The organism is Thalassolituus maritimus (assembly GCF_900156675.1).
GTDB classification, from domain to species: Bacteria; Pseudomonadota; Gammaproteobacteria; order Pseudomonadales; family Oceanobacteraceae; genus Thalassolituus; species Thalassolituus maritimus.
The window spans coordinates 115344-173014 of sequence record NZ_FTOH01000003.1; the positions used below are offsets into that span (position 1 = coordinate 115344).

Sequence of the window (57671 nt, forward strand, 5' to 3'; positions counted from 1 at the left end):
GTTGTCTGTACCAGCGTTATTTGACACTGCAGTTTTGAGTGAAGCATCACTATTGAGAGAAGCCTCATAGGCCGACTTTGCTTCTGCGACGCGAGCCTCTTGTTTTTCAACGCCCGCACGCAATGCGTCAACCGTGTCAGCGCCGTCCACTTCAGCATCTGCTAAGCGTTTTCTGGCGGTTTCCAGTCGGGCTGCTGCGGTTTCCCACTTTTTCTGCAGGCGCTCGGGGCTATTCGGGTCGCCCTTGTCTGGCCCCGCAGCTGCTGGCGCTGACTTAGCGGCTTTCTTCGCGGCTGCAATATCTTTTGCCAGTGTTTTGATCTTGTCCTGGGTCTTAGCAAGCGCAGACTCAAAGGCCGGTATCTTATCGGCTTTCTCCGGGTCTTCCCGTGCAGCTTCCAGCTTTTCTTTGGTTTTCGCGACGGCGGCCTGAGCAGCAGCTAATTGCTTCTGGAGTTTCTCGAGGTCAGCATTCGCCGCTGGCTCCGCCGCAGGAACAGCTTTAGCGGCAGGTGCTTCTTTCTTAACCGACTGTGCTTTAGCCGCTGCTTCGGCGCGGGCTTTACGCTTAGCTTCTTTCTCGGCTTTCTCGCGTTCCTGGCGGTCAATCCGGGCCTCGTAACGGATGCGAGCCTGTTCGGCTTTTTCGGCAGCCGCACGCTCTTCCCGGATAGCGCCTTTTGAGAACCGGTAGTACTGAACCAACGGAATTTCACTCGGGCACACGTAGGAGCATGCACCGCACTCAATGCAGTCAAACAGGTTGTGCTGCTCTGCTTTATCAAACTCCTGGGCTTTACTGAACCAGTACAGCTGCTGGGGCAGAAGGTCTGCCGGGCAGGCTTCGGCACACAAACCGCAACGGATACAAGCCATCGCTGGGTTGTTAGTCGGTAACTCTTTTTCTGTTGGCGCAAGCAGGCAGTTAGTTGTTTTCACAACTGGCAACTCAGTGGTCGGGAGGGCAAAGCCCATCATCGGGCCACCCATGACAACACGTTCACGCTTTGCCGGACGATAGCCGCTGAGTGATAACAGATGACTGACGGGCGTACCCAGAAGAACTTCCCAGTTGCCCTTATCCCGAACCGCATCTCCGGTGACTGTGGTAATCCGGCTGATCAGTGGCCGACCGAAATCGACGGCATCGGCAATGGCGGCCGCTGTTCCAACGTTCTGGCAGACGATACCAAGGCTCGCAGGAATGCCACCGGAAGGAACCTCTTTGCCCGTAAGAATCTGAATAAGCTGCTTTTCACCACCCGATGGATATTTCGTCGGAATGGTTACAACGTCGATGTGGTGTTCTTCATTGTGCTGAACGAGGGCATCGTCAAGCGCTGCAATGGCTTCGGGCTTATTGTCTTCAACGCCAATAAGGCAGCGCTCTGCGCCGAGTATCTGTAGCAGTATCTGGGCGCCGCGAATGACTTCGCTGGCGTGTTCGCGCATCAGCATGTCGTCGGCGGTGATATAGGGTTCGCACTCAGCACCATTGAGAATCAGAGTGTCGATCTTGTGCTTGCCAGTATGCAGTTTAACAGCAGTTGGGAAGCCCGCACCGCCCATGCCCGCAATGCCGCAGTCACGAATGCGCTCCAGTAACTTGTCGACTGGGATGTCGTCGCAGTGATCAAGTCCCAGAGCGTCACACAACCCCTGATGCTCGATCCAGGTGTCTTCTCCGTCGGGCTCAATCACGATACACGTCTCGCTGAGACCCGAAGCGTGAGGTACCTGACGTGCTTCAATGGCGCTTATTTTTCCTGACGTCGGTGCATGCAGAGGAGCCGAGACAAAGCCTTCTGGTTCGGCGATAACCTGACCTTTTAAAACGGTATCACCGACAGCAACGACCGGGTTTGCAGGCGCACCTATGTGTTGATGCAGGGGCAGAACCAGCTCTGAAGGCAAGCTCGCTTTGCGGATCGGCCGGCTATTCGACTGTCGCTTGTTCTCTGGAGGATGAATGCCGCCATCAAATTCATGGAGTTGAATCAGGTGGGTCATGCGTGTGCCTCCGTCTTCAGCGAACGACGGTCTGTCGCAATCAGCTCTACTCCCGTGGTGGGTGCTTGCCAGTACCAGCTGCTGGTGTCGGTTGACTGAGGCACCATATCAATACAATCCACTGGGCAAGGCTCCACGCAAAGGTCGCAACCTGTGCATTCATCGACGATAACTGTATGCATTTGTTTCGCCGCCCCCAGAATGGCATCGACAGGACATGCCTGAATGCACTTAGTACAGCCGATACATTCGTCTTCGCGGATGTAGGCGACCATGGGAACGTCTTTTTCAGCGCCGTGCTCGGCATCCAGTGGTTCAGGCTCTACGCCCAGTAAGTCAGCCAGTGCCTGAATCGTGCTTTCACCACCAGGCGGGCATTTGTTGATCTTTTCCCCATCTGCAATTGCCTCGGCGTAGGGTTTACAGCCGGGGAAACCACATTGCCCGCACTGAGTCTGCGGTAGCAGGTCATTCACCTGATCGACGACAGGGTTTCCTTCAACCCGGAATCGCACTGAAGCGAAGCCGAGCAGAGCGCCGAAGAGTGCAGCGAGGCTGGCCAGAACAACAATTGCGATAATGATAGTACTCATGCCAATACCTCAGATGCTGACCAGGCCGGTGAAGCCCAGAAATGCCAGAGACATAAGACCCGCAGTAATCATAGCGATAGCTGAGCCCTGAAAGGCGACGGGCACATCAGCAACAGCAATGCGTTCACGCATAGCAGCGAACAGAACCATGACCAGTGAAAACCCAACGGCGGCACCGAATCCATACAGGATGGATTCAACGAAGGTGTTGTCTCGCTTGATGTTTAGGAGGGCAACACCCAGGACCGCGCAGTTGGTCGTAATGAGCGGAAGAAAAATACCCAGAACACGATAGAGCAGCGGGCTGGTTTTGCGGATGGCGAGCTCTGTAAAGCCAACCACCACGGCGATAACCATAATAAAGCTGATGGTTTTCAGGTATGTCAGGTCGAGCGGTACCAGAAGGTAGTTGTACACCAGATAGCTACAGACGGAGGCGAGTGTCAGTACGAAGGTGGTGGCCGCGCCCATGCCAATGGCGGTTTCCAGTTTGTTGGAAACCCCCATAAAAGGGCACAGTCCCAGAAACTGAACAAGCACGAAGTTGTTCACCAGGATAGTACTGACCAGTATCAGGAGGTACTCTGTCATCTTTCCTCTGCTATCGTTACAACCCCACGGAAAGTGTGTGTTTTCGTGGGGTCTGGAGAATTCGGGCGCGCATTATCCCAAAAGAGCGTTATGTCGTACAAGAACATAAGTCACTAGTGGTAATAGCCATTTGGAATAAGAAGCGTTCCTGTTACCACTCTTAGCTGTAACGCCAGTGGGTTGGTGAACGACCACGAAGCAACTCAATGGCAGCCAGAGAGTAATGACAGGAGTTTGCCTGATCGCTAAAAGCTGGCAGACTCGTTGGAATTACGATAAAAATCATTGAACCGGTTAAGCTCAGTTTGCAGTCTGGTCTGCATCCGACCAGTACGGGAGATAAATGAATACACAGGGATCGCTCGTCGTCGCTGCATTGGCAGTGGCGTTTACGTTTCTCACCAGCGGTTGCAGTGAGGGAGCGTGGAACAACCCCCACCCAGCGGATGAAGCAGGAAAAAATATCCTGTACTCGAATTTCTCCGGGCCACCCAAACATCTGGATCCTGTGATCTCCTACAGTTCTGATGAAGGTCGGTTTATCGATCAGATTTACGACCCACCGCTTCAGTATCACTATCTGAAACGACCTTTTGAGCTGGAGCCCAACACGCTGTCGAGTATGCCAAAGATCGTTTATCTCGACACCGAAGGCAATGAAGTGGCCTCGGATTCCCCGGATCTTGCCTACAGTGATTACCTCTTCGAGTTAACGCCGGGCATCTATTATCAACCACACCCAGCGCTTGCCCTGGATACCTCAGGGGCACCTGTCTATGCGTTTGAGTCGTCGGATGATGCGGAGCCCTATAGCTCCTTGAATGATTTCAGCGAAACCGGTACCCGTGAACTTGTGGCCGGTGATTACGCTTACCAATTAAAACGGCTGGCTGATCCGACACTGCTGTCGCCAATTCGTGGCTTGATGTCAGAGTACATACTGGGCATGAACGAGTTTGCTGAAGTTGTTAAGGCAGAACGTGAGGCGCAGCAGGAAGGTGAGTGGCTTGATCTCCGTACGCTCGACTTCAGCGGGGTTGAGGTCATCGACCGCTATCGCTTCCGGATACGACTCAAGGGCAAGTACCCACAATTCAGCTATTGGCTGGCGTTCCACTTTTTTGCACCGATACCGTTCGAAGCAGACCGCTTCTACAGCATGCCGGGAATGGCCGATAAAAATATAACGCTTGATTGGTATCCGATCGGTACGGGTCCCTACATGATGACTCAGAATGATCCGAATGAGGCCATCATTCTGGAAAAAAATCCGAATTATCGTGATGATTTTTACCCAGCAGAGGGCGAGATTTCAGATCGTACCGCAGGGTTACTTGATGATGCAGGGCAGAAAATCCCATTCATCGACAAAGTGGTGTATCGCCTTGAAAAAGAGTCGATCCCGCTATGGAGTAAGTTTCTGCAGGGCTATTACGATCGCTCGGGTATCGCAAGCGACAGCTTTGATCAGGCGATCAGCGTCGGCTCAGAGGGGATAGGTCTGTCGGATGAAATGCGCGAGCGCGGAATTAGCCTCGATGTGGCGGTCACTCCGGGAACCTATTATTTCGGTTTTAACATGCTCGACGATGTGATTGGTGATACAGGGACGGCGGAAGAGCGTGAGAAGAAGCGTCTTTTGCGACAGGCCATCGCGATTATTTACGATCAGGAAGAGTACATATCCATTTTCTATAATGGACGCGGAGAAACGGCGATGAGTCCGATTCCTCCCGGTATTTTTGGATATCAGGAAGGACAGGAGGGCATGAACGAGTCTGTATTTGACTGGAGTGATGGCGCAGTCGTCAGAAAAAATACAGACGTCGCCCGCGAACTGATGGTGAAAGCAGGGTACCCGGATGGTCGCAATGCCGAAACGGGGGAGCCTCTGGTACTGAATCTCGACACCGTTGGCTCAGGCGGGAGCGCGGCTCAAAGCTGGTTGATTAAGCAGTTCAAGAAAATCGGAATTCAGCTCAATATCCGCGGTACTGACTACAACCGCTTTAAGGACAAAATGAAAGCGGGTAATGCTCAGATGTTCCAGTGGGGCTGGCTGGCGGACTACCCTGATGCTGAGAACTTCCTCTTTCTCTTATACGGCCCGAACGGGCAGGTCGTTACTCAAGGTGCTGGTGTCAACTCGAGCAACTTCGATCACGACCGATACAATGCGCTGTTTGAAGAAATGAAACTGATGGAAAACAGCCCCGAGCGTATGGAAATTATCCGCGAGATGATCGATATTCTGCACCATGAAATGCCCTGGGCCTCGTCGTTTCATCCACACAGCTACGTACTCAATAATGCCTGGGTGTATAACAGCAAACCCCATGGCATCAGTAAGTCTGTCCTCAAGTATCTGCGTATTGATCCGGAGCAGCGTGCCCGCATGCAGGCAGAGTGGAACAGCCCGGTTTTATGGCCATTATTCATGGTCGTGATAATTATTCTAGTCACTGCACTGCCAGGTTATCTGGCCTATCGACGCAGGCTGAATCATCGTATTCGTCCAGCAGGGGGAGATAAGTAATGCTGGCCTACATTATCCGTCGACTGATTTATGCCATTCCTATTCTTATCGGTGTAAATCTTCTTACTTTTGCTCTGTTTTTTGTTGTGAATACACCGGAGCAGATGGCGCGCGTACAGCTGGGTGATAAGCATGTCACCGAAGAAGCTGTGCAGGAGTGGAAAGCGCAGCGCGGCTATGACAAACCTCTGCTGATTAACGGCGACGCAGAAGGAGCAGGGGCATTCACTGAAACCATCTTCTTCGAAAAGTCCCTCAGTCTCTTTGCTCTGGATTTCGGTAAATCGGATGCCGGACGAAATATCGCAGCGGATATTGAGCAACGAATGTGGCCGAGCCTCGCCGTTGCTCTGCCAACATTTATCATCGGTATTTCCGTCAACATTGCATTTGCGTTGTTTGTTGTGATGTTCCGGGCCAGTATCTTCGACACGTCAGCCATGATCCTCTGCGTTGGGCTGATGTCTGTCTCCGGTGTGTTCTATGTGATTGCGGGTCAGTTTTTCTTCGCTAAAGAGTGGAGTCTGGTGCCTATTTCCGGTTATCTCGGCGGTGCAGATGCCTGGCGCTTTCTGTTATTGCCGGTGATTATCGGTGTGATATCGGGTATTGGCGGTGGCACGCGGCTGTATCGTACTTTGTTTCTGGAAGAGGCGAATAAAGATTATGTGCGTACTGCGCGCGCTAAGGGTGTGGCCGAGTTGACTGTGCTTTTCCGGCATATTCTGCCAAACGGTATGATCCCGATCCTGACCAGTGTGGTCGTGGTCATTCCTTCACTCTTCATGGGCAGCCTGCTGGTGGAGTCTTTCTTCGGCATTCCGGGGTTGGGCAGTTATACCCTGGATGCTATCCAGGCTCAGGATTTTGCCATCGTGCGCAGCATGGTATTTCTTGGCTCGGTTCTTTACATCATCGGACTTCTGCTGACTGATATTTCGTACACACTGGTTGATCCACGGGTGAGGTTGTCCTGATGGAAGTATTTGATGTGCGCCTCCACCTCCTATGGAGTGATATTTTAATTTTCCTTTTAGTGGCCTCACTGTGTGCGTTTATTGTCACTGTGGTTCGTAACCCTCTGGCCCGTAAACGCTGGTCTCAGGTCTTTGAATCACGTATCGGTTCTGCGTCATTTCTGGTGATTCTGTTTTACGTCCTGGTCGCATTAACGGACTCGGTTCATTTTCAGAAGAAACTGGATCAGGCCGGAGATTCTGGCGAAGTCCACTATGCACCTGAAGTCACGAGTTTGCTGGACCTTGCGCTGGCACCTATGTTGGGGCGAGACGAAAAAACATATTCCGCCCCATTTGCGATTCACTCTTTCGCTAAAGAAAGCATGGAATTACCGGAAGGCGGTGTTACTCGTGACTACCCACGTCTTGAGCATGGAGGAAGTCACCTGGACGATGATTCACAGCATGGGGCTGACATCGTCGTAAAAAGTATGACGGTGATTGGCTGGACACTGGTCCCTGTGTTGATCCTTATATTCCTGCACCATTCCCTCATGAAAAAGCGTAGTTCGCGACTTCCGTGGCCGGTGATTTATTTTACTTTCTCTGCCATTGTTGTGGTATCGAGTTGGGCTCTGTATATGAGTCAGTTTTACCATGTCCTCGGTACCGATAAGGTAGGTCAGGACGTTCTCTACGGCGCTGTAAAAGCTGTCAGAACTGGCGTTCTGATTGGCACGCTGGCAACCCTGGTTACTTTGCCGCTGGCAGTATTGTTGGGGATTTCAGCAGGGTATTTCCGGGGCTGGATCGATGACGTTGTTCAGTATATCTATACGACGCTTAACTCGATTCCGGGCATTCTGCTGATTGCTGCTTCTGTGCTTCTGATCGACGTGTATATAGAAACACACCCTGAGCAATTCAAACTTTTGAGCGACCGTGCCGATTTTAAATTTGTCGCTTTGTGTTTCATTCTCGGTATGACCAGTTGGACTGGTTTGTGCCGGCTACTGAGGGCAGAGACACTTAAGCTCAGTCAGCTGGAATATGTACAGGCCGCGCACGCATTTGGCGTCAGTCGTTGGCGCGTAATTATGCGCCATATCCTACCCAATACGACGCACCTGATTCTGATTGCACTGGTACTGGATTTCAGCGGTTTCGTGCTTGCTGAAGCGGTTCTGAGTTATATCGGCGTGGGTGTTGATCCTTCGATGAAGAGCTGGGGCAATATGATCAATGAAGCCAGGGCTGAGCTGGCTCGGGAGCCGGTTGTCTGGTGGTCTGTTATAGCCGCCTTTATCCTGATGTTTGTACTGGTGCTGGCAGCAAACCTGTTCTCCGATCGTGTTCGTGATGCCTTTGACCCCCGTATGTCCGGTAGTGGAGATAACAAATGAAGCCATTACTACAGGTAAATAATCTGGTGATTGGAGCGGGCGGCAGTTGTCTCGTCGATGACGTCAGTTTTGAAATCAATGCCGGTGAAGTTTTCGCTCTTGTTGGTGAAAGTGGTTCAGGAAAGTCGCTCACCAGCCTGGCTATCATGCGTCTGCTCGGTGAAGGTTTGAGCATCAGGGGAGGTGATGTTCAGCTTGGTAGTGATTCATTGTTTGCTTTGAGCGAAACTCAGATGAACGCGGTGCGTGGACGCAGGGTTGCGATGGTTTTCCAGGAGCCACAGAGCTCGCTCAACCCAGTACAGACCATAGGTAAACAGATCGGTGAGGTACTGATTCTACACCGGGGCAATGCTCCGGATACTGCCATTATCGAATTGCTGAACGAAGTCGGGATTCCGAACCCCGAAGAGCGCCTTAACTGGTATCCGCATCAGCTTTCAGGTGGGCAGAAACAACGCGTGATGATTGCAATGGCATTAGCGTGCGAACCGGAACTCTTGATCGCGGATGAACCAACGACAGCACTGGATGTGACGATTCAGAAGCAGATTCTTGAACTTCTCAACGAACTCCGCCGTAGCCGCGAACTCGCTGTTCTGCTGATTACTCACGATATGGGCGTCGTTGCAGAAATGGCGGACAGAATAGCGGTAATGCGTCACGGTAAAATTCTGGAACAAGCTGAGCGTTCACAGTTTTTCGTGAACCCCAGCCATGAATACAGCCGTCAGTTAATTCATGCGTTACCGCAACCTGACGACTATCTCGAATATGAAACTCACTCGCCATTGCTGGATGTCCAGGACGTTAAAGTCTGGTTTCCTGAGCGGCGCGGGGTGCTTCAGCGTGTTGTTGGATATACGAAAGCCGTCAACGGTGTCAGCTTTACTATCGGCCGGGGTGAAACACTGGCTCTGGTGGGGGAGTCTGGCTCTGGTAAAAGCACGGTTGGGCGGGCAATCCTACGTCTCGAAGATACGGCTGGAGGCACCATACGCTTCGACGGTGACGAGATCGGTCAATTGAATCAACGCAGATTCGCTTCTTATCGAAAGCGGATTCAGGTGATTTTTCAGGATCCGTTCTCTTCAATGAATCCGCGTATGACGGTCAGAGACATTATCGAAGAAGGAATGCTGAGCCTTGGTCTTGGTGGCACTGACGAATCCCGGGAGACCCGGATTCGAGAGCTTCTTGAGCGTGTTGGCCTTGAGGCCGGGCACCTTAACCGGTATCCGCACGAGTTTTCTGGCGGGCAACGGCAGAGGATTGCAATCGCCCGGGCAATAGCAGTTGAGCCTGAATTAATTATCTGTGATGAACCGACCAGTGCGCTTGATGTGTCTATTCGTGGCCAGGTTTTGCAGTTGTTGCAGGAGCTGCAGGAAGAGATGGGGTTATCGTATCTGTTCATAACCCATGACCTGTCGATTATTCCACATCTGGCACACCGTGTTGCAGTCATGCGCAATGGGCAGCTGGTAGAACAGGGAGAGACCCGTCAGGTCATGACTGCACCGGTGCATGAGTATACTCAGCACCTTCTGCAGGCAGTACCTCGTATTCCAGAGCACGCCTGACTTATTGTTTTTAGCGGCGTACAATCCGGCCATCTTGTTTTCCTTCAGAGGTCTACCCGTTGGCTGGATTAACACAACCCCAGATTGAAGCCGCATTGAGCGGATACCATGATCCTTATCTCGAGACTGATCTTATTTCTGCTGGCTGCGTCCGCGATATTCGCATTGACGGTCCGGCTATCGAAGTCGACATTCATCTGAACTATCCCTCTGAGTACCTGAAAGGTGGTATTGCTCAGGTTCTTCAGACATCTCTTGAGAATATCGACGGTTGTCAGAGCGCGCGCGTCAATATTACCTGGGAAGTCGAAGAGCATAAGAGCCAGTCGGCATTGGAAGCGATCGCCGGGGTCAAGAATATTGTTGCTATCGCCTCAGGCAAAGGCGGTGTCGGGAAGTCGACAACCAGCGTGAACCTGGCATTAGCACTTGCCAAAGATGGCGCCAAAGTGGGCCTGTTGGATGCCGATATCTATGGGCCGAGCCAAGGCATAATGTTAGGCATTGAAGAGGGCACTCGCCCGGAAACCATCGATAACAAGTGGTTCGTTCCTGTTGAGGCGCACGGTATCAAGTCTATGTCGATGGCATACCTGGTCACCGAGAGTACCCCTATGGTGTGGCGCGGCCCTATGGTGTCGGGAGCTCTGATGCAGATCCTGACACAAACCCAGTGGGGGGAGCTTGATTACCTCCTGATCGACATGCCACCGGGCACCGGTGACATTCAATTAACCCTGAGCCAGAAGTTTCCGGTTAGTGGTGCGGTTATCGTGACCACACCTCAGGACATAGCATTGGCAGACGCCCGCAAAGGCATTGAGATGTTCAACAAAGTGAATATTCCGGTGCTTGGAATGATTGAGAACATGAGCATGCATATCTGTTCTCAGTGTGGTCACGCGGAGCATATCTTCGGACAGGACGGAGCAGAACGTCTGGCAGAAACCTACCAGACTAAAGTTCTGGGTTCTTTACCGCTATCCACCTATATCCGAAAACAGAGCGATGAGGGCACACCCGTGGTTGCCGCGGATGATTGCTCTGAGGTATCAATGATGTATCGCCATGCGGCACGACGTCTTGCCGTGACACTGGCCACTTGGGAAACGGGGCAGAAAATTCCGGACATTCAGATCAGCGACGATTGATCCGGGCCTGTTCGGATCAGTGCAGGCTGTCATTGAAAATACTCACCGCATTGACAGCCTCACGCGCACCCTGACGTATTTCGAGAATCACCTCGCCAGCCCGGGTTGCAAGAGCAACCCCTTCACCTGCCTGATGTTGGCAGGATTCCATGCTCTGGATCGCACGAGACGTACCGGACTGCATCTTATTGATCATCTGAGAAATTTCTTCGGTTGAGCTACTGGTTCGGGCGGCAAGCTGCCTGACTTCATCAGCCACAACGGCAAATCCACGCCCTTGATCGCCGGCTCGTGCAGCTTCAATAGCCGCGTTCAAAGCCAGTAGATTTGTCTGGTCGGCGATTCCACGGATGGTGTTTACGATCGACGTGATCATGTCTGATTGTGCACCTAGCTCAGATATTACCGCTGCCGCTTCAGACACGGCGGCTGAAACTTTGGTCATCTCATCGGATGCCTGTTGAATGATATCAGTACCCGTCGACGCGGATTGCTCTGTGGCTGTAGTGATGTGATAGGCACTTGCTGCTCGTTCTTTTTCCGTCAGCGCCTTCTGAACACTTGTTGTAATATCGGTTGCGAACTTAACGACGCCATAGACATCGCCTTCGGAAGAGATAAGGGGCGTATACGATGCTTCGAGCCACAAATCTTTCCCATCTTTGCGCACGCGACGGAAACGGTCACTGAAGAATTTCCCTGCAGCCAGATTCTTCCAGAATTGCTCATATTCCGGTTTGGACGCATCTTCTTCGGGGACAAACATCCTGTGATGTTTGCCAAGAATCTCGCTGGCGGAATAGCCCGTCGCAGCAAGAAAATTTTCATTCGCTCTCTGAATGACGCCATTGCAGTCAAATTCGATGACGGCCATGGATCGTTCAACTGCTTTGAAGGCATCTGTGAAGCGGTTGTTTTCCTCCATCAGCGACGTCACGTCATGAGCAATCTTAACCACTTTGATTACCTGGCCAGTGGTATCTCTGATAGGAGCATAAGTGGCATCCAGCCAGATGGTTTTACCATCTGCGTTTTTCCGGCGGAACTGACCGTTGACTAATGTGCCTGCCGCAAGCTTTTGCCAGAAGGTAGCATATTCTGGACTATTCACGTCTTTAGGATGGCAAAGCTCTTTGTGCGGCCGGTTGATCAAAGATTCATTGTGACAGCCGAACAGGTCGTGATAGAGGGAGTTAGCGGTCAGTATCGTACCCTCTATACTGAACTCTGCAACAGCCTGGGTCTTGTAGATAGATTCCAGCACACTGAGTTTTTCAGCGATATTCAGTGATTCTGCCGAGGGTTTTTCAGATTTCCGTGAGAAGAACATGAGTGTGCTCCAGACTGATTCAGCTTAAATCAGACTAGTTCAGCTTTTTCATTAAGGCCAGTAATGCGAGATATTTAAATGTAGTTCGTAGGTGTTGTGTAGGGTATCTTTATCGTTATCTTTGATCATTTTAATAGACGGTAAACTGGCTACACTGAGCCTTATAACCATGACAATGCAGCCGCAGAGCTGTTTTAGATGAGAGACGACTATGAGCCAGTACCAGCACATTCTGGAACCCCTTGACCTTGGGTTCACCACTCTGAAAAATCGAGTCATGATGGGCTCAATGCACACCGGCCTTGAAGATCGCCCCTGGCACTTCAGTGAACTGGCTGAATACTTCGCCGAGCGTGCCCGCGGAGGTGTAGGCCTGTTGGTTACCGGTGGCTTTTCGCCGAACCGCTCGGGTGATCTCCTGCCTTTCGGTTCTAAAATGCTCAGCAGCTGGCAGGTTCCGTTTCATAAGAAGGTGACATCAGCGGTGCACGAGAATGGCAGTAAGATCCTGCTTCAGTTGCTGCATGCCGGTCGTTACGGTTACACCCCGTTTAACGTTGCTCCTTCAGCGATTAAGTCTCCGATTACCCCTTTTAAGCCACGTGAGCTGACGACTAAACAGGTCTATAAGACTATTGGTCATTACGCCCGTGCGGCGAAGCTGGCTCAGAAAGCCAACTACGATGGCGTTGAGATCATGGGGTCGGAAGGTTACTTCATCACCCAGATGCTGAATGCGCGTACCAACAAACGCACCGATGAATTTGGTGGTTCTTATGAAAACCGCATGCGTTTTCCTCTGGAAGTAGTTCGTGCTGTCCGTAAAGCGGTAGGCCCGGACTTTATTATCATGTTCCGTCTGTCGATGCTGGATCTGGTAGAAGATGCTTCGACTATGGAAGAGGTAATTACCCTGGCGAAAGCCCTCGAAGCTGAGGGTGTCACACTGATCAATACGGGTATCGGCTGGCACGAAGCGCGTGTCCCCACCATCGTAACGTCAGTTCCAAGAGCGGCGTTTGTCGACGCTACCGCTAAGGTAAAAGAGCAGGTGAATATTCCTGTTGTGGCGTCAAACCGCATCAACATGCCAGACACTGCCGAAGAGGTGATCTCAAGTGGTAAGGCTGACATGGTATCCATGGCTCGTCCTCTGCTGGCTGATGCTTTCTGGGTGAAGAAAGTCGAGGAAGACCGTGTAGATGAGATCAATACCTGTATCGCCTGCAACCAGGCGTGTCTTGACCACACCTTCCAGAATAAGCGTGCGAGCTGCCTGGTTAACCCTCGCGCTTGTCATGAAACCTCTCTGAAGTATGTGAAGACCAGCGCTCCCCGTAAAGTGGCTGTGGTTGGCGCAGGTCCGGCGGGCCTTGCTGCTGCGACTGTGGCAGCAGAGCGTGGTCATAATGTCACTCTTTTTGAAGGACGCGGAGAAATTGGCGGTCAGTTCAATTACGCCTCACGCATTCCGGGTAAAGAGGAATTCAAAGAGACGATTCGTTATTTCAATACCATGATTGAACGCTTAGGCATCGATCTGAAACTGAATACCATGACGTCAGCCGAAGAACTCAAAGCCGCTGGTTTTGATGATGTGATCGTCGCGACTGGTGTCGAGCCTCGTGTGCCTAAAATGCCCGGAATTGATCACGCCAAGGTCGTGACTTATCAGGAACTGCTCGCTAACGAAATGAAGCTGGGTGGCAAGGTCGCCATTATGGGGGCAGGCGGTATTGGTTTTGACGTCGGTGAATATCTGGCTCACGAAGGTGAATCCACAACGTTGAACAAAGACGCCTGGATGAAAGAGTGGGGGGTCGATATTACCAACACAGAACGCGGTGGCCTGATTGCTTCAGATATGGAGCCTTCGCCGCGTCAACTATACCTGCTGCAGCGTAAAACCTCTGCACATGGTAAGGGGCTTAACAAGACAACTGGCTGGGTTCACCGTGCGGTTTTGAAAATGAAGCACGTTGAAATGATAGGTGGTGTCAGCTATGACAAAATCGATGATCAGGGTCTGCATATCACTGTGACGAAAGGTGAGACATCCGAACCTCGTGTGTTAGACGTTGATCACATCGTTGTGTGTGCTGGTCAGGTGTCCGTGAACGGCATCTATGAAGCACTCAAGGAAGAAACCGCTTTCCGTACACACCTCGTTGGCGGCGCTGAATTCGCGGGTGAGCTCGACGCTAAGCGTGCTATCCGTCTCGCCAGTGAGCTGGCTGCCGGCCTGTAAAAAAATGGTCCGGGTGCTGCGGTTACGCGGCGCCCGGTATCACTTCCTGGTATTGCACCTTTTCTTGCTACTGCACCATTCTGGTTAAAGGCCAACAATTACCAACTGACTTTACTGCCAGAATCAGCTGTGTCTTCTGTTTCTTTGATTGCTTCAGGCAAGCGTATATTCAGAGTGAAGCCCTGTGACGATGGCGGGCTTACGATGCTGCCTTTCATAATGTTGGTCACAAGGTTCCGCACTTCGTAAAGCCCCAATCCTTTTTTAGTCGCCTCTGAACGACGCGTTGTGAAGAACGGCAAAAATATCTTTTCGCGGTGGTCCGTACTTATGCCACGGCCATTGTCCTGAAATTCAATATCAAGCACTCCGTTGTCAACGGAGGCCGAGACTCGCACATAGAGTGCCTGCTCATCGTATTTTTCAGGGTTGTGTACGACGGCATTCTCGGTAAGCTGATTAAGAATCTGTTCCAACAGGCTGGTGTAGCCGCGCCACAGTGCAGTGTCAGGGTGGCTGATAACTTCCAGTGAGAGGTGTCGGTGCTGATGTTGGGTTCTTTCCCTCCACTCACCCAGCCACGCTCGTAGGTAGATGCTCTCGGCGTATTGAGAAGAACTCGCTCCCATGGAAGACTGGATCAGCTGATTCAGCTCAGCAAGCCGGGATATGTTATCCGTTACCTGGTGAATTGCAGTTTTTAATTCGTCATCGACAGGGATCTCGTTGTCGTCGACCCGTCCTTTAATATGTGTGGTCGCCAGCCGGATATTACCCAGGGGCGTATTCATTTCATGTGATACGCCCATTACCAATTGCTGCAAAGACTGATTCCGATTGTCTTCCAGTTTGCGTAGGGCGGCTTCCTGATCGTATTTTTCAGTGACATCCAGAAATGATCCAACCCATTGATACCCTTGGTCTGATGCTTCCTGGCGCATCGTGAGAATTGAATTCACGGCCTTGCCACGTCGTGGCATCAGAATCAATTCGTATCCAGTGACCTTTGTATCGCTACCGAGCGCCTCCCAGAGCTCAATTGAGGCGTGCGGGGATTCGATAAACTGATCAAAATGCGGCTTACTTTCGACCACTTCTTCTACCGATTGAAAACCGAGGGCAGTAGCGAACGCTGGGTTACAGTCGGTAATCTCACCGCGGCTGTTTAGCTGAAAGCGTGCTGAAATGGAGTTCTGATACAGATCTTCGTATTGCTTGAGGTAGCGTATCGCCTGAGACTGACTATCGCTCAGTCGGCGCTGATCTTCCTGTTGCGCCTCCCGTAACATATTGATCCGCGCGCCCATCGCCAGAGAGATCAGTATGACGTCAAAGACTGAACCCATCTGGTAGCCGTAGAGAATCAGAGGGGTGCCCGGAATCACACCAAGCGTACTCATGTTGGCTGAGATTACGCCCATCATGAAAACAACCCAGGCGATGGTGAAGTATTTGGCGGGTTTGTGGCCCTGGGTCCAGGCGCGGATCCCGGCGATGAGTGTGTAAATCGCAAGAAGAGAGTTCACGTAATTCTGGATGCTGACTGCTGTCTGGTAGGGCGCTGCCATGGATAATATGGCGAAGCCAAGTGTCACAGGGACATAGACCCGATAAACCATGGCGGCTTTAGGGCAATAATTTTTTAGCATCAGCAGTTGGGGCAAAAAGAGGGCGAAGAAAAACTGACTGATAGCAAACGACAGAGGAACCATAAACGCGTTCAGTTCTGGCTTCTCGGGCCAGAAATAGCCGAAAGCAGAGCCTTCAAAGTTCATATGAAAGAACAGGAAACTGCTGACAAATGCGGTGTAATAGAGATAAAGCCGATCACGCACGGCAAAAAACAGGATGAGATTGTAGAGCGCCATGGCTAGCATGACCGCGTAGTAAGCCCCCCGAAAGACACCGTTATTGATGAGCTGTGTGTTAAGAGTCGTTTGATCAACGAACTCCATAGGTAGCTGATAGGTCCCTTCTGTGGTGATGTACAGATAGAGGTCGTAGGTGTTACCCGGCGTGAGGTGCAGCGGCAGAATCAGATTGGGATGATCTATCGCTCTCTCGGTATAGGGGATCCTGTCCCCACCCTGTGATATGTGACACTGGCTGGCGTCGCGAACACCTTCCGGGCACTGGAAGAGTGCAACGGTGTCAAGAAGTGAGTAGCGGTTGCGCAGAAACCAGTCGCGATCATCTGTCGTCTGTACCTGCATTGCGAACCAGTAACCCGCATCGCCAACCCCGAGGTTCGGGTATTCATCAGTGCTTCGTTGCCACGGCTGCTGCCCGTTCAGAGTTGCGAGTTGTTCTGAGGCTGAATCTACTGACAGTTTATCCGTTTTCAGATACTGCCAGTGTTTGCCAGCGAGGTAGGTCAAGCCTCCATCCAGCAAGAGAGGCGATTGACCCTGCTCTGATGGCAAGGCCGAGGCCCGGAACGCAGCGGTGATGAGCAGACAGAGCGCCACGGTGAAAGAGAGTATGGAAGGCACAGAAATTCCTTTGCGCAAAGCGACCTTATCCTGATTGGCTTTTCAGGCCAGTATACCTTCCGGGGCTACAGAATGCAGCGGGGGGTACAGACATTGTGACAGGGCTCTCATCGGGCTGGCCATCGCCCTAACCTTTAAGTAATCTACTCCTCTTTAATCGCGCTGGAATAATAAGAAATCGTATGTTTTTTGAGCAGGAACGGAGCCAGTTTTTCCGCCCGTTAACCGGTAAGTATCGAGCGCAGGTCATGGAGTGTCTGAAAGAGCTCTATCAGAGGCTCTACAGCTCCAGCAGCGCTGACTATGGTCAGGCGATTCAACGAGACACCGTGATTGAGGTCTTTCAGGAAGCTCTGGTGCGGGCGCCTGTACTCGCTGATGGTTACGACAGTGACGATGAGTCCAGCGAGAGCCGTTTTCGTAACAGCCGTGAGCAGGCCGGCTGGGTGCTGAATCAGCTTATAGAGTATGGCTGGCTTGAGAAGCAGGTCGATGAGGCCAGCTTGCAGAGCACCTTTGGCTTTACCCGGTTCGGGCGTCAGTTCACTGAGCCTTTTATCGAAGAAAGCCGGGCGATGGCCCGGACCCGTCATCGGAATACGCGGAATACCCGAAACTCCCTTGAGTCCTTTCAGGAGCGCGGTGACATCTACGATCTGCTCGATGCCTATGAGTATTCAGAGCGTATCATCAGTGACTTTACCGATGTGATTGGCGAGCTAGAGGAGCGTAAGCGTGACCTTGTTCGTGAGATGGAAGACCAGTTACTGATCGAACGCGCCAGTGAAGCCTTCTTCGACTTTATGGAGAACCGCTTCCAGCCAGATCTCTCTGTGCGGTTGTCGGCGGACAACGTTGAGAAGCACCGGGACCAGATTCAGGGCTTGATTGATCGTATCCGTAAGCAGGATGTCGAATTCAAAGCCAACGCCGAGAAACGCCTGCGTGAGTTATTACCAGAACTGGCGAAAGAGGGCAGTTCGGTACTCTGGACTATTCTTGATGGCATAGAACTGCGTATGCGGAATGCCAGCGACATCATGCTGCCTGCATTACGTCGTGCCCTGCAGAGCTTTACCAAGCGGGCAGACATTATCATTCGTCAGATGAGTTATCTGGCATCGCAACAACACAACGACGTTCTTGCGGTATGCAAGCACCTCTCATCGCTTACTGAAGAAGAGCAGGCGAGTGCTCTGGAGAGAGCTGGAGAGCTTATGGAAGTACCGCAGCTCCGCCTGGTTGATCCTGCTTCTGTTCGTATGCACGCCTCACGAACCCGTCAGAAGATCGAAGCGGCACTGGACGATGGCAAAGGTGACTTCGATGTCGATGCACGTCGAGAGATCTATGTGCAGCAGGTATTGGATCAGGCCTTCCTGGTGAACCAACAGGCACTACGGCACTTTATGAGCAGCAAACTCAGTAGAGGTAAAAAAATATCCACACGCGATATCCCGATTGAATCGGCGAAAGACTTCCTGGCGGTTGCACATGCGATTGGTTTGGGCGCAGCCGATGGACTCTCCTCTGAGTTCGAATTCCATATTGATTATGATGAGAATCCGCGCGAAGAAAACAGCGATGGTTACTTCATCAAAAAAGACCACTTTACCTTCGAACTTGTTCAGAAACAGTCCTGAGCGGGTACAGAGAAAAGAATCAGATTATGTTGCATGAAATAGATCGCGAACTGGAAAAAGAAGGCCTCAGCCAGAAAGAATATTCTGAGCTGCTGGTACGCTTGCTCGATTACGGAGTAATTTGCCGTGATGAATCTCAGATCGAGCAAACCCTGTACGACCGGTTTGTCCGTATCGAAGAACTGGTGGGCGAGTACCTTTCAGTTCTGGGTATCCGCATTCAGCACGATAAGCGCTTTCAGTTTATTCGTTTGTACCCGCCCGGCGCGCAGGTACCAGGGATGGACGAAGATCAGCAGAACGTTGGTAACCCAGCGTTCCGACAGCGTCTGAATCAGAGCGAAGTTGCTTTGATTCTCGTATTGCGCGCGCAGTACGACAAAGCGTTACGCGAAGGCGCTGTTGATGAGCAGGGTTGTGTCATGGTGTCACTTGAAGGCCTGACCATCGCCATGAAAAACCTGCTGAAGCGCAGCCTGCCAGAAAATGTTACTGAGCGAAAAGCGCTGTTCCGTAAGCTGCGTCAGATGCGTCTTGTTCAATTGCAGAATGAAGACAGCGTCCACGATGGTGATATCTGGTTGCGTATTCGCCCAATGATCATGAGCTACGTCAGCGATGAGGTGCTTACTGAATTAATGGCGACCGATGAAGAAGATGAAGGCGATAACGAGACTGCAGACGTAACCTCTGAAGCCGGTCAAAGTGAAGATACGCCGGCTGCAGCAGAGACCAACGTTGGCGAAGAGTCTGTTTCTGACGTGCCTGTGTCTGAAGAGCCGATTGCAGAAGATGAATCTGAACAGGAAGCTGAGCCTGAAGCGGTTACTTCTGAAGACATCAGCGCTGGCACTGATGAGCCGAATCAAGATGGAAAGTCATCAGAAAATGTCGAAAGTGCATCGGCGGATGACGCAGCAGAAAGTGAAGACAAAGAAGATCAGGCAGAACCTGAAACTAAGCAACCCGTCAGCCTGTTCGGAGAATAAAACGATATGTTCCTGAAGAAGTTTATTTACATCAACTGGGGCAATATCCCGGCGACTGAATTTGAGTTTGGTCCGATTAATCTGCTATCGGGTGGTAACGGCTCGGGTAAAACGACGGCTGCTGATGCTATTCAGACCATCATGACCGCAGCGCACGATACGCTGTTTCACTACAATCCGGGTCAGGACGAAGCGACACAGCGTGGGCGTGGTAAAAACGTTCGTACACTGGCTTCCTACGTACTGGGTTGTGATGATGGCAGTTATGCGCGCCCGAACGGCGCCGTGGGCTATCTCGGTGCCGTGTTTTATCCGACCCAGGGCGAAAGCGGTGAGCCCTTTACGGCGATTATTGGTGTCAGTGCGACGGTGGATCGTGCTGGTGGTGCACCGGTGGCGCGCCAGAATGATATTCAGTTTTTTATCGTTGCCGGTGAAGAATTAACTCAGAATGACTTTCTGCTGGATCTTGATGACTCACATCAGGAAGTTATTCCGCTCGGCAAGCTGACGAAAAACCTTGCGCGTCGGATTAACCCGAACAGCGTTGAGAAGTACGACACCAAGAAACAATATCTGCGTCGACTGTACGGTGCTCTGCGTGGCCGCAACGATGCGGTTCCGGAGCGCGAGGCAATGAATGCCGCGCGTACCTTCTCGCGCTTTATGGCCTACAAGCCGGTTAAAAGCATTAATGGTTTCGTGGCGAATGAAATTCTCGAAGCTAAAGACATGGGCGATGCGATTCGCAGTGTCTCGGATCTGATGAAAACCATTTATGCGATGGAATCCGACGCGAATAAACTCGCGGAGTCCATCGAAATGCTGAGTGGCACGCGAGACAGTGCAGGGCGGTATATTGACCAATGGATCGACTACAACGTTCTCGAATACACCGCTGCACGCAGTCGTTATCTTAACGACCAGAAGAATTACCTGAACGCGAAAGAAATCCAGCAGCAGATTCGTGAGTCTCTGAATAAAACTCAGAAAGAGCGTGACGTTGCACAGGATCGCCGTAAGCAGGTGCGCGAGCAATTAATCAGTATGGAAGCCCGCCGTCAGGGCATCGATGCACTGCAGGATAAAGATGCCGCAGAGCAGGCGATTAATGACGGTAAAGCAAAGCTGCAACAGCAGGCGATTCCGTTACTTGAACAGGATCAGATGCTGCAGGCATCGCTGCGCGCAACAGAGCTTTTATATGGGGCGTTGCAGAAAACTAATGTCGCTGCCGAAATTCCATCTCTTGGAAGTAAACGTATTGCTGAGCAAGCGCGTGAAGTACTGGCTATTAAAGACAATGGTGCCGTTGACTTCCGTAAACTTCTCGGTAAAGACTGGATCGATCTTTCTCCTCTGGAAGCTCACCTGGACGATGCCCGTGCCCAACAGTCACTGGTAAACAGCTGGCGCGATCGCTTCCACGATACTGAACTGGAAAGCAGTGGTGTATCACTGCGCGATCAGATTGCTCGTGTGGCGGACCGCCGTGATCAGAAGCTTCAGCAAGCGAAGCACCGTATGGTGCAGAAGCAGAACGAAATCTCCAGCCTTGAGGCACGTCAGGCGACGTACCCCGGATATGTACGTCAGGCGCTCGAAGCGATTATGCGTGAGTGCCCGCAGGCAGAACCGCGCGTACTGGCGGACTACGTTGAGGTCACTGACCCAGACTGGCAGAGCGCGATCGAAGGTTATATCGGTGGGGCGCGCTTCAGTATTATTGTTGAGTCTGCGTTTGAAGCCGAAGCTGCGCATATTCTTCGTCAGATTCCGGGTGGCAGCCGCGCTCGTGTTATTCAGGGTGAGAAAGCGAAAAAAGACAGTGAACGGATGAAAATTCCGGCGAATTCTATTATTCACCTGATGGATTTTGAACACGCGACAGCCCGTTATTATCTTGAAGCCAGTTACGGCACGGTCGAGCAGGTAGCCGATATTCAGGCGCTGCGTATGACACGTCGTGGTGTGACGAAAGAAGGTCTGGGCTCTGGTGCATATTCTATTTATCGCTGTGATCTTGAAGATGCGGATCTCGTTTTCGGTTTAGGAGCGCGCGAGCGTGCACTTGCGGCGAAGCGCAGCGAAGTGAATATGCTCGAAGACGTTGCTAACGAAGCAAACTACCAGCTCCGTCAGGCGCAGCAATTACTTGATGCGGTTAATCTTCTGCGCCACGTTACCTTCGCAGACCAGATGCAATCGATGCTCGATACTCAGTATGCGATGACGCAGGCTGAAAATTCACTGAAAGGCGTAGATGTCTCCAGCTTCGGTGATATTGAGCACGAATTTACCGCACTTAAAGAAAAAGCGGACGACCTCGATGCACAGATAAAAGAGCTGGATGGTGAGCTTGGCCGTTTGCAGCAACAGCTAAATGATGCTGAAAAAGCCGTTAAGGCACTGAGTGAGCATCAGGAACAGACATCAGACACGGCTGACGCTAAAGAAGACGCTCTGCGTTCTATCGTGGGTATCTGGCCTGACTTTGATCTTGAGAGACGTCTCGAACAAGCGGATAAAGAAGCTGAAGAAAGTCCGGTTGATGCGATTGAAAACCTGCGTAAATCGGTTTCTCAGGAACTCAATTCCATTGCCTATGAAATTGAGCGGAACATCACTGAGCACAATCAGACCTGCCAGACAGTCGATTCGATTGTTTATGCTCCGGATTATCGTGATGAGCATGGTGCGAAATTCTTTACCGGTGTGTGTGACCTTCAGCGTGAAGTCGAACGTGTTCACAACCGTTTGAAGAATAATATTCTGGTCGAGAAGCAGGACAAGCTGCATCAATTACGTGAAAGCTTTAACAACGTCTTTGTGACCAACCTGTGTCACTCTATTTATCAGGCGATTAACGACGGCAAACGCATTCTTGAAGACCTGAACAAAGAGCTGGCTCATCACCAGTTTGGTGCCGACCGTGAAACCTATTGGTTCGATTGGGAATGGGTGCCAGAGTACAAAGAGTACTTCCAGTTCTTTGATGAAGTGATCAAAAATCCGGCATTGGGTGACGGTGCGACTCTGTTTACGGCGGAACTCTCTGCCAGTTCCGTTAAGGTTCGCGATCAGTTAATGAATATGCTGCTCGACGATGACGAGCAGAAAGCGATGCGCGAGCTTGAGCGTATTTCTGATTACCGTAATTACCGGTCGTATGAGATTTATAAGCAACCGCTGAATAAAGAACCGATCGCTCTTTCACAATACGGTACAGGGTCCGGTGGCCAGCTAGAGACGCCAGCCTACATTATTCGTTCAGCAGCGATTACTTCAGCTTTCCGCTTCAATGAAGGGGATACTCACTTGCGTATTGTGCTAGTGGATGAAGCCTTCTCGAAAATGGATGAAACCCGCTCTAAAGAGGTGATTAATTACCTCACCGAAAGCCTGGGTCTGCAGTTGTTGTTTATTATGCCGACCAGTAAATCGGGACCATTCATGGATCTGGTTTCTAACCAGTTTGTCTTCTCAAAAGTACCGCTTACCGGTGGGCAGAAAAAAGGTGAACTGCAGACCCGGGTTCTGGTCGACCGGCAGCAGTGTAACCAGGAAAAGGTAAAAGAGCTCTGGGCGAACCACCGCCGGACTATCCGTCACCAGGCCTCACTCGACTTTATGGAAGAGTTTGCCTGATGACACAAGTCTATGGCGTCGAAGATGCGTCCTTTCGTGCTGCGGGAGAATATGAGGGCATAAAAGCCCTCGTTGACGGCTTTTACGATGCGATGGAGGCTCTGCCTGCGGCTAAAAAAATCCGCGATATGCACCCCGCGGATTTAACCGAGTCACGCGATAAGCTGACGCGCTTCTTGTGTGGCTGGTTAGGAGGGCCGCGCCTGTATCGCGAAAAGTACGGGCCAATCGCGATTCCTCGGGCTCATGCGCATCTGCCCATCGGCGAGGCTGAGCGGGATGCCTGGCTGTTATGTATGGAAGAAGCGTTGAAGGCACAGGCTTATCCTGAAGAGTTCAAATCCTACCTGATGGCCCAGTTATTCGTGCCCGCAGAGCGGTGCCGTATGGCTTCGCAGGCGATGGGGCATTAAAGACAATTCGCGCCTAATCGCTCTTTGAACGCGTTATTCCATCCTTTTGGCGGGTACTCCCCGCAACCGCTCGATTCTATATTTCCCCGGATTAAAACGATCGCCTGCAAGGAAGGGGAAACTTATGAATTACTCAATAAGGTTACTATTGTGCTGTTTTGCACTTTGGTTAACCAGTACGGCTCAGGCTCAGAGCCTCACTAATGGAAATTATGGTGCCGTTGCCTCTGACGGTGAAGTCACCTGCGGTGGTATAGGAAGCGACGGCAAACTTCAGGAACCCTGTGGCTTCAAACCCGCGATATTTGAAGGGGATGCCGTAGGCGAATGCCCGGCAGGGAGTTTCTTCGATGTAGGCCTTTGGAGTTGTTGGAGTTGCCCTCAGGGATACGATCGTACCCTGGCAGCCGTCGATACTGATCGAGCCTGTGCGAAGCCTAATCCTTCGAAACGGGGTACTTTTGGGCGCGCATCATTTCAGGGAAAAGTATGCCCTGAAGGCAGTTTCTTCGACCCGACCCGTGATGGTGAATGCTGGAGCTGCCCATCAGGCTATAACCGCACCGTAGCACCGGTAGAGTGGGCGGATGCGTGTGTAAAACCCGCAAAAGAAAACTTCAAACGTATTAATCGTCACAACAGAGCGACAGGCCTACTCGGCACAGACTGTCCGTCTGGACAGTTCTGGGATGCCCGCGATGGACATTGCTATTCCTGTCCTTCGGGTTACAACCGTACTGGTTATGCAGTGAATCACGAGCGCGCATGTTCTCAGTTGGTGAGAGAACAGAAGTCTAAAGCGACTCTGGTGAAAAAAGCGCAATGTGAAACAGGCGAGATCCTGGACTTGCGCAACGGTGGCGAGTGCTGGACCTGCCCAACGGCGGCAGATCGCACCATCTACCCGGTTAACGGCGCTAAAGCTTGTGAAACCGGTGGTGGTTTCGATTATTCAACGGCAACACAAACAGCGGCACTAACTTGCCCAGCCGGACAGATTTTCGACACATTGAACTCGCGAAACTCACGCGTGCGTGAACATGTAAAAAGAAAATACAACGGTTCATTCCCATCGTCTGTTGGCCACAAAGGCGGTGGCAGTTGCTGGAGTTGTCCGGTGGGCTACCGTCGCACCGTTCTGGCGGTATGGGATCAGGCGGCCTGTGAATCCAACGGCATCGAATGGAAAATGCCAGAGTACCGTCAGCCGGGTCTGTTTGGTCTGAAAGGTGCTAATGAGGTTGTTATCGCTTTGATTAAAGAGCGCACAACCATTGAAGCCATTGCCGCCGATCTGGCTAAATCACTGAAAAAGTCAGAAGAAGATAATATCCGCGATTCGTGGCAGGAAATTCACGACGCGCCGGAAAGCAGCGGTGTACTTGCGCTGGCAGTATTGTCTCGTATCGAAGTAGCCGCAAGCTCTCCTGGTGAAGCGAGTGCCGACGAAAAAGAGCTGCTGAAAAGCTACTCCGAAGCGGTGGTTCACTTCCGGACTTACCTTGCTGATCAGGCACTTCAGGCTTATCAGGCCTGGGATGAGGCTGACCGGAAAAAGAATGAAGTGTATAGCGCAGTTATGATTGCTGGTATTGGTGTTGCAGCGACGGCCACCACCTTTGGAACAACTGCCGCACTCTACGGTATGGGCGCTGAGGCTATTCGTAATGAGTTATGGCCTGTGCCTGACTTCTCTGAACTGACTCTGGAAGCCATTATTAAAGACCAGCTGAAGGGTGAAGCGATTGGTTTCGTCTATACCAAAGTGCTGCTGTCGGACGCCGTTCTGAAGAAATTCTTTCCGAAGAGTGCTGATTTGACGGCGATCCGTAAGACCATGACAGAAGCGGTAGAGCGAGCTCAGTCGACGATGGCGAAGTATGCTCTTCAGAAAGCATCAACTGAGGCAGCCAGCGCTGCAGCCAGTGCCGGTGCGAAAGTGACGTCTCAGGCAGTACTGAAAGCCATCTCGGCCGCAGGGCCACAGATTCTTGCTGACCTCGCGATTGAGACAGTGATTGCATGGGTTGAGCTGCAGATTGAACGCGCCAATGCTGAACCTCGCCTGAACGCTATGTTGGCAGATGCAAAGCGTCCGTTTGATGTTAAACGACTCCTGGCGACCACCAAGGGGGTAGCGGAAGTCGAAGGGCAGTGGACGACTGTAATCGCCGGTACTACATCGCCAGCGGACAAAGCGGCACTCAGAGAAGCGGTTGCTGAGGCAATGAAAGCCTCTGCAAATAAAGCAGACCCTCAGGTTGCAGCGAACTTCAAAGCCTTGAAATGGAAATCGTTGGGCGAGAAAGCCGATGCTATTTTTATCGGCCATGACGGTGATCTTTATCGACTCACCAAAGCAGGAAAAGGCGATGTTATTGAAGCTTATAATGCGAAAAATCGTAGCAAGCCCTGGAGTGAGCTGGCGTCTGGGTATCGCGCTGTTACTGCTGGGGAGAAAGGCGAGCTCTACCTGATGAAAAATGACGGAACGCTCGCGACCGTTAAAAGCGACGGTAAGTCCCTGCGTAAAATTGACGGTGGGGCGTCGCAGATCGTCGCTGTTGGCGAAGGCGATCTCTGGGTCGTCAGCGACAAGTTATCTGGCGGCGAGGGCGATATCTGGGTGATGCAAGGTAAGCGTTGGTCTAAGAAGTCAGGCTTCACCGCACAGTACCTGGCCGCTGCCAATGGCTTCCTGTGGGGAGTCAAAGATAATGGCGACATTTACCGTTCAGAAAGCGGCGATAGCGCGAATATTCTCTCTTCCCGAATGACCAAACTGGATGGCAGAGCGAATGGCATTGCTGCTGGCAATGACGGCGCAGTCATGGTGGTAGGAACCAACCAGAAGTTATACGGCTGGGATGGTGTCAACCAAAGCTGGTTGGAAATAAAACCGCCTTCGGCTCCTGCTCAGGTGGTTATGAAGGACAGTTCAACTGTTTACATGTTGAGTGAAAATGGAGAAATCTATCAAGGGCAAGCGCGCTGATAGATACCTCTAAAGCAAAGGCAGCCACGGCTGCCTTTGCTTTTATCATGGTGTAAGCTCCCCTTGTCAGCCATGACTTAGAAAACATAACTTGCGACCAAAGACGTCACCGAAACATCTCCCCGAACATTGGAAGAGCTGTAGAATTCAGAGGTATCAGCCTGGACTCTCAGTTGCCAGCTATCTGAGACCATCGCACCAAGTGAGATCCTGTACATTAGGGTAAATGCGTTTGCTCTGTCGTAATTACTTTCTCTGGCCGCAAATGCAGGTCCAATATAAACAGCGCCTTCAAAGTCTATATCATATATTCGTTCGTTCAGATGTAGTCCCACCAGAGTCCAGTATTGAGATATACGGTATTCGATATTTCGGCAATCGGCGGCATCATATCGATTGCAGTTATCCTGAGAAATCGGAGCTGAGCTACGATAGCCTGAGTGAAGCCAGAAGTGTTTCTTGAGCCTTAGCGATGCTTCAACCCCAGCGACACCACGACGAACGTCATCCTCTGGTATCTCTTCATCACGAAAAATATCCCGGAAGAACAGTCGCGCAACTCCTAGTTCACCGCTAACCCTAAAATCACGAGTTTCGATTGAACTATCAGAATACTCACTGGCAGATACGAATGTTGGTAGGAAGATATTAGCAAGCAGAATTAAAGCTGTTACTCTGAGGCTATTTGGAAGCATTCTACAATCCTTTGCTTAGGTCGACAGGGAGTCCTGATGAATTATATGCACAAGACTATACCACTACTGATAATGGTTTTACCTATAACGGCTTGTATCACCCAAGAGCAAACCGATCCATCGGATACGTTATCTATGTCTTATGTTTATCTGGATCTTGAGGTGGCTGCTGACTATGTTTCAGCATCTCCGGTCGAGTACCAGTTCGGCGAGTATGTTACGGAAGCCAGGTCGACTCTGTTCGATGGATTGCAGGAGGAAGAATACGGATCCCGCTTCAGAGCGGATACGCTCTCTTGTGTGGACAGTCTGGACTGGAGAGCGAGTGCTTTCTGTCAAGATACGGCGCTTCTTGAGGGCGCGTATCAGAATGGTGCGGACTTAGACGTCAACAGTCGAGTTTTTGGCCACGATATAGTTCAGGAGTTTTCATTCGAGGCACTGCCCAATCTGCTAACGCCCATCGATAGCGAGTCATACAGTAGGTCTGCAGACACTGTGGTCGTTAGTTGGAATGAACCGGATAGCCACTTGCAACTCAGTCATTTGCGTTTGACCCCTTGCAGCTCTATAACCACTGATGAATTAACTGTCGACTTGAGCGGAGCCGTTGGAAATTCGTTTGAGCTCGTTCTGAGCGAGTACTCGAATCTGTGTGGCTTCGATGATGAGTTAATGCTAGAGGTTGGATATGAAACTTCTGGGCAACTTAGCCCAGAAGTAGCCGGTGGACGCTTCAGAGTCCGTATGTACAGTACACCTGTGACTGTGCAGGTTACAGATTAACGGTATGCAAAACGGGTTGTCACTCAGATACAGTGTGTTTAATCTACTGAAAAAATAATAAACGGTACAGACTATGGGCCTTAACCACAGACTACTCTTCGGGGCAGCTATTTTTCTGCTAAGTGTTGGAGTCAGCTCCGAAACCATAAACGACTACGCCCTGTGGAACATCAAAAGTGATCCGAGTGAAACGCGCTGGATTCAGATCCGCGAGTTCCAGCGTATGGAGGGGGAAGAGATTTTTCATATTGATGTGTACTCACGCGAGAACGGTGATATGCAGGAGCTTGCTATGCGTCTTGCTGACCATATTGCAATCGAGCGCGAAGCTCTCCTGAACAGCATCGGCCAGCCGGTTGATACCGGAGTTCCAGAGCGCGTAGCTTATGATAAAGCCGTCACCCGCTGGATGAAGACACCTGCGGCCCAGCGTGAAATCTGCCGGCGCCCGGTCCAGCGGTGTCTTGATCCTGTGTTTGCCGCAGAGTAGAAATGGTCAGGAGCGAGAATTAAAAGCCTCGCTCGATCAGGTCCCTCATTATCTGCTCGTAGAAATCGGCCACGGAACCCTGATAAGGAGGACGCTCCTGAAGCCAGCTCTCCTGAGGACCGTAGTATTTATTCCGGCCGGTAAAGTAATTGTGATAGTAACCGTGGCCTAAAATGCTGCCATCCAGTGTTTTGATATGCTCGAAGTTACTGCGACCATCCGCACAAGGTGGATAACCAATCTTATCGAAATTCTGTGAGTCCATCGTGGTATAGCCATCATTGGGGCCGTATAGGGCGGTGACCCCAAGATAAAAGGTCGCGTCGCCCCAGTATTCGTAATCCCAACTTCTGATTCGCGCTGAGTAACTGAAGTAACTTACGCCATTGCAGTTCTCGTTGTGCTCGTTAACCAGGTCATACCAACCATGCTCCTTCAAGCCAATTGCATTCAGGAGGTCCCGCCACCCAGTCTTGTCACGGTAAAAATCTTCTCGCATGTAATGACTTGAGAGGGAGGTCAGGCCACTCAGAAAGGCTTTGAACTGGCCGTTAATATCCAGGTCATACTCGTTCGGATTATTAGGGTCGTATCCTTCTGTCAGGACCAGGGGTTGGCTGAACAGAGCCTCGTCTGTGGTTGTATCTCCCACCTCTCGCCACATAAGGTCTGTATTCAGACGCTCGCCTTCTTCGAACTCCCAGAAGGGCTCTCCCGCAACAGGGTCAATCCAGCCGTTGCCAAACACATAATTGGAAAGATACATGCCGTTAATGCCGATGGTCGCGATTTCTGCGCCGAGGTGCTCGCCAGAAAGTCCCACCACTGCAGCCACATACTTTGCCATAGAACCTTCCTCTGGAGCGCTATCGCTGGCTGGCAACGCAGTTGTCATAAAACGAGCATCCTGAGTCCCTTGTGATGTACCAATGATGATTACCTTGTCTGCCTGCGTCGCGGATAAAGCTTCATAGACCGTATTGCGGAGGGAGCGGCCACGTACGTGATAGGTTGCGTAGGCTGGTTTGTCGGCGATAAATACTTCGTTGCCGCAGGCTTCAAGGCGTTCGACGATATCTTTACTGAAGTAGCGGTGGTATTGCGCTATGTCGCTGGTACGTTTGAGGCGGTTGTCATAGAGATTCTCGATGCGCGGCGGCAGGTGAGCTTCATCTGCAGGTAGAATCCACTCTTGGCAGCCCATGTCAGAATCCCAGTCTGCGCAATACTTCTGTAGATTATCCGATTCACGCGTCATGCACTCATCGGCCGTCCAGCTGTCAGGACAGATAGTCCGGAGACCAAAATGATGGGATAAAACAATAGGGTACTGAAGTTTGCACTCACTGAAGTCCTGACCATGAGAGGCCGGAGATAGAGTGATTAAGAGAGCGACGAGGCGGAAGCAGACATTCATATCGATTCCCTGATATTGAAGTGAGGCCCTGAGGGGGTGAAGTCTCAGTATGGTTGACGCCTGAGCCTGCGTTGGTTCAGGTATGCAATGAAATGCGCCAACTTATGGTGCACATGAGGCCAGTTTGTCGGACTCGTTAACCCAGAGGCGGATATGTTTGTGCTGAATACTTGCAAATTACGACACTCCCCGGCTTACTGATAACAGTCAAACGTCAACATGGATATACCATGAAAGGACTCATTCTTAGCCTCAGTATTGCGACTCTTGTGTCATGTGCGCAGATGCCCGCAACTCATCCTGCTCAAAGTAAGCAGCCAGACACGGCCTCGGTGGCTCCTGAGCCCTGTATCGGAACAACCGATTTGCCAGCATCATTGCGCGACAGTTTTGTTCCAGCCGTTGATTCAGACTTATTAAATGCTGCGCTGGGAGAGCCTGGCAAAGGCGGCTTGTGCCAGGGGCAGGTGTATATTTCAACTGGCGTAAAAATCGTTACCCTTTATCGTGCCTGGAACAGTACTAATCCCGGAAGCACCTATGGCAATTGGTGGGCGTTCAATAAGCCTTCAGGAAAGGTTGCTGAATATCGTGAAGACTTCGAAATCTGCTACCAATGGTCACCGCTGGATAAGCTGGTCACTTGTGAGCTGAAGGCGGGTACGAAAGTAGTTGTAGGAAACGGTCAGAGCGCCTTCTGCTCTGAATACCTGTCTTATGGTGTATCTGACAGTCAGCAGGTCTACATCAGTGATGCGAGTAATTCAGTGATGAATTGTGAGACCGCGGATGGGGTGCTCGTCTGGCGGTAAGGTGATAAACAGAGTGGTGTAACTCAAGTACGACATGGAGATATTCTCATGGATAGAGAAATTGCTGGAATCATGCTGTCTTTTGCTTTGTATCTGACTTATTTTCTGATTCCCCTTGTACCTTCAATCCTTATTTATAAGATCTTCCCTTCCACGTCTGTGGTTGCCAGTGGCAGCTTCTCAGGGCTTAAGATTAATTCGTCCGGTGCCTTTGCTGCATATCTTATTACTCTGGTTATCAGTATAAATGCGTTATCTGAAACCGAGGCTCGTATTCTCGAGATCCGAAATCCGAATGAACCAACCTGGAGTATCATCGGAACGCTTGAACTGCGCGATGGCGAGGGTAACGTCATCAATAACCCTCTGCTGTTTGATCTATTAGAAATATCTCTCGAACCCCGTGTATTAAGCAGTGCCAATGGGGATATTCATTTTAAGATTCCGGGCTCACCAGACGGTTCGCCTCCTAAGCGGATGATTACTCTCGATGTGAAGGGCTTTGGCCGTGGAAAAATTAACCTGACGTCTGAAGCAGCATTAACGGGGAGTGATATGGTGGTTAATTATCAGACCAGAACCATCGAGTTCAGTGAGCCTATCGAAATTACAACGCTCACTCAGCCAGGACAAAGATACTCTGAAACCTCGTACATGACACCCGTAACAGGAGCAGGAGAATGAAAACCATCGCATTTACGATACTGCTTCTTTTGTCTGACTTGGCTTTGGCGACGAATCTGAGGGGGCGAGTGGATATTCGTCACCCCTATACCGGCGACCTTTTCCCTGCGTCGGGAGCAACGGTAGAACTTATCGTGTTTACCAATTTTGGTCCTCAACTGGTTTACACCTATTTCACCGGCTCAGATGGTATGTATTACATGCCCAATATAATACCGGGAAATTATATTCTCCGTATTAACGGCTATCTGGACTATCAGGTTCAGGTAGTGAATATGCCTTATCAGGATTTACAACCGGTGTTGATGCAATAAAAAAAAAGCGGCATCCATGCCGCTTCAAGGGTGCTGAACAAGGGGAGTGTTCAACTAACGTTGGCATCAGCTGCCGGATCTTTTACCTCAACTTCCGCTCTTTCAAAAAAGCTCTTCTCAAAGGCATCGGTTAACAGAGCGTCATAGCGCTGCTTGTCGTACTCACGAATATTATCGGCTTCTTCCTGAGTAATAATATTCTGAGAAACAGCGCTGGAGAGCCGGGCATCGATGTCGTCTCCCGCGAGCTTTCCTCGGGACTCTGCTTTGTTGTATTTTCCCCACGCATCTTCAACCGTCAGCAGTTTCTGATACGTGCTTTCAACACGGCCAAAAGCGTCGCTTGGCTCAAGACTGTTATGAATGAACTGACCAAATTTCTGACGCACAGGGTTGTCCTCCATGATCAGATCACCAAGCGCACGAAGCTGATCGTCATCAGGCTTTTTCAGAATCCGACCGTATGGGAAAGCCAGACGCTTAAATACTCCGGCGATGCCCGGAACCGTGAAGTTATCGTAGAAGTCGAACAAGGCTTCCTGTGCTGTGTACAGAGCCTGATGTAATGAGGCACGGGCGTGCACTTTTTCAGCGGTGCTTGCTGGCTGATTTTCGTAGTACTTAAGAATACTGCATGCCATAAACAGCTGGCTGTGAACATCGCCTAAACGAGCACTCAGAAGTTCACGACGCTTAAGGTCGCCACCAAGAACACCCAGTGCAAGGTCTGCTGACGAAGCCAGTGCAGCACTCATGCGGTCAATGCGTTGGTACCACTCTTTGGTAAAGCTGTCTGCTTTTTCTGGTGCATTCGCCAGGCGATTACCACTGAGCCCAAGCACGAATGCGCGCATGGTACGGCTGATGCTGTTGCCAGCCAGTGCAAAGAACAGGCGGTCGAAATCTTTTAGCCCCTGCTTCTTATCATCGGTCTGAAGTGTCTGAATAACGTCGAACAGGTAAGGGTGGCAACGCATCGACCCCTGGCCGAAAATCATCAACGAGCGGGTCAGAATATTCGCCCCTTCCACTGTGATCGCGATAGGCACACTCTGATATGGCAGGGCCATGAAGTTACGGGGCCCCAACTGAATGGCGCGGCCACCGGCGACATCCATACCGTGATTGATCAGAGTACGCATCATTTCTGTAGCGTGGTACTTGGCCATGGCCGTAATCACCGACGGGGTGCCAGACTCGAGGCTCTTCGTCACAAGGTGACGCATCGCTTCGAGCGTGTAGCCGAGAATAGCGATCTGCGATGTTGCTTCCTGCACACCTTCAAACTTACCGACCTCCGTCTTGAACTGGCGACGGATTTTGCCGAACGCACCGGTCATACGATAGCCAACTTCGCCACTTGCGGTAGCCAGAGCAGGAAGCGAAACGCCTCGACCTGCACCCAGGCATTCGATCAGCATACGCCAACCCTTACCGGCCATTTCAGGGCCACCGATGATCCAGTCAACCGGGATAAATACATCTTCGCCGTTAATCGGCCCATTCATGAAGGGCGCACCGGGGTAGTGACGACGACCGATTTCAACGCCTTCATGATCAGCGGGAATCAGGGCACAGGTAATACCATAATCCTGGGTATCAGGATCACCCAGCAGGCCGTCCGGATCACGCAGCTTAAATGCCAGGCCAATGACCGTTGCCACCGGCGCAAGTGTAATCCAGCGTTTGGCAAAGTTGAGGCGAATACCAAGTACTTCTTTACCGTCATGCTCGCCCTTACAAACGATACCCAGGTCAGGAATCGAGCCTGCGTCAGAGCCAACCTCTGGGCCTGTCAGACCAAAGCATGGAATCTCGGTGCCTTTGGCAAGTCCGGGCAACCAGCGCTTTTTCTGCTCGTCAGTACCGTATTTTGCAAGCAGTTCGCCTGGGCCGAGTGAATTGGGTACCATAGCCGTTACTGCGCCCGTGATGGAGCGGGATGCGATTTTGCTCATGATGCGGCTTTGGGCATACGGTGAGAAGTGCTTACCGCCGTACTCTTCCGGAATAATCAGGCTGAAGAAGCCTTTGTCTTTCAGAAACTGCCAGGCCTCTGGTGGCAGATCTTTGCGGTAGTGATGGATTTCCCACTCATCCAGCATGCCGCAGAGCTCTTCAACTTCGTTGTCGATAAACGACTGCTCTTTTTTTGTCAGCGTCGGCATGGTGATCGAAGAGAATTTCTCCCAGTCAGGTTTCCCCTGAAACAGGTCAGCATCCCACCATGTTGTGCCTGCCTCCAGTGCTTCACTCTCAGTCTGGCTCATCTGGGGCATGACGCCTGAAATGGTTTTGTAGGCCGATTTAGTCAGCACGGCCCTGCGCAGCTGCGGCACGTTCAGCAGAGCCAGAACGCCTGCGAGTATTACGAGAGTGACAGGGTGAACCATAGCTGGTGTGATCAAGCCGGTGGTCAACCAGACGGCAGTGAATATCGCAGAGCCGATCAACAGCCCCGGGTTGAAATACATGACCGCGGCGAATGCCACTAGAACACTGAGGAGGGTAATAAGAAACATCCCGATCTCCGAAAGTTAATATCAATACAAAACCTATACAAAAACTAATTTAATGTAAAGGGGTGTGCTGATTGACAAGTTAATCTGGCACGGACATGCTCATCCGCCCCGATTCACTGCAGGCTCGCACTGCAATAGTTATAGGTACGACGGTATGGATAAGATGGAGTTCACTTCTGAAGAGAAGGCGCAGATGGTACAAAAGGTAAAAATGTACTTCCGCGAGGAGCTGGATCAGGAGTTGGGTGGCTTTCAGGCGGAGTTTCTGATTGATTTCTTCGCAGAAGAGATGGGTGGTTTTTTCTATAACCGGGGTCTGTATGACGCAGAAACCGTTATGTCTGAAAAACTGCGGGACATATCAGATGAGTTGATGCAGCTGGAGAAAGCTGTCCGCTGAGCAGAGCAGCCTCAGTAGTTAACAAACCAGTATTTATCCCAGGCCATAAGCACTTTTTCGGGATATTTGGTTTTACCCAGACTGCCGTTGTAGCGAGCGAGGGCGCGAATCAGGTTCCCTTTTTCGCGGTCAAGATAGTGTTTGAGGATCGTACATCCGTAGCGCAGATTTGTGCGTGTATCCATGAGATTGTCTTCAGTTCTGCCGAGCTCATTCTTCCAGAACGGCATCACCTGCATATATCCCTGGGCTCCGACATAGCTCAGGGCAAAGCGGTCGAACGCACTTTCAACCTGAATAACAGAGAGAACCAGCTCAGGCTGTAGACCGGCTCTGGTTGCCTCCTGGTGCACCATGCGCAGTAAATCAAGGCGGATCTTGTCGTCGCGCATATTCCGGTAACGCTTCAGTCGGCCTGACATGTCCATCAGCCAGACCTGAGCATCGAACTGGTCACCAAAGGAATCGGAAGCATTGACGGCTTCCATCAGGGCTGATCTTAACTCCGGGTCAGGGTCCGCACTGGTCATCGCCGCAGAAGGGAGGGCCAGCAGCATCAGCAGAGCAATACCGCACCCGAGCAATCGGGAGCGATATTTACGGCATGCGTACTGGCAGGGGATCATCCGAGTTTGATCCGCTCTTTCAGAACATTGAGCACGTTGTCAGCTGCGATCTCTTCTTTTTCCTCGGCACTGCGGTGCTTGTACTCCAGGGCACCGGCTTCGAGACCACGATCACTGATTACTACCCGGTGAGGAATACCCATCAGCTCCATGTCGGCAAACTTTACACCCGGGCTGGTCTTTTTATCGCGGTCATCCATATACACTTCAAAACCGGCTTCGGTCAGCTCGTTATAAAGCTTCTCAGCCGCTTCTTTTACGGCCTCAGACTTGTGCATGTTCATCGGCACAATGCCCACATGGAAAGGAGCGATAGCGTCTGGCCAGATGATGCCGTTGTCGTCGTTGTTTTGTTCAATCGCGGCGGCAACAACCCGGCTCACACCGATACCATAGCAACCCATCATCATGACGCGATCTTTGCCGTTTTCATCCAGTACAGTCGCCTTTAGCGCCTCGGAGTATTTCGTACCCAGCTGGAAGATGTGTCCCACTTCGATACCGCGTTTGATATCGAGCGTACCCTTGCCACACGGGCTTGGGTCGCCAGCAACGACATTGCGGAGGTCGGCGATCGTACCTTCTTCAACGTCCCGGCCCCAGTTTGCGCCTGTAAAGTGCGCATCGGTTTCGTTTGCGCCGCATACAAAATCCGCCATGTGTGCGGCAGACCTGTCTACATAAACGCGGGCTGAGAGACCGCGAGGGCCTGTGAAACCAGCAACGCCGCCGATTTTCTGGACTTCATCTGCGCTGGCAAACTGCAGCGGGCTGAGAACGCCCGGAAGTTTTTCGGCTTTGATCTCATTCAGCTGATGATCACCACGGAGGAAGAGCACCACTGGCTCACCGGCTTCGCCTTCTTCTGCGTCTTCCGCTTCGCTGGTACCGCGCACGACGATGGCTTTCAGCACATCACTGGTGGCAACGTTTAGTAAAGCGGCGACGTCTTCGATGCTCGTGACGTCTGGGGTTGATACTTTCTCAAGTTCTTTCGATGCAGCGGGACGTTCGCCAGCAGGAGCAAGCGCTTCAGCCAGCTCAACGTTTGCTGCGTAGTCAGAGCTGTCAGAGAAGGCGATGTCGTCTTCACCGGACTCTGCCAGTACGTGAAATTCGTGCGATGACGCACCGCCAATGGAACCCGTGTCAGCCAATACGGGACGGAAATCGAGGCCAAGACGGTTGAAAATGCGGCTGTAAGCTTCGTGCATTCGCTCGTAAGTTTCCTGCAGACTTTCTTCGTTGGCGTGGAAGGAGTAGCCATCTTTCATCGTAAACTCGCGTGCGCGCATGACACCAAAGCGAGGGCGGGTCTCATCGCGGAACTTGGTCTGAACCTGATAGAGATTCATTGGCAACTGTTTGTAGCTGCTGAGGTTGTTACGTGCGATGTCTGTGACTACTTCTTCAGCGGTCGGGCCGTAACAGAATTCGCGATTATGGCGGTCTTTCAGGCGCATGAGTTCGCCGCCGTACTGGTACCAACGACCTGACTCTTCCCACAGCTCAGCTGGCTGTACCGTAGGCATCAGAATTTCCTGTGCGCCGGCACGGTCCATCTCTTCACGAACGATATTCTCGATTTTACGTAAGGTACGAAGGCCCAGCGGCATCCAGGTATACAGGCCAGCAGCCAGTTTTCGGATCATGCCTGAGCGGAGCATCAGCTTGTGGCTGATAACAACCGCATCAGCTGGGGTTTCTTTTTCGGTCGCAATAAGAAATTGAGTAGCGCGCATAGAGACAGTAGGCCATCGGGTCATTAATTTATGGCGCTATTCTAAAGCATGTACCGGTGATGTATAAGCCCCTTGAAGGCGGGAATGAAGAGGCTTCTGTTTACCGGTGTGAGGGACATTACGGCCTTAGTCGGGCTGTCATGTATGACTTTCTATTGTATGATTTGTGAACAGAATCAAAAAAGACTAAGGATTTTGCCTGATTCACAAGAACGGCCGTTGTGTCATTCTGCGTCTGTGAGATAATCCTGCGCACACGGATGTGTATAAGAAGACGTTGGAAACCCGGAGAGATCATTTTTGACTAATGAACCAGGGATCGCCGAGCTCCCCACAGCTGAAGCGTGCGTTCGAAATCAGCGCCCGATACTGGACGTACTCGGTAAGTATGCGCCAGATAACGCCTTCATCCTTGAACTGGGTAGTGGCACTGGCCAACATGCTGCCTACATGACCGCTAATCTGCCGGGAATTCGCTGGCAACCTACCGAATTGAAAGAACGTCTTGATGATATTCGCCAGTGGCGGAAGCATGCTGCGCAGAAAGGCTTTCTTGATCCGCTCGAACTCAACGTAGAGCAGGATATATGGCCTGCCCGAGATGCTGATGTTGTTTTCAGTGCCAATGTCGTACATTTCGTAAGCTGGCCTGAGGTCGAAAAAATGTTCCGTGGTATCAGCCGTGTGCTGAAAGCAGGTGGCCTGCTGCTTTTATATGGTCCATACAATTATGACGGCCAATACACCAGTCAGGGCAATGTCGATCTGGATCAGTGGCTACGGGAGAGAAATCCCGATAGCGGCATCAAAGACTTTGAACAGATCCTGCTTCTCGCTCGTCAGTTCCATCTGTATCTCAGAGCAGATGAGGAAATGCCTGCCAATAACCGAACCCTGGTGTTCCAGAAAGCCGAAACAGGCGAGTGATTCAGCTTTTATGACTAAACACCTCGAAACCTGTCCGTGGGCGCAGGGCGAACTCTACGTTGAGTATCACGATACAGAGTGGGGCCACCCCTGTTACGATGATCACCGTCTTTTTGAAAAGCTCTGCCTTGAAGGCCAGCAGGCCGGACTGAGCTGGATAACCGTTCTGAAGAAACGACCAAACTACCGGCAGCGTTTTTATAACTTCGATCCCGCTATGGTCGCTGCAATGACGGACGACGAGATTGAAGACTGCCTGCTTGACGCCGGCCTTATCAGGCACCGAGGTAAGCTTGAAGCCATCCGTAAAAATGCTCGTGCCTGGGTTGCAGCTCAAAAGGAAGGACTTAATTGGAGTGAGTGGTTGTGGTCGTTTGTCGGCGGATCGCCCGTCATAAATCGCTATGCAGAGCTGAAGGACTGTCCTGCTCAGACTGAAGAGTCAAAAGCGATGAGCAAGGCACTTAAAAAACTCGGCTTCGGCTTTGTTGGGCCGACCACGTGTTACGCTTTTATGCAGAGTATGGGCATGGTGAACGATCATCTGACCAATTGCCCCATACACCCCGATAACGCCTGACGCTTAGTCGCTTGTCTGCGACTCGTTTCTCTTGCCGGAGATGATCAAGGCGCTGACCCCTCTTGCTCTATGAAGTTCAAGTCTGTCCCTACGCCTTTTTCATTGATGATTCGACAGGTAGGCAAATATCCATGTCTGGTTTGAAGGGGTTATCGAAGACCGGTGATACACTCTTGATCAAACTCGAAGAGATCTCGATGGCGGCCGAGTTGCGATCGCTTATGGTCGGGATGCTGCTGATGTGGCAATTTACACTCAGTTTGGCGACCCGGTCGATCTGATCAGCATGCAGGTTGATGTGGTTAAGGCATAGATTTTATTCCGGTTGAGGTGAGACGAGTGAGAACGAGTGCGAGCACAGTTATTGATTTCTGGTTCAATGAAATTCAACCGAAACAATGGTGGGTAAAAGATCCGGACTTTGATGAGTTACTCAGGCGGCGTTTCGGTGAAACACTCAAGCAGGCTTCTGTCTGTGAGTTATCTGAATGGCGCTCATCTGCCGAAGGCCGCCTTGCAGAAATTATCGTCCTTGATCAGTTTTCGCGGAATATTTATCGCAACAGTCCCGGTGCTTTTGCTCAAGATCCCTTAGCCCTCGCGTTAGCTCAGGAAGCAGTGCAGAACGATGCCTTGACCGAGCTCGACCATATCGATAAACGAACATTTTTGTTGATGCCGTACATGCACAGCGAATCTAAGGTCATTCATCAGGCCGGGGTAGAATTATTCAAAGAATATACTCCAGAGAACAACTACGAATTTGAACTTAAACATAAAGCCATTGTTGATCGCTTTGGGCGCTATCCACACCGGAATACGATTCTTGGCCGGGCGTCGTCCGTTGAAGAAACTGAATTTCTGAAACTACCTGGCTCGGGATTTTGAGTCTCTTTGCCATTGCAGAGGAACTGACTGGTGTATGAAGACTCAGACAGTGCGATGGGTTACGACAGGATAATAATGGTGAAGAGTGAGAATAAAATGATAGATGCTGTGTTCAGATTTGTGTCGCGTCTGTGTGTTGCTTTTGTGGCGTCAGTTCTAATTTTTTCTCAACTTAGCGCTGCCGAAGGTTCTCCCTGGTCCTGGGGCGTTGGTGTGGTTGGTTCCGAGGATGTCTATCGCGACTTTAATAGCCGGGTCATACCTGTTCCTCTGATCATTTATCGTGGTGATCGACTTAACCTCTATGGCCCGTACGCAACTTATGATGTGTATCGCCCGGGGGACGTCACTGCGTCTCTGATATTAAGCCCGGTGTTTGCTGGCTACAGCGAAGGCGATAGCCCTGTCTTTGATGGAATGGATGACCGAGGTTACTCTATGGCTGGAGGCGCGGGCGTTGCCTATCGTCCTGGACAATGGCATTTCAGCGTCAATGCCATTCACGACCTGCTTGGCGTTTACTCTGGGTATGAAACTGCGGCCCGGGCATCATACGTAATACCTGCCGGCTCGGTATTTGTAGAACCCGGTATCGGTGTTGAGTATCAGAGCAGAGATTATGTCGATTATTACTACGGTGTAACAGAAGCGGAGGCTCGTTCCGGGCGTCCTGCCTATGCACCCGCAGGGTCCACTAACCCAGAAATCAGTATTGCCTTTTTCACCCAAAGCCTGGGTGGAGGAACGACCCGGCTTCAGCTGACTCATACGACGTATGGCAAAGAAATTTCCAACAGCCCACTGACCGATGCAGAGCAGTCGCTTGGCGTAAATCTCTCATTCGGTCGAATGTTCTGAGAGGTTATGTAGTAACAAAAGGCGATACTTCTGGAGGATTGTGCAAGAAACAGATTGTTTCAGACATGTCCTCGTACTCGCTGTACCCTTACACTGTCTATCGAAATCTGATGAATCCCAGACTCTAAGGAGCGCTCATGAAAACTGTTGGTTACGCAGCACACAACTCAGATGCAGAAATGGTTCCGTATCACTTTGAACGTCGTGCACTGCGCGCAAACGATGTTGCGATTGAAATTCTGTTCAGCGGTATCTGTCACTCCGACCTGCACACAGTGAACGGCGACTGGGGGCCTCAGCCTTATCCGCTGGTTCCAGGGCATGAAATCGTTGGGCGCGTGATCGAGGTGGGTTCCGACGTTAAAAACTACAAGGTGGGTGATAACGTTGGCGTAGGCTGCATGGTCGACAGCTGCCAGGAGTGCGACCAGTGCCACAGTCACGAAGAACAGTACTGCCGTGTTGGCATGACCCCAACATACGGTGCACCGGATCGAATTGACGGCACGATCACCCAAGGGGGCTACTCGAAGCACATTGTCGTTCGTGAAGAGTTTGTCCTGAGCATTCCGGATACTCTGGATATGTCTAAAGCCGCTCCAATTTTGTGTGCTGGTATCACGACTTTCTCGCCGCTGCGCACCTGGGGTGTAAAAGAAGGGAGCCGAGTTGGCGTGATTGGCCTGGGTGGTCTTGGGCATATGGCGGTGAAGCTCGCCGTCGCTATGGGGGCGGAAGTCACGGTACTCAGCCGCTCAAACAAAAAAGAAGCGGACGCCAAAGAACTGGGTGCGACCGGTATTCTTGCCTCAACTGACAAAGATGCGATGAAAAAGGCGACAGCGTCTTTTGATCTGATTATTGATACTGTGCCTGTGAAGCATGATGTTACTGTGTATGCGCCACTGCTCGACATCGATGGCACCTTGGTTATTGTTGGTCAGGTTGGTCCGATGGATGAGTTCATGTCGGTGCCTATGATTATGGGGCGCCGTCGAGTGGCTGGTTCCCTGATTGGCGGTATTAAAGAAACTCAGGAAGTGCTCGACTTCTGCGGTCAACATAACATTCATCCTGAATGTAAGATCATTCGCCCGGATGAAGTAAACGATGCTTTTGATGTTATGGCTAAAGGTGATATTTCTCACCGCTATGTGATGGATATGTCGTCACTTGCTGTTGAAGGCTGATTCTCAGCACCATTATGAAAAAAAACGCCTCGCATGTCGGGGCGTTTTTTTTCGCGTCGTGATAATGTGAGCAAATACGAAACAGAGAACACAGGAGCTATGACAATGAATGACCCGAATGAAGAGTATTGGGGGATGCCGGTCAATACCTACTGCACTATGATTCATCTGAGTCAGTTGAGCAGTATTCTTGTTCCTGGGCTGGGTTTGATATTACCCATCGTTATGTGGCTCATGAATAAAGATAAGAATGAGCAGATAGATCGTCACGGTAAGGTGACCGCTAATTGGTTGTTGAGCCTCGTTGTCTACTCTATCGTCTGTTTTATCCTATGGATCTTTGTCATTGGTGCGTTGGCCTTTTTTGTTCTGGGCATCATGAATCTGGTATTCGCTATCATTGCTGCCGTCAAAGCTAATAACGGCGAACTGTGGGTTTACCCAATGAGCATCACCTTTTTCAAACCCTGAATAAGCTGGTGCATAAAATGGGCGTCGGATGAACGTGCTGGTGTGTTTTTTTGTATTCTCTGCTCACACTGGCGAGAGCCCCGAAGGTCTGGGGGCTTCAATGGTCAGAAAAAGCAGCTTCCCTTTATAAGGATATGGAGCCCAGAATATCAGCCAATCTCAGTAATCAGTTTGAATGGCCGATATTTTTTTATATCGTCTGCCTTGTCCTGATGATCAAGGAGCTGGACAGTAATATCGTTTTTATTACTTTGGCCTGGGCATTTATAGTCGGGCGTGTGATCCACATTGGCATTCAGATACTGACCAGTAATATCCGCTTAAGAGGGCTGGTATTTACCATCAATTTCATCGCCGTACTGGCTATGTGGTACTACTTACTCATGACGGCCTAGCTGACAAGCTCATTTTAAGCATCGCATGAATCACAGTCTGGTACCTTTGAATGGCTGCGCTGATAGATAACGACGAGAATCAAGCCTGCAGCCGAAGTCGCTGCTCCAGCCAGGGCAACAGCGGGTAGGCCAAGCCCCAGATAAATAACAACCCCGCCCAAGGCAGCACCCAGGGCATTTCCCAGGTTGAAAGCTGCAATATTCATTGAAGACGCCAGATTTGGTGCATCGCTTGCTTCCGTGACGACCAATGCTTGCAGTGGAGGGACAACAGCAAAGCTACTGATTCCCCACAGAAATATCAGTGGTGGTACTAACCAATACACCTGCATAGTGGCGGCAAAAAGAGCGAGCAGAAGCATGGTTGCTGCCATAGAGATTATCAGAGTACCTGTCAGGTTGCGGTCGGCAAAGCGGCCGGAAAGCCAGTTTCCCACAGCGAGGCCGACCCCATATAAAATAAGCATACTGGTCACGAACAGGGTGCCCACTTCAGTTTCTTCGAGCAGAATGGGGGATATATAGCTGAACACAGTGAACATGGAGCTCGAGCCTACGACGGTGAGAAGTAGGGCGAATAGTACTGGCCCTTTCGAGAGCACTTTCAGTTCATTACGGATACTTCCCGATTTATCTGCTTCCATTTTAGGTAAGCTGACGCGCAGAGCGATGAGGGTTGCCACGCCTATAACTGTCATACCCATAAATGCAGTGCGCCAGCCAATAGTCTCACTGACGTATGTCGCAAGTGGAACGCCCCCAATATTAGCAATGGTCAGTCCCGAAAAAACCGCTGCAACCGCACTGGCTTGCTTTTCTGGCGGAACCAACTTTGTTGCGACTACAGCGCCGATTCCAAAGAATGCACCGTGATTAAAGGACGTGACGATACGGCCAATCATGAGTGTACTGTAAGTGTCTGCCAGAGCAGAAATGAGGTTGCCCAGAGTAAATATTGACATCGATAGCAGTAACAGGTTTCGACGTGACATTCTGGCGAACCCGAGTGTCATTATTGGTGCGCCAATGACGACGCCGAAGGCATAGGCACTGATTAACATACCTGCCGACGGGATACTGACATCCAGATCATTGGCGATCACCGAAAGCATCCCCATTGGTGAAAACTCGGTAACACCGATACCGAAAGCACCCAAAGCGAGTGCAAGAAGGGGAAAGTTCAGTTTCATGAGAGCGCCTTACGTATTACTGCTGAGGGCGCGTTATGACATGAATTACTAAGATTGTATCCATAATTCCAACGAACAAACTGATTACTGTAAGGAACAATGAATAACCAGAAGTAAAACCCAGAGTCCAGATAACAAAAAAGCCCCAGGCCTTTCGGCGTGGGGCGAGTCCTAAAGTTCGCTTTTCAGCATTGGACCAACAGCTTACTTGGGAATCCGGCTTGCGCCGGTGTGCTCACGCCACGGCTTCACCGTGGGCCTGAACCTGGTTGCGGGCAGCGAACGCCGCCACTTCGCCAACGATTATCAGGGCAGGGCCTGCGCCGGAATATCGCTCAGCTAAAAAAGGCAGATCCATCAGTACACCCGTGTGTACTTCCTGATCTGGTAATGTTCCATTCGCAATCAGAGCGACAGGGGTAGAATCTGACAGCCCCTCACTTAGCAGGCTTGCGGTAATCATCCCAGCCTGTTTAACGCCCATATAAAATACGCGGGTAGGGCTCTGGCTTTTCTGATACTCACCGAATTGACTATGGCCGCTATCCAGCATCAGGGCATTGCCGTATTGGCGGTGAGTCAGTGGTATTTTGGCGGCGGCGGCACAGCCGCCGGCGGCGGTAATTCCGGGAACAATATCAACTTCGATACCGTGCTTCTGAAGATATTCCAGTTCTTCACCACCCCGACCAAAAATAAACGGATCACCACCTTTGAGGCGGACGACACGGGCATATTTTCGAGCGCTGGTGAGCAGAAGTTTCTGAATATCGACTTGAGTCATTTTGTGCGCACCGCAGCGCTTTCCGACATGAATCCGCGTACACTTCTGCGGCAGCATATCGAGGATTTCATCAGAAATAAGACTGTCGTATAGCACAATGTCTGCCTGACTGATCACTCTCATTGCCTTGATGGTCAGCAGCTCAGGATCACCGGGACCACCGCCAACGAGCCAGACTTTACCGGGTTGCTTCTGTGTATTTTTCATTGTCTTACTCCACAGCCTCTGCGGGCTGGTATTTCGCAATAAGAGATTTCAGCTCTGGTATACAGGAGCCGCAGTTCGTGCCGCATTTGAGCTGACCGCCCAGTTCATCTGCACTGGTACAGCCATCGGCAATCGCTTTGTTAATCGTATTTTCACCGACCTGAAAACAGGAGCATATGATGGCTCCTTTATCTTCTACTTTGCCTAGAGGGCGCCCGGCAAGAATGGCCCGGCGGTCTTGCATTGACAGCTCTTTCTGACCAAACGTGTCGATCAACCACTGTCGACTGCTGAAGTCATAATTCTGGTGAATAAAAAGAACCGCTTTGAGTTGGTTACCTTCTACCAGGCACAGGCGATAGTGCAGGTTCGCGGGGTCACTGAACATCACCCAGTTGTCGGACTCAAACTGGTTTCTGACTGAGCTGATGAATCCAACCGGATCGCTTTGCCCACTAATTTCGTACATGTGGCCAGTATCAGTAACGTTGTAAACCCAGTAGTCAGTATCAAGGCTGCCCAGGTCTTTATTCGTCAGTAGAAAGCCTTCCCACTCGGTTGGAAATATAGTCGCTTCAACAGCAGTGATCTTAAGGGCAGGCTGACCAGAAATTGGATCATGATCTTTGTTGATCAATGCACCCATGCGGGCTTTGCTGGCGTAGCGACTGGTCCAGTGCATGGGAACAAAAACTTCGCCCTTACGCTGCGCCATATCACTGCGGACATGAGCGCGTACGATAATCTCTCCGAGGTTACTCCAGAGTCTGACCAGCTTGTTGTCCCTGATGCCGAGACGCATCGCATCTTCAGGGTGAAAGTCCGCATAAGGTTCAGCAATGTGTCGGGCCAGAACCGGCGCTTTCGCTGTTCTGGTCATCGTATGCCAGTGATCACGTACGCGCCCCGTATTCATAGTCAGCCCTGTTTCTGATGTCACGGGTGGCCTGGCATCGACAGGAATGAATTTGGCTTTTCCTGATTCAGTATAAAAACGTCCGTCGTCGTAAAACCTTGCACGGCCAGAAGGGTAGTTATCATTAACCGGCCATTGAATCGGAGCGAGTGCATCGTATTGTTCGCGGCTTAAATTGGTCAGGCCGCTGAGGTCAAAGTCCCGCGTGCCTTTGTTCTCAAACATGGAAAGCCGCGCGTGCTCGTCAAAAATATCGGCCGGATGCTCGTACGGAAATTCTTTCTCGAAACCCAGTCGACGCGCAATCTGAGTAATTATCCACCAGTCAGGGCGTGCTTCACCCGGAGGTGGGAGGAAGCCTCTTTGACGCGATATACGACGCTCAGAGTTTGTGACGGTACCGTTTTTCTCCCCCCAACTTGCTGCTGGAAGAAGTACGTGAGCAGCTGCGGTTGTGTCGGTATTTGCCATGCAGTCCGACACGACGACCAGCTCACAGTGTTTCATTGCTTCTTTAACATCATCAGCGTCTGGCATGCTGACCAGCGGATTAGTTGACATAACCCACAGAAACTTTATTTTGCCGCTTTTGACTTCGTTGAACAGATCGACCGCTTTTAAGCCCGGCTTTTCTGCAATACGAGGCGACTGCCAGAAACGTCGTACGCGGTCCCTGTCAGCAGGCGAGAAGTCCATGTGAGCCGCAAGCTGGTTGGCCAGCCCTCCGACTTCCCGCCCACCCATTGCATTCGGCTGCCCTGTAATTGAGAACGGGCAGGCACCCGGCTTACCAATACGACCGGTGGCGAGGTGAAGGTTGATAATGCTATTTGCTTTGTCAGTGCCGTCGACGCTCTGATTAACCCCTTGGGAGTAAAAGGTTACGGTCTTAGGAGTATCGCGGAACCAGGCAAAGAAGGTTTCCAGGTCCTGCTGTTCCACATCTGTAATGTCTGCAAGCTGGCTGAAGTCTTCGGCAGCCGTTGAGGCTGCTTCGAGTGCTGCATCTATGTTCTCAGAACACTGTTCGATAAAGTCTTTATCGAGTGCATTTTGCTGGTGAAGGTAGGTCAGCAGCGCATTAAATAGCGAAGTATCGCTACCGGGTTTAATCGCAAGGTGCAGATCGGCAATATCACAGGTTGCTGTTTTACGAGGGTCGATTACAACAACTTTCATATCAGGACGAGCTTTCTTCGCCGCAGCCATACGTTGGAACAGGATAGGGTGGGCCCATGCGGCATTGCTTCCTGTGATGACCAGAAGGTCTGCCTGTTCCAGATCTTCGTAGCAGCCCGGAACCGTATCGCTGCCGATAGACCGCTTATAAGAAGCAACGGCCGACGCCATGCAAAGGCGGGAGTTTGTATCCATATTTGCGCTGCCAATAAAGCCCTTCATCAGCTTGTTGGCAACGTAGTAATCTTCAGTCAACAGTTGGCCGGAACCGTAGAAAGCAACGGCCTCAGGTCCATGGGTAGAAATCACCTGACGGATTTTATCTGCCACCAGGTTCAGAGCTGTGTCCCAGTCTGTAGCCTGTCCGTTCATTGTAGGGTGGAGCAAGCGGTCGGTGTGACTCAGCGTGTCATGCAGTGCGGAGCCTTTAACACACAGGCGTCCGAAATTAGCAGGGTGCGACTTCATGCCGGCAACGGGAGCGATAGCCTCCTGGCTGCCGGAGATATCCACGCCACAGCCTACTCCACAGTAGGGGCATGTTGTCTGAACCTGTAATTTTTCATGACTCATAGGGGTATCCCATTACTGGACCTGATCCATCTCAGGTCTTTTCCGAGCAAAAAAAACGCCCGCGGAGTTACCCGCGAGCGCCAATGCTCATAAACACAACACAAAACGACGACACCAACGCTGGTGTCTGGACCGCTGAATCTGGCTCCCTGCCAATGCACAAGGTCTTGATTATTACTTAACAAAAAGGGTGCCAAGTCTGGTTCACGCTTCGGATATAAGTACTGCGTCACCCCGTAAGGCCCATTGTAACTGACCCTCAAAAGGTGAAGGTGACCTTGATAGCGACTGTATGATCCGACTGCCCCTGACTACTTCTTGAGCATATATGACGATGACTGCCTTGTTGGGGTGCAACGAAACTGTAATAAGCACTTTTCTGGTGCGCAATCCTCCATGGGATCTTAATCCCGACGATCAGGGAAGCGCTGAAAACCAGACAGGGCGTAGTACTGCAATCTATAACTTTGTTTAACCATGGCTTGGCATCCAAATTGCTATAGCCTATTCGATACTGTTTGCTGCAACGGCGTAGCGACTAAGTAGAGCAACGATGCACTTATTTAAGGAGACAAGAAGAATGTCTAAATAAGAGAGAGTCATCGCCATGAGTAAGAAGCGCATCATAGTTGTTGGTAACGGTATGGTTGGCCACAACTTCCTCGCCACTATGGCCGAATCTGATCACGCCTCAGAATTCGAATTAATTACCTTTTCAGAAGAACCTCGCCTCGCTTACGACCGTGTACAGCTGAGCAAATATTTTTCAGGCGCAACCGCAGCTGATCTCGCACTCACGACAGAATCTGAGTACGACGACTCCGGTATTACCTATTTAAAAAATGAAAAAGTCGTTGAAATTGATGCTGACAATAAAACAATAACGACCTCAACCGGTCGTATTGAAGGCTACGATAAACTCGTTCTGGCCACTGGTTCCTACCCATTTGTTCCACCGATTCTGGGTAAAGATCAGGAACACTGCCTTGTTTATCGTACGATTGAAGATCTTGAAGCAATTTCTGCGTCCGCTGAAGTATCCAAAACTGGTGTTGTTGTTGGTGGTGGTCTGCTTGGCCTCGAGGCAGCAAATGCACTTAAAGAAGCCGGCCTTGATACACACGTTGTTGAATTCGCTCCACGCTTAATGGCCGTGCAGCTCGATGAAGGCGGCGGTAACCTGCTGCGTCATAAAATCGAGTCGCTGGGTGTGTCAGTACACACTGAGAAAAACACCAAAGAAATTGTTGCCGGTGAAGAATGTCGCTATCGCATGAACTTTGCAGATGGCTCGCATCTTGAAACTGACATGATTCTTTTCTCAGCGGGTATTCGCCCTCAGGATGAACTTGCCCGTCAATTTGGAATTGATGTTGGTGAGCGTGGCGGCATCGTTATCAACGATTATTGCCAGACCTCTGTAGAAGATATTTATGCCATAGGTGAATGCGCGCTTTGGGATAGCAAAATTTTCGGCCTTGTTGCTCCTGGTTATCAGATGGCCAAGGTAACTGCTGCGCATATCACCGATACCCTGATTAACCTGAAAACCCCAGAGCTGGCCTTTAAAGGCGCTGACATGAGCACCAAGCTTAAGCTGCTGGGCGTTGATGTCGCCTCGATAGGTGATGCGCATGGTCACACAGCGGGTTCTCAGTCGTTTGTGTTCAGCGATGATATTGAAGAAGTCTATAAGCGCCTTATCGTATCGGCAGATGGCAAGAAGCTGTTGGGTGCAGTGTTGGTGGGTGAGACTGATTCATACGGTACTCTGCTGCAACTGATGCTCAACGATATGGATATCCCGGGTAATCCAGCTGCCTTGATCTTACCTGCATTGGGTGACGAGGCTCCGGCTGGTCTTGGTGTTACTGCATTACCTGATACGGCTCAGATCTGTTCATGCTACGACGTATCAAAGGGCGACATTGCTGCTGCGGTACAAGGTGGCTGCTGCACCATGGGAGACATTAAAGGTGCGACCAAAGCGACCTCGGGTTGTGGTGGTTGTGCTGCTCTGACTAAGCAGGTAATGGATGCCGAACTGGAAGCTCTGGGTGTAGAGGTAAATAATGATCTGTGCGAACACTTTGCCTACACCCGTGCTGAGCTGGCAGACATTATTCGTGTAAAAGGCTATGCCACCTTTAAAGATGTATTACAGGGGCATGGTAAGGGACACGGCTGTGAAATCTGTAAGCCGACCATTGGCTCTATTCTGGCTTCTTACAAGAACGAGTATGTCCTGAAAGATGATCTGATGCCGCTGCAGGATACCAACGATATTTTCCTCGGCAATATGCAGAAAGATGGTACTTACTCAGTAGTACCGCGCGTACCGGGTGGTGAGATTACTCCCGATAAACTGATTGCCATTGGTGAGGTCGCTAAAGAGTTTGACCTCTATACGAAAATCACGGGTGGTCAGCGAATCGACTTATTTGGTGCACAACTGCATGAGCTGCCAAAGATCTGGGAAAAGCTGATTGCCGCTGGTCTCGAAACAGGGCATGCCTACGGTAAAGCGCTTCGTACCGTGAAGTCGTGCGTAGGAAGCACCTGGTGTCGTTATGGTGTTCTTGATTCTGTCTCTATGGCTGTCGCTCTTGAACATCGCTACAAAGGGCTTCGTGCACCGCACAAAATTAAGTTCGGTGTTTCCGGGTGTACTCGCGAATGTGCCGAAGCACAATCAAAGGATATCGGTGTAATTGCAACCGAGAGTGGCTGGAACCTGTACGTCTGTGGTAACGGCGGTATGCGTCCTCGCCATGCTGATCTGTTTGCAACAGATCTGGACGATGAAACGTTGATCAAATACATCGACCGTGTGCTCATGTTTTATGTTCGTACAGCGGATCGCCTGCAACGTACCTCTGTATGGCTTGAGAACCTTGAAGGTGGTCTCGATTATCTGCGTGAAGTGGTTATCGATGACAAGCTGGATATCTGTGGCGAGCTTGAAAATGACATGACTCGTGTCGTGGGTACTTACCAGTGTGAATGGAAAACTACCGTTGAATCTCCTGAGAAACTCAAACGCTTCAGTCACTTTATTAATGCCGCAGAAGAAGATAACAACCTTCTCTATGTGCGTGAACGCGGACAGCGACGCCCGGCGACTGATAACGAGCGAATCGAACTGGTTGAGTTAACGGCAGAGAAGCACTGATCTCTGGCAGACCTTAATAGAATTAAAGCATGCAGCACCGGCTGCATGCAGGAGAAAAATGATGACTGATTGGACAACTGTTTGTTCTCTTGAAGATCTTGTTCCTGACACGGGTGTATGTGCACTGGTTGAAGGAAAGCAGGTTGCGGTATTCCGCTTTGGTGATGGCGAGACTGTATACGCCATAAGTAACTATGATCCGTTTGGGAAGGCGAACGTACTTTCACGCGGTATTCTGGGCTCAATAGGCGAGCGGCCTGTGGTGGCGTCTCCGCTTTATAAGCAGCACTTTGATCTTACTAGTGGCGAGTGCCTGGAAGATGATGCGGTGAAACTGGAGCACTTCCCAGTGCGCATTGAAAACGGAATTGTTCAGGTGAGCTCAGCCGCGTAAGCGGCCCTCACTCTGATCAGATTGCTTATATATCGTTACTAAGGCCATTTATGACCTCTGAAAAATTTAATGTTTTCTCGTTCAGCGGGAAAATGAAAATATTACACCTCAGCTGGATCGCGTTTTTCATTACTTTTGTCGTCTGGTTTAACCATGCGCCTTTGTTGATGGCAATTGCAGACAGCTTGGGCCTCACTCCGTCTGAAATTAAGACGTTGTTGATTCTTAATGTTGCGCTGACGATACCAGCGCGCGTTGTTATCGGTATGCTCACAGACCGGTTTGGGCCACGGATTGTGTATTCATCCTTGCTGGCAGTGTGCGCAATTCCCTGCTTTATGTTCGCGTTTGCCGATAGTTTTGTGCAAGCTGCTGTAGCTCGTTTCATGTTGGGCTTTATTGGTGCTGGCTTTGTCATCGGCATTCGTATGGTGAGCGAATGGTTTCCTGCGAATGAACTGGGTACAGCCGAAGGTATTTACGGCGGTTGGGGCAACTTCGGTTCTGCAGCAGCAGCCTTCAGCTTGCCCGCCGTAGCCTTATGGTTCGGTGGTGAAGACGGCTGGCGCTATGCCATCGCAGTAACGGGGGCGATGAGCCTGCTGTTCAGTGTCGTGTACTACATGAACGTTTCTGATACGCCGAAAGGGTCGACGTACTTCAAACCGAAAAATATTGGCGCGATGGAAGTAACCAGCAAAGGAGATTTTTTCTTCTTGCTGATCATGAAAGTACCCATGTATGCCGCACTCGCATTACTGACCTGGAAGCTGTCGCCGAACGGTGTATCACTGCTCAGTGAGACTACGGCCTTACTGTGTTATGTAGGCCTGGCATTGTTGTTTGTCTATGAAGTATCGCATGTCTGGAAGGTGAACAAAGAAATTTTTGAAAAGCCAGTGCCAGAAATACACCAGTACAAGTTTAAACAGGTTGCTGTTCTCAATGTACTCTACTTCGCAACCTTCGGTTCTGAACTGGCGGTTGTTTCTATGCTGCCACTTTTCTTTGCTGAAACTTTCACCCTGGACCCTGTTATGGCCGGTATGGTTGCGTCGGCTTACGCCTTCATGAATCTTATGTCCCGTCCGGGCGGCGGCTGGTTGTCTGATAAGTTCGGACGTAAGTCGACCTTGTTGATTCTGACAGCGGGTCTGGCTGTGGGTTATTTTATAATGTCTCTGGTTGATAGCAGCTGGCCACTCTGGCTCGCAGTTGTTGCAGCTATGGCATGCTCGTTCTTTGTTCAGTCTGGCGAAGGTGCAGTATTCGCTGCAGTGCCTCTGATCAAGCGTCGTCTGACTGGTCAGATTGCGGGTATGACTGGAGCCTACGGCAACGTGGGTGCTGTTACTTATCTGACAGTGCTGTCGTTCGTCGATTATTCTGTCTTCTTTATGGTAATCGCGGCGACCGCCGTAGTAGGCTTTATTACTCTTCTGTTCATGGAAGAACCGAAAGGTCACATTGCTGAAGTCCGTGAAGACGGATCGGTTGAGATGATCAGTGTAAACTGATCAGGCTCGGTTCAGTAAAAAAGTGGCTCCGGCCACTTTTTTTATGGGAGAAAGAAAATGACGTCGCCAGGCAACGAACGTAACCTCGAAGTGACATTCGGTGGTTTCAGCTCTGCTGGAAATAAGTCAGAAAATCAGGACGCCTTCGCCGCCTGGCAGCCATCGTCAAACAGCGCCCGTTATAAGGGCATTGCCTGCTGTATCGCAGATGGAGTGAGTTGCAGTGACAACGCTCAGCAGGCGAGTACAACCAGCGTTACCCACTTCCTTAATGACTATTACAGTACGCCAGACAGCTGGGACGTAAAAACCGCAGCCGGAAAAGTACTCAGTTCATTGAATGCCTGGTTATACCACCATGGACAGCAGGCTAGCGCACGGCATAATTCTCTGGTGACCACTCTCAGTTCAGTCGTACTTAAATCGAGTACCTTGCACGTCTTTCATGTAGGGGACTCACGCGTGTACCGATTACGGAACGGTTCTCTGGAGTGCCTGACCCGTGATCATACTCATCAGCATGGTAATGGGCAGGATTACCTCAGCCGTGCAATGGGGATGGATACGCACCTAGAGGTTGATTACCTGAATCAATCGTTGGAAAGCAGCGATGTACTCCTGATGACGACAGATGGCGTACATGGTTTTCTTACTGATAAGCGGATGCGCGATATTCTGATTAAGGAACTGAAGCCGCAGAGTACACAAACTCATTTTGAGCGGTGCGCAGAAACATTGGTAAATCAGGCATTGGATAACGGCAGTAATGACAATCTGACTGCCATGATTATTCGTGTCGAGGCTCTACCTGAGAAGAATATTGAAGAAACTCACCGAGTATTAACGGAGCGTGTCATACCCCCGGTGCTCAACGTAGGTGATTGCATTGATCACTATGAAGTCGAGCAGGTTTTGTATGCGGGCACCCGCAGTCACTTGTATCGCGTGCTTAATCGCCGTGATCATAGGCGCTATGTGCTGAAAGCACCGTCTCTGAATTTTGAAGAGGATCTGGTCTACCTCGAAGGCTTTGTGCGTGAGCAATGGGTAGGCGCTCGGGTAGATCACGCGAACGTTATGAAAATTCTTCCGCCCGAACCTCACGCACGGTTTATGTATCATATCTGTGAGTTGATTGAAGGAGAATCTCTGCGACAGTGGATGAATGATCACCCTCAACCAGAACTGAGTAGTGTACGGAATATCGTCGAACAGATAGTGATGGCGCTTCGTGCATTCCAGCGTATGGGAATGGTACACCGTGACCTGAAACCAGAGAATGTCATGGTCACTACGCAAGGGCAGGTCAAGCTGATTGACTTTGGCACGGTTCAGGTGAAAGGCCTTGCCGAAGTTACCAGTCCGGTAGAGGAAGATTGCCCGGTAGGGTCGGTAAACTATATTGCACCTGAGTACGTCATGTATGGTGTGGCAACAACTCAGAGTGACTTATTTTCTCTGGGCGTCATGGTGTATGAGATGCTTAGTGGAGAGCAGCCCTTCCAGATGTCTCACATACACAGAAGGGGTGCTCGCTCTGTGTCTGAATGGAAATATCAGCCTTTACGTGACGTTCGCTCTGATATTCCTTTATGGCTGGATCTCGCTATAGAAAAATCCTGCCATCCTGATATTCATGCCAGACACACTGCCTTGTCAGAGTTCTGGACGGATCTGACAAAACCAAATGATGCACTGGTCAGTGCCTACTCTGGAAAGCCCCTGATAGAGCGCCATGCTGATAAGGTGTGGCCGACAATATCTGCGGTTCTTTTGCTGGTGGTTATACTTCAGTCGTGGTTGCTATTATCAGAGTAAGAAGGCAACCTGAAGGCAAAACAGCAAGACACAAGGATGAAACAGATGAAGCACGAAAAAATGGATTACGTTGAGTTTGCTGCGCGCGATCTTGAAGCAACCAAAGCATTCTTTTCTCAGGTGTTTCACTGGCAATTTACCGATTATGGTGAGTCTTACACCGCATTCGACTTTCAGGGGCTGATGGGTGGCTTCTATCAGGCAGAGTTAGCATCTGATCCTGCACGAGGTGGGGCGCTACTGGTGTTTTACAGCCGCAATATCGAAAACACCATGAGCAAGGTGACAGCAGCCGGTGGTGAAATCGTCCGGCCCGTATTTGAGTTCCCCGGAGGCAAGCGTTTTCACTTTCGTGAACCCAGCGGTAATGAGTTTGCAGTGTGGTCTGATCATTGATCAGGCCACATCCTCGCAATAGGCTTCGCCAAAAATCAGCATATCCCGAAAATCATTGACGTTTGTCTGTTGTTCCATCAGCTCATAGTACCAGTGGCTGTCGTTGACGTCGCCGATACATAGAGCACCGATCACCTTGTCTTCCTTAAGTATGATTTTTTTATACAGGCCACTTTCCCTATCTTCGAAGGTCAGGGTATCAGCGTGCTCTGGCGCTTCATACTCACCGATGCTATGAATATCTAAACCCGAGACCTTAAGCTTCGTCAGGTGTGAGCGTTCAATATAGTGAGCACTGCCATCTATATTCTTGAGTTGATCAACGACTACACTCGCCTGGTCCCAGATAGGTGCAACTAAACCGTAAGTGTGTCCGGAAAACTCACAGCATTCGCCGAGTGCGAAAATATCGTTAACGGATGTCTGCATTTTCTCGTTGACACAAATTCCACGTTGGACATTTATCCCTGAACTGGCTGCGAGATCTTTGTTCGGCAGGATGCCGGTCGCAAAAATAACCAGTTGAGTATCGCGCTTCTCGAGCGTATCTGCAGTTGCGAACGATACCGCGCGTATACCTGAGTCATTGGCTAATATTTCTTCTGGATTGACTCCGGTGATCACTTCAATCCCTCGTTCCTCCAGGGCCTCTTTGAGAAGATCAGACGCTTTCGCATCCAGCTGGCGATTCATTAAAACAGGGTTACGGTGAATCAGTGTGACATCCACTCCACGGAGTTTCAGTCCGACGGCAGCTTCTACGCCCAGTAAGCCAGCGCCTATCACGGTGGCATGTTTCAGGCCGGTAAGCTTTTCCTCCATGGTATCCACATCACTCATGGTACGGAAACCGATGACATCCGGGTGGTCTGCGCCTTTGATAGGAGGTATAAATGAGCGGCTGCCAGTGGCGAATACCAACTTGCTATAAGGGTAGCTACGGCCGGTTTCGGTGGTCACCGTCTTCTTTGCTGTATCAACCTTAGTGGCACAATCACCTAGCTGAATTGCTATCCGGTGGTTGGAATACCATGCGTCACTGTGGGGTGTAATGTCTTCCAGGGTCGTTTCTTTGGCAAGGAGAGGTGAGAGCATGATGCGATTGTAGTGGGAGATTTTTTCATCGCCGAGCACAATTATCCGGTCGTATGGATGATCATCGGCAAGGCCCTCCAGTATGCGGTTAGCCGCCATACCGTTACCGATAATTACCAGTTGGTTTTCCACTTTCTTGTCTTCGATCTTCACTCGATTCTCCACAATTTTTTAGAACAGAATAAACGAAAACAGCGGCCATTGGCCGCTGAGTTTCGTCGCGGGGTATCAGAACTTAGCCTGAACCCATGCCCACATCTTAGTGGTGTCTGCACCGGTATCTCCTGCAGAGTAGAATGCCGCTTTGGCACCTACAGTGAAGGTATCATCCAGCTTTTTGACTGCCAGCAGATCAAGTTCGCTACCCAGATCAGCGCTTCCTTCAACTGCATCAAACTTGTGGTAAAAACCGACCAGCTTGATACCCGCAGTTTTGCCAGCAGCTTTTACATAGGTATCGCTCAAGCCAGAATCGGGTGTACCAAGGAACTTATCAGCCCACCCATTGAACTTGTGGTTGGTGCCATACGGGAACATGAAGCCATATTCACCATCATCACTGCCCAGAGTTTCGTTACCCAGTGCCAGTGTAACGCCTGAAACTACCGCACCACCTTCAAGGGCAAAATAGGTAGCGTCATTGTCGTCAGTGCTCTGAGTCGCTACAGTACCTGAGTAAATGATTTTAATATCATCAGCCATGCTGCTGCCGCTGTACTTGGCACCGTAGGTGTCCAGTTTTGCTTCCGTATCATCGTTCTCCAAAAGGTAGGCAAAGGCACTTACCTTGCCTGTACCAAGGGTATAGCCAAGGTTGAACAAGATATCAGACTGATCCTGCGCGGTTCCATTCAGGAAGTTTCGCTGATCAACAAAACCAAGGAAGACCTTGATATCATCTTTCGTAAATGTCGCGGTTGCTGCATCGTACGTCACTTCGTTCGCACGCCAGCCGACATTACCTACGAATCGAGCATCATCAAGAATAATACGCTGACGACCAACAACAGCACCAAAGCCATCTTTGCTATAACTGACCTGTGCGCGGTTCCACTCTCGTGTCTCTGGGTCCATAACCGTGTCGTAGTCAGTATCTTCTGGTGCATACTCATCGATAATTGGCTGAACAATCTCGTACTCTACCAGAGCTTTGAAACCCTCGTAGTCCTTGGTTTCGAAACCGATGGCTGCATCCGTAATGAGCGCAGTTGCTGCATCAGCACCGCCTTCAGTGTCGTTTGACTCATAACGAACTTTTACATCAGCATAGGCATTGCCATATTCAGTTTCATACGCAGATGCACCCAGTGTGGCAGTCCCCAATGCGATCGCCAGTAACGTTTTCTTAGCTTGCATGGCATTCTCCTTTTAATTCGAAGCCTTTTTATCAATAGAGGTTAAGCAACTTCACCGGTCTTTTTGTCGACCTTTTCTTCATTACTATCGTCGGAGTCGGCAGCCTTCTTAGCGGGCGCATCTGTATCCGGCTTTCTCTGTTTTTCATACAGGAAACTCAGAACCTGCTGACGGTACTTGTTGTATTGCGGGTCGTCGGCAAGTTGAATTCGGTTACGTGGGCGTTCAAGTTCTACGTCCATAATTTCGCCTATGGTCGCGGACGGACCATTGGTCATCATCACAATACGATCCGAAAGCAATACTGCCTCGTCGACATCGTGGGTAATCATGATGACGGTGTTGTTCAGGTCTTTCTGAATTTCCATCAGAGAGTCCTGCAGGTGAGCGCGTGTCAGGGCATCAAGTGCGCCGAACGGCTCGTCCATTAACAGAACCTGCGGCTCCATCGACAGGGCTCGCGCAATACCAACGCGCTGTTTCATACCACCGGAGATTTCATCCGGGCGTTTGTGCATAGCGTGGCTCATGTGAACCAGCTCGAGGTTGTGCTCAATCCATTCACGCATTTCTGCTTTGGATTTATGACCTTTAAATACGCGCTTTACCGCCAGTTCGACGTTCTGATAGGCGGTGAGCCAGGGCAGGAGAGAGTGGTTCTGGAAGACAACAGCACGCTCAGGGCCTGGTTCA

At 50.7% G+C, this 57671-nt stretch carries 46 protein-coding genes (2 of these 46 cut by a window edge); 30 read left to right on the forward strand and 16 right to left on the reverse strand.

Going from position 1 to position 57671, the window contains the following annotated elements:
- The 3 genes in view from rsxC to rsxA are tightly spaced (at most 9 nt apart) and all read right to left on the reverse strand, a layout consistent with a single transcriptional unit that may run on beyond the window.
- Positions 1 to 2010 carry the 5' portion of an electron transport complex subunit RsxC gene (gene rsxC, locus BW941_RS05510; RefSeq protein ID WP_076514648.1) on the reverse strand. 216 nt of this gene lie to the left of the window's left edge, so 2010 of the gene's 2226 nt are visible here — the first part of the coding sequence; the start codon lies at positions 2008 to 2010; its stop codon lies beyond the left edge, outside the window.
- The gene (gene rsxB, locus BW941_RS05515) at positions 2007 to 2603 is read right to left on the reverse strand and encodes an electron transport complex subunit RsxB (RefSeq protein WP_068439842.1); all 597 of its coding nucleotides are present in this window, start codon (positions 2601 to 2603) and stop codon (positions 2007 to 2009) included. The genes rsxC and rsxB overlap by 4 nt, the downstream gene beginning before the upstream one ends.
- Before the next feature lie 9 nt (positions 2604 to 2612).
- Positions 2613 to 3194 carry an electron transport complex subunit RsxA gene (rsxA, locus tag BW941_RS05520; protein ID WP_068439840.1) on the reverse strand — a complete coding sequence of 194 codons (582 nt, stop codon included), beginning with the start codon at positions 3192 to 3194 and terminating at the stop codon, positions 2613 to 2615.
- 343 nt (positions 3195 to 3537) lie between these two features.
- On the opposite strand from rsxA, the gene BW941_RS05525 reads away from it, so the two are divergent.
- Genes BW941_RS05525 through apbC form a run of 5 tightly spaced genes read left to right on the forward strand, consistent with a single transcriptional unit; the run spans position 3538 to position 10826 of the window.
- On the forward strand, positions 3538 to 5730 hold the full coding sequence (locus tag BW941_RS05525) for an ABC transporter substrate-binding protein (protein ID WP_076514649.1): 2193 nt from the start codon (positions 3538 to 3540) through the stop codon (positions 5728 to 5730).
- Positions 5730 to 6707: an ABC transporter permease gene (locus BW941_RS05530; protein ID WP_076514650.1), complete on the forward strand. Its 978-nt coding sequence runs from the start codon at positions 5730 to 5732 to the stop codon at positions 6705 to 6707. Before BW941_RS05525 ends, BW941_RS05530 begins: the two co-directional genes overlap by 1 nt.
- Entirely contained in the window at positions 6707 to 8092 is a 1386-nt protein-coding gene (locus tag BW941_RS05535; RefSeq protein ID WP_076514651.1) for an ABC transporter permease, read from the forward strand. Before BW941_RS05530 ends, BW941_RS05535 begins: the two co-directional genes overlap by 1 nt.
- On the forward strand, positions 8089 to 9675 hold the full coding sequence (locus BW941_RS05540; RefSeq protein WP_076514652.1) for an ABC transporter ATP-binding protein: 1587 nt from the start codon (positions 8089 to 8091) through the stop codon (positions 9673 to 9675). Before BW941_RS05535 ends, BW941_RS05540 begins: the two co-directional genes overlap by 4 nt.
- A gap of 59 nt (positions 9676 to 9734) precedes the next feature.
- Complete coding sequence (gene apbC / locus BW941_RS05545; protein ID WP_076514653.1) at positions 9735 to 10826, forward strand: iron-sulfur cluster carrier protein ApbC; 1092 nt, start codon at positions 9735 to 9737, stop codon at positions 10824 to 10826.
- A 16-nt stretch (positions 10827 to 10842) separates the two neighbouring features.
- Here the strand turns inward: apbC and BW941_RS18025 are convergent, their stop codons facing one another.
- Complete coding sequence (locus BW941_RS18025) at positions 10843 to 12156, reverse strand: methyl-accepting chemotaxis protein (protein WP_076514654.1); 1314 nt, start codon at positions 12154 to 12156, stop codon at positions 10843 to 10845.
- Between the two features lie 211 nt (positions 12157 to 12367).
- Between BW941_RS18025 and BW941_RS05555 the strand changes: the two genes are divergently transcribed.
- Positions 12368 to 14404 carry an NADPH-dependent 2,4-dienoyl-CoA reductase gene (locus BW941_RS05555; protein ID WP_076514655.1) on the forward strand — a complete coding sequence of 679 codons (2037 nt, stop codon included), beginning with the start codon at positions 12368 to 12370 and terminating at the stop codon, positions 14402 to 14404.
- Positions 14405 to 14502: 98 nt separating this feature from the next.
- On the opposite strand, the gene BW941_RS05560 is transcribed toward BW941_RS05555, so the two are convergent.
- On the reverse strand, positions 14503 to 16896 hold the full coding sequence (locus BW941_RS05560) for a 7TM diverse intracellular signaling domain-containing protein (protein ID WP_076514656.1): 2394 nt from the start codon (positions 16894 to 16896) through the stop codon (positions 14503 to 14505).
- 182 nt (positions 16897 to 17078) lie between these two features.
- Between BW941_RS05560 and BW941_RS05565 the strand changes: the two genes are divergently transcribed.
- From BW941_RS05565 to BW941_RS05585, 5 genes are all read left to right on the forward strand, one after another.
- Positions 17079 to 18539: a Wadjet anti-phage system protein JetA family protein gene (locus BW941_RS05565; RefSeq protein WP_076514657.1), complete on the forward strand. Its 1461-nt coding sequence runs from the start codon at positions 17079 to 17081 to the stop codon at positions 18537 to 18539.
- Positions 18540 to 18565: 26 nt separating this feature from the next.
- A complete protein-coding gene (locus BW941_RS05570) occupies positions 18566 to 19528 on the forward strand; it encodes a DUF4194 domain-containing protein (protein ID WP_076514658.1) in 963 nt (320 codons plus the stop codon).
- A gap of 6 nt (positions 19529 to 19534) precedes the next feature.
- Entirely contained in the window at positions 19535 to 23176 is a 3642-nt protein-coding gene (locus tag BW941_RS05575) for an ATP-binding protein (RefSeq protein ID WP_076514659.1), read from the forward strand.
- Positions 23176 to 23589 carry a group II truncated hemoglobin gene (locus BW941_RS05580; protein ID WP_076514660.1) on the forward strand — a complete coding sequence of 138 codons (414 nt, stop codon included), beginning with the start codon at positions 23176 to 23178 and terminating at the stop codon, positions 23587 to 23589. The genes BW941_RS05575 and BW941_RS05580 overlap by 1 nt, the downstream gene beginning before the upstream one ends.
- A 124-nt stretch (positions 23590 to 23713) precedes the next feature.
- A complete protein-coding gene (locus BW941_RS05585; RefSeq protein WP_139325758.1) occupies positions 23714 to 26584 on the forward strand; it encodes a tectonin domain-containing protein in 2871 nt (956 codons plus the stop codon).
- Between the two features lie 77 nt (positions 26585 to 26661).
- Here the strand turns inward: BW941_RS05585 and BW941_RS05590 are convergent, their stop codons facing one another.
- Positions 26662 to 27279 (reverse strand): hypothetical protein, encoded by a 618-nt coding sequence (locus BW941_RS05590; protein ID WP_076514662.1) that lies wholly within the window; start codon positions 27277 to 27279, stop codon positions 26662 to 26664.
- 135 nt (positions 27280 to 27414) lie between these two features.
- On the opposite strand from BW941_RS05590, the gene BW941_RS05595 reads away from it, so the two are divergent.
- On the forward strand, positions 27415 to 28065 hold the full coding sequence (locus tag BW941_RS05595) for a hypothetical protein (protein ID WP_139325759.1): 651 nt from the start codon (positions 27415 to 27417) through the stop codon (positions 28063 to 28065).
- A 73-nt stretch (positions 28066 to 28138) separates the two neighbouring features.
- On the forward strand, positions 28139 to 28555 hold the full coding sequence (locus BW941_RS05600) for a DUF5086 family protein (protein WP_076514664.1): 417 nt from the start codon (positions 28139 to 28141) through the stop codon (positions 28553 to 28555).
- Between the two features lie 19 nt (positions 28556 to 28574).
- On the opposite strand, the gene BW941_RS05605 is transcribed toward BW941_RS05600, so the two are convergent.
- Positions 28575 to 29972, reverse strand: coding sequence for an esterase/lipase family protein (locus BW941_RS05605; RefSeq protein ID WP_076514665.1), 1398 nt, complete (start codon positions 29970 to 29972; stop codon positions 28575 to 28577).
- A gap of 230 nt (positions 29973 to 30202) precedes the next feature.
- Between BW941_RS05605 and BW941_RS05610 the strand changes: the two genes are divergently transcribed.
- Genes BW941_RS05610 through BW941_RS05620 form a run of 3 tightly spaced genes read left to right on the forward strand, consistent with a single transcriptional unit; the run spans position 30203 to position 31782 of the window.
- Entirely contained in the window at positions 30203 to 30784 is a 582-nt protein-coding gene (locus tag BW941_RS05610) for a hypothetical protein (protein WP_076514666.1), read from the forward strand.
- Positions 30785 to 30832: 48 nt separating this feature from the next.
- Positions 30833 to 31468 (forward strand): hypothetical protein, encoded by a 636-nt coding sequence (locus BW941_RS05615; protein WP_068437664.1) that lies wholly within the window; start codon positions 30833 to 30835, stop codon positions 31466 to 31468.
- Positions 31465 to 31782 carry a carboxypeptidase-like regulatory domain-containing protein gene (locus BW941_RS05620; protein ID WP_076514667.1) on the forward strand — a complete coding sequence of 106 codons (318 nt, stop codon included), beginning with the start codon at positions 31465 to 31467 and terminating at the stop codon, positions 31780 to 31782. Before BW941_RS05615 ends, BW941_RS05620 begins: the two co-directional genes overlap by 4 nt.
- 50 nt (positions 31783 to 31832) lie before the next feature.
- Here BW941_RS05620 and BW941_RS05625 read toward each other — a convergent pair whose 3' ends face one another.
- On the reverse strand, positions 31833 to 34304 hold the full coding sequence (locus tag BW941_RS05625) for an acyl-CoA dehydrogenase (RefSeq protein WP_076514668.1): 2472 nt from the start codon (positions 34302 to 34304) through the stop codon (positions 31833 to 31835).
- A gap of 154 nt (positions 34305 to 34458) precedes the next feature.
- Between BW941_RS05625 and BW941_RS05630 the strand changes: the two genes are divergently transcribed.
- Complete coding sequence (locus BW941_RS05630) at positions 34459 to 34704, forward strand: DUF2164 domain-containing protein (RefSeq protein ID WP_068437672.1); 246 nt, start codon at positions 34459 to 34461, stop codon at positions 34702 to 34704.
- A gap of 11 nt (positions 34705 to 34715) precedes the next feature.
- Here the strand turns inward: BW941_RS05630 and BW941_RS05635 are convergent, their stop codons facing one another.
- Entirely contained in the window at positions 34716 to 35330 is a 615-nt protein-coding gene (locus BW941_RS05635) for a lytic transglycosylase domain-containing protein (protein WP_084188668.1), read from the reverse strand.
- Entirely contained in the window at positions 35327 to 37072 is a 1746-nt protein-coding gene (locus BW941_RS05640; protein ID WP_076514669.1) for a proline--tRNA ligase, read from the reverse strand. Before BW941_RS05640 ends, BW941_RS05635 begins: the two co-directional genes overlap by 4 nt.
- 300 nt (positions 37073 to 37372) lie before the next feature.
- On the opposite strand from BW941_RS05640, the gene BW941_RS05645 reads away from it, so the two are divergent.
- The 8 genes from BW941_RS05645 to BW941_RS05675 all read left to right on the forward strand — a co-directional run bounded on the left by BW941_RS05645 (position 37373) and on the right by BW941_RS05675 (position 42381).
- A complete protein-coding gene (locus BW941_RS05645; protein ID WP_084188670.1) occupies positions 37373 to 37999 on the forward strand; it encodes a DUF938 domain-containing protein in 627 nt (208 codons plus the stop codon).
- 10 nt (positions 38000 to 38009) lie between these two features.
- Positions 38010 to 38579, forward strand: a complete 570-nt coding sequence (locus BW941_RS05650; RefSeq protein WP_076514670.1) for a DNA-3-methyladenine glycosylase I — start codon at positions 38010 to 38012, stop codon at positions 38577 to 38579.
- A 131-nt stretch (positions 38580 to 38710) separates the two neighbouring features.
- Complete coding sequence (locus tag BW941_RS17815; RefSeq protein ID WP_175607869.1) at positions 38711 to 38860, forward strand: hypothetical protein; 150 nt, start codon at positions 38711 to 38713, stop codon at positions 38858 to 38860.
- Between the two features lie 58 nt (positions 38861 to 38918).
- Positions 38919 to 39467, forward strand: a complete 549-nt coding sequence (locus BW941_RS05655; protein ID WP_076514671.1) for a DUF924 family protein — start codon at positions 38919 to 38921, stop codon at positions 39465 to 39467.
- 30 nt (positions 39468 to 39497) lie between these two features.
- On the forward strand, positions 39498 to 40325 hold the full coding sequence (locus BW941_RS05660) for a MipA/OmpV family protein (RefSeq protein ID WP_084188672.1): 828 nt from the start codon (positions 39498 to 39500) through the stop codon (positions 40323 to 40325).
- A 137-nt stretch (positions 40326 to 40462) separates the two neighbouring features.
- On the forward strand, positions 40463 to 41515 hold the full coding sequence (locus tag BW941_RS05665) for an NAD(P)-dependent alcohol dehydrogenase (RefSeq protein ID WP_076514672.1): 1053 nt from the start codon (positions 40463 to 40465) through the stop codon (positions 41513 to 41515).
- Between the two features lie 105 nt (positions 41516 to 41620).
- Positions 41621 to 41986, forward strand: coding sequence for a DUF4870 domain-containing protein (locus tag BW941_RS05670; RefSeq protein ID WP_076514673.1), 366 nt, complete (start codon positions 41621 to 41623; stop codon positions 41984 to 41986).
- Between the two features lie 50 nt (positions 41987 to 42036).
- Positions 42037 to 42381 carry an MAPEG family protein gene (locus BW941_RS05675; protein WP_076514674.1) on the forward strand — a complete coding sequence of 115 codons (345 nt, stop codon included), beginning with the start codon at positions 42037 to 42039 and terminating at the stop codon, positions 42379 to 42381.
- Positions 42382 to 42395: 14 nt separating this feature from the next.
- On the opposite strand, the gene BW941_RS05680 is transcribed toward BW941_RS05675, so the two are convergent.
- The 3 genes from BW941_RS05680 to BW941_RS05690 all read right to left on the reverse strand — a co-directional run bounded on the left by BW941_RS05680 (position 42396) and on the right by BW941_RS05690 (position 47230).
- Positions 42396 to 43571, reverse strand: coding sequence for an MFS transporter (locus BW941_RS05680; RefSeq protein ID WP_076514675.1), 1176 nt, complete (start codon positions 43569 to 43571; stop codon positions 42396 to 42398).
- A 235-nt stretch (positions 43572 to 43806) separates the two neighbouring features.
- The gene (gene cobA, locus BW941_RS05685) at positions 43807 to 44562 is read right to left on the reverse strand and encodes a uroporphyrinogen-III C-methyltransferase (RefSeq protein WP_076514676.1); all 756 of its coding nucleotides are present in this window, start codon (positions 44560 to 44562) and stop codon (positions 43807 to 43809) included.
- Positions 44563 to 44566: 4 nt separating this feature from the next.
- The gene (locus BW941_RS05690) at positions 44567 to 47230 is read right to left on the reverse strand and encodes a nitrate reductase (RefSeq protein WP_076514677.1); all 2664 of its coding nucleotides are present in this window, start codon (positions 47228 to 47230) and stop codon (positions 44567 to 44569) included.
- A gap of 607 nt (positions 47231 to 47837) precedes the next feature.
- Here BW941_RS05690 and nirB point away from each other — a divergent pair.
- The 5 genes from nirB to BW941_RS05715 all read left to right on the forward strand — a co-directional run bounded on the left by nirB (position 47838) and on the right by BW941_RS05715 (position 54527).
- The gene (gene nirB / locus BW941_RS05695; RefSeq protein WP_076514678.1) at positions 47838 to 50402 is read left to right on the forward strand and encodes a nitrite reductase large subunit NirB; all 2565 of its coding nucleotides are present in this window, start codon (positions 47838 to 47840) and stop codon (positions 50400 to 50402) included.
- Positions 50403 to 50463: 61 nt separating this feature from the next.
- Positions 50464 to 50796 carry a nitrite reductase small subunit NirD gene (gene nirD, locus BW941_RS05700; protein WP_076514679.1) on the forward strand — a complete coding sequence of 111 codons (333 nt, stop codon included), beginning with the start codon at positions 50464 to 50466 and terminating at the stop codon, positions 50794 to 50796.
- Between the two features lie 50 nt (positions 50797 to 50846).
- On the forward strand, positions 50847 to 52313 hold the full coding sequence (locus BW941_RS05705; RefSeq protein WP_076514680.1) for a NarK family nitrate/nitrite MFS transporter: 1467 nt from the start codon (positions 50847 to 50849) through the stop codon (positions 52311 to 52313).
- A gap of 57 nt (positions 52314 to 52370) precedes the next feature.
- On the forward strand, positions 52371 to 54131 hold the full coding sequence (locus tag BW941_RS05710) for a bifunctional protein-serine/threonine kinase/phosphatase (RefSeq protein ID WP_076514681.1): 1761 nt from the start codon (positions 52371 to 52373) through the stop codon (positions 54129 to 54131).
- A 45-nt stretch (positions 54132 to 54176) separates the two neighbouring features.
- Positions 54177 to 54527: a VOC family protein gene (locus BW941_RS05715; protein ID WP_076514682.1), complete on the forward strand. Its 351-nt coding sequence runs from the start codon at positions 54177 to 54179 to the stop codon at positions 54525 to 54527.
- Here the strand turns inward: BW941_RS05715 and BW941_RS05720 are convergent, their stop codons facing one another.
- From BW941_RS05720 to BW941_RS05730, 3 genes are all read right to left on the reverse strand, one after another.
- Complete coding sequence (locus tag BW941_RS05720) at positions 54528 to 55775, reverse strand: NAD(P)/FAD-dependent oxidoreductase (protein WP_076514683.1); 1248 nt, start codon at positions 55773 to 55775, stop codon at positions 54528 to 54530.
- Positions 55776 to 55850: 75 nt separating this feature from the next.
- Entirely contained in the window at positions 55851 to 56978 is a 1128-nt protein-coding gene (locus tag BW941_RS05725) for a hypothetical protein (protein WP_076514684.1), read from the reverse strand.
- Between the two features lie 41 nt (positions 56979 to 57019).
- Positions 57020 to 57671, reverse strand: the 3' portion of a protein-coding gene (locus tag BW941_RS05730; protein WP_076514685.1) for an ABC transporter ATP-binding protein. The gene runs 218 nt beyond the window's last position; only the last 652 of its 870 coding nucleotides appear in the window; its start codon lies beyond the right edge, outside the window; its stop codon occupies positions 57020 to 57022.

Bases quoted from the DNA above. Each gene is read 5' to 3' on its own strand.
- nirB (WP_076514678.1), top strand. From the start codon at position 47,838: ATGAGTAAGAAGCGCATCATAGTTGTTGGTAACGGTATGGTTGGCCAC.
- BW941_RS05525 (WP_076514649.1), top strand. From the start codon at position 3,538: ATGAATACACAGGGATCGCTCGTCGTCGCTGCATTGGCAGTGGCGTTT.
- BW941_RS05635 (WP_084188668.1), bottom strand. From the start codon at position 35,330: ATGATCCCCTGCCAGTACGCATGCCGTAAATATCGCTCCCGATTGCTC.
- nirD (WP_076514679.1), top strand. From the start codon at position 50,464: ATGACTGATTGGACAACTGTTTGTTCTCTTGAAGATCTTGTTCCTGAC.
- BW941_RS05625 (WP_076514668.1), bottom strand. From the start codon at position 34,304: ATGTTTCTTATTACCCTCCTCAGTGTTCTAGTGGCATTCGCCGCGGTC.
- rsxB (WP_068439842.1), bottom strand. From the start codon at position 2,603: ATGAGTACTATCATTATCGCAATTGTTGTTCTGGCCAGCCTCGCTGCA.
- BW941_RS05575 (WP_076514659.1), top strand. From the start codon at position 19,535: ATGTTCCTGAAGAAGTTTATTTACATCAACTGGGGCAATATCCCGGCG.
- BW941_RS05725 (WP_076514684.1), bottom strand. From the start codon at position 56,978: ATGCAAGCTAAGAAAACGTTACTGGCGATCGCATTGGGGACTGCCACA.
- BW941_RS05620 (WP_076514667.1), top strand. From the start codon at position 31,465: ATGAAAACCATCGCATTTACGATACTGCTTCTTTTGTCTGACTTGGCT.
- BW941_RS05630 (WP_068437672.1), top strand. From the start codon at position 34,459: ATGGATAAGATGGAGTTCACTTCTGAAGAGAAGGCGCAGATGGTACAA.
- BW941_RS05715 (WP_076514682.1), top strand. From the start codon at position 54,177: ATGAAGCACGAAAAAATGGATTACGTTGAGTTTGCTGCGCGCGATCTT.
- BW941_RS05590 (WP_076514662.1), bottom strand. From the start codon at position 27,279: ATGCTTCCAAATAGCCTCAGAGTAACAGCTTTAATTCTGCTTGCTAAT.
- BW941_RS05690 (WP_076514677.1), bottom strand. From the start codon at position 47,230: ATGAGTCATGAAAAATTACAGGTTCAGACAACATGCCCCTACTGTGGA.
- rsxA (WP_068439840.1), bottom strand. From the start codon at position 3,194: ATGACAGAGTACCTCCTGATACTGGTCAGTACTATCCTGGTGAACAAC.
- BW941_RS05670 (WP_076514673.1), top strand. From the start codon at position 41,621: ATGAATGACCCGAATGAAGAGTATTGGGGGATGCCGGTCAATACCTAC.
- BW941_RS18025 (WP_076514654.1), bottom strand. From the start codon at position 12,156: ATGTTCTTCTCACGGAAATCTGAAAAACCCTCGGCAGAATCACTGAAT.
- BW941_RS05705 (WP_076514680.1), top strand. From the start codon at position 50,847: ATGACCTCTGAAAAATTTAATGTTTTCTCGTTCAGCGGGAAAATGAAA.
- BW941_RS05535 (WP_076514651.1), top strand. From the start codon at position 6,707: ATGGAAGTATTTGATGTGCGCCTCCACCTCCTATGGAGTGATATTTTA.
- cobA (WP_076514676.1), bottom strand. From the start codon at position 44,562: ATGAAAAATACACAGAAGCAACCCGGTAAAGTCTGGCTCGTTGGCGGT.
- BW941_RS05580 (WP_076514660.1), top strand. From the start codon at position 23,176: ATGACACAAGTCTATGGCGTCGAAGATGCGTCCTTTCGTGCTGCGGGA.
- BW941_RS05585 (WP_139325758.1), top strand. From the start codon at position 23,714: ATGAATTACTCAATAAGGTTACTATTGTGCTGTTTTGCACTTTGGTTA.
- BW941_RS05595 (WP_139325759.1), top strand. From the start codon at position 27,415: ATGTCTTATGTTTATCTGGATCTTGAGGTGGCTGCTGACTATGTTTCA.
- BW941_RS17815 (WP_175607869.1), top strand. From the start codon at position 38,711: ATGTCTGGTTTGAAGGGGTTATCGAAGACCGGTGATACACTCTTGATC.
- BW941_RS05600 (WP_076514664.1), top strand. From the start codon at position 28,139: ATGGGCCTTAACCACAGACTACTCTTCGGGGCAGCTATTTTTCTGCTA.
- BW941_RS05640 (WP_076514669.1), bottom strand. From the start codon at position 37,072: ATGCGCGCTACTCAATTTCTTATTGCGACCGAAAAAGAAACCCCAGCT.
- BW941_RS05610 (WP_076514666.1), top strand. From the start codon at position 30,203: ATGAAAGGACTCATTCTTAGCCTCAGTATTGCGACTCTTGTGTCATGT.
- BW941_RS05680 (WP_076514675.1), bottom strand. From the start codon at position 43,571: ATGAAACTGAACTTTCCCCTTCTTGCACTCGCTTTGGGTGCTTTCGGT.
- BW941_RS05555 (WP_076514655.1), top strand. From the start codon at position 12,368: ATGAGCCAGTACCAGCACATTCTGGAACCCCTTGACCTTGGGTTCACC.
- BW941_RS05665 (WP_076514672.1), top strand. From the start codon at position 40,463: ATGAAAACTGTTGGTTACGCAGCACACAACTCAGATGCAGAAATGGTT.
- BW941_RS05615 (WP_068437664.1), top strand. From the start codon at position 30,833: ATGGATAGAGAAATTGCTGGAATCATGCTGTCTTTTGCTTTGTATCTG.
- BW941_RS05570 (WP_076514658.1), top strand. From the start codon at position 18,566: ATGTTGCATGAAATAGATCGCGAACTGGAAAAAGAAGGCCTCAGCCAG.
- BW941_RS05540 (WP_076514652.1), top strand. From the start codon at position 8,089: ATGAAGCCATTACTACAGGTAAATAATCTGGTGATTGGAGCGGGCGGC.
- BW941_RS05565 (WP_076514657.1), top strand. From the start codon at position 17,079: ATGTTTTTTGAGCAGGAACGGAGCCAGTTTTTCCGCCCGTTAACCGGT.
- BW941_RS05710 (WP_076514681.1), top strand. From the start codon at position 52,371: ATGACGTCGCCAGGCAACGAACGTAACCTCGAAGTGACATTCGGTGGT.
- BW941_RS05530 (WP_076514650.1), top strand. From the start codon at position 5,730: ATGCTGGCCTACATTATCCGTCGACTGATTTATGCCATTCCTATTCTT.
- BW941_RS05605 (WP_076514665.1), bottom strand. From the start codon at position 29,972: ATGAATGTCTGCTTCCGCCTCGTCGCTCTCTTAATCACTCTATCTCCG.
- BW941_RS05650 (WP_076514670.1), top strand. From the start codon at position 38,010: ATGACTAAACACCTCGAAACCTGTCCGTGGGCGCAGGGCGAACTCTAC.